The organism is Hyphomonas jannaschiana VP2, assembly GCF_000685215.1.
Taxonomy (GTDB): domain Bacteria; phylum Pseudomonadota; class Alphaproteobacteria; order Caulobacterales; family Hyphomonadaceae; genus Hyphomonas; species Hyphomonas jannaschiana.
In genome coordinates, this window is record NZ_ARYJ01000011.1 from 1 (window position 1) to 56,520 (window position 56,520).

57 protein-coding genes (1 of these 57 only partly in view) are annotated in these 56,520 nt (G+C 60.8%); 36 read left to right on the forward strand and 21 right to left on the reverse strand.

Annotated elements, in window-relative coordinates:
* Window positions 1–202 precede the first annotated feature (202 nt).
* A complete protein-coding gene (locus HJA_RS14250; protein WP_035583491.1) occupies window positions 203–1,252 on the forward strand; it encodes a glycosyltransferase family 2 protein in 1,050 nt (349 codons plus the stop codon).
* Here the strand turns inward: HJA_RS14250 and HJA_RS14255 are convergent.
* Entirely contained in the window at window positions 1,240–1,653 is a 414-nt protein-coding gene (locus tag HJA_RS14255) for a PaaI family thioesterase (RefSeq protein ID WP_035583493.1), read from the reverse strand. The two genes, HJA_RS14250 and HJA_RS14255, sit on opposite strands and share 13 nt — an antisense overlap.
* Window positions 1,654–1,736: 83 nt before the next feature.
* On the opposite strand from HJA_RS14255, the gene HJA_RS14260 reads away from it, so the two are divergent.
* The 8 genes from HJA_RS14260 to HJA_RS14295 all read left to right on the forward strand — a co-directional run bounded on the left by HJA_RS14260 (window position 1,737) and on the right by HJA_RS14295 (window position 10,313).
* Window positions 1,737–2,318 (forward strand): TetR/AcrR family transcriptional regulator, encoded by a 582-nt coding sequence (locus HJA_RS14260; RefSeq protein WP_035583495.1) that lies wholly within the window; start codon window positions 1,737–1,739, stop codon window positions 2,316–2,318.
* Between the two features lie 45 nt (window positions 2,319–2,363).
* Window positions 2,364–4,535, forward strand: coding sequence for a primosomal protein N' (locus tag HJA_RS14265; RefSeq protein WP_035583497.1), 2,172 nt, complete (start codon window positions 2,364–2,366; stop codon window positions 4,533–4,535).
* 70 nt (window positions 4,536–4,605) lie between these two features.
* Complete coding sequence (locus HJA_RS14270) at window positions 4,606–5,145, forward strand: hypothetical protein (protein ID WP_035583499.1); 540 nt, start codon at window positions 4,606–4,608, stop codon at window positions 5,143–5,145.
* Between the two features lie 258 nt (window positions 5,146–5,403).
* A complete protein-coding gene (gene atpH, locus HJA_RS14275; RefSeq protein WP_035583501.1) occupies window positions 5,404–5,964 on the forward strand; it encodes an ATP synthase F1 subunit delta in 561 nt (186 codons plus the stop codon).
* A 7-nt stretch (window positions 5,965–5,971) separates the two neighbouring features.
* Window positions 5,972–7,507 carry a F0F1 ATP synthase subunit alpha gene (atpA, locus tag HJA_RS14280; protein ID WP_035583503.1) on the forward strand — a complete coding sequence of 512 codons (1,536 nt, stop codon included), beginning with the start codon at window positions 5,972–5,974 and terminating at the stop codon, window positions 7,505–7,507.
* 36 nt (window positions 7,508–7,543) lie between these two features.
* The gene (locus HJA_RS14285) at window positions 7,544–8,422 is read left to right on the forward strand and encodes a F0F1 ATP synthase subunit gamma (RefSeq protein WP_035583505.1); all 879 of its coding nucleotides are present in this window, start codon (window positions 7,544–7,546) and stop codon (window positions 8,420–8,422) included.
* Window positions 8,423–8,467: 45 nt separating this feature from the next.
* Window positions 8,468–9,892, forward strand: a complete 1,425-nt coding sequence (atpD, locus tag HJA_RS14290; RefSeq protein WP_034762915.1) for a F0F1 ATP synthase subunit beta — start codon at window positions 8,468–8,470, stop codon at window positions 9,890–9,892.
* A gap of 13 nt (window positions 9,893–9,905) precedes the next feature.
* Window positions 9,906–10,313, forward strand: coding sequence for an ATP synthase F1 subunit epsilon (locus HJA_RS14295; protein WP_035583507.1), 408 nt, complete (start codon window positions 9,906–9,908; stop codon window positions 10,311–10,313).
* 66 nt (window positions 10,314–10,379) lie between these two features.
* Here the strand turns inward: HJA_RS14295 and HJA_RS14300 are convergent, their stop codons facing one another.
* From HJA_RS14300 to HJA_RS14315, 4 genes are all read right to left on the reverse strand, one after another.
* Window positions 10,380–11,171 (reverse strand): enoyl-CoA hydratase/isomerase family protein, encoded by a 792-nt coding sequence (locus HJA_RS14300; protein ID WP_035583509.1) that lies wholly within the window; start codon window positions 11,169–11,171, stop codon window positions 10,380–10,382.
* Window positions 11,168–11,899 (reverse strand): DsbA family oxidoreductase, encoded by a 732-nt coding sequence (locus tag HJA_RS14305; protein ID WP_241764375.1) that lies wholly within the window; start codon window positions 11,897–11,899, stop codon window positions 11,168–11,170. Before HJA_RS14305 ends, HJA_RS14300 begins: the two co-directional genes overlap by 4 nt.
* On the reverse strand, window positions 11,859–12,989 hold the full coding sequence (gene ubiA / locus HJA_RS14310; RefSeq protein WP_051597730.1) for a 4-hydroxybenzoate octaprenyltransferase: 1,131 nt from the start codon (window positions 12,987–12,989) through the stop codon (window positions 11,859–11,861). The genes HJA_RS14305 and ubiA overlap by 41 nt, the downstream gene beginning before the upstream one ends.
* A 62-nt stretch (window positions 12,990–13,051) precedes the next feature.
* Window positions 13,052–14,425 (reverse strand): NAD-dependent succinate-semialdehyde dehydrogenase, encoded by a 1,374-nt coding sequence (locus HJA_RS14315; protein WP_035583511.1) that lies wholly within the window; start codon window positions 14,423–14,425, stop codon window positions 13,052–13,054.
* 49 nt (window positions 14,426–14,474) lie between these two features.
* Between HJA_RS14315 and HJA_RS14320 the strand changes: the two genes are divergently transcribed.
* The gene (locus HJA_RS14320; protein ID WP_035583513.1) at window positions 14,475–15,245 is read left to right on the forward strand and encodes a 16S rRNA (uracil(1498)-N(3))-methyltransferase; all 771 of its coding nucleotides are present in this window, start codon (window positions 14,475–14,477) and stop codon (window positions 15,243–15,245) included.
* On the opposite strand, the gene HJA_RS18160 is transcribed toward HJA_RS14320, so the two are convergent.
* Window positions 15,242–15,880 (reverse strand): DUF6891 domain-containing protein, encoded by a 639-nt coding sequence (locus HJA_RS18160; protein WP_051597731.1) that lies wholly within the window; start codon window positions 15,878–15,880, stop codon window positions 15,242–15,244. The genes HJA_RS14320 and HJA_RS18160 overlap by 4 nt on opposite strands.
* Window positions 15,881–15,986: 106 nt before the next feature.
* On the opposite strand from HJA_RS18160, the gene HJA_RS14330 reads away from it, so the two are divergent.
* Both HJA_RS14330 and HJA_RS14335 read left to right on the forward strand, forming a co-directional pair.
* The gene (locus tag HJA_RS14330) at window positions 15,987–17,366 is read left to right on the forward strand and encodes a glutamate--cysteine ligase (RefSeq protein WP_035583514.1); all 1,380 of its coding nucleotides are present in this window, start codon (window positions 15,987–15,989) and stop codon (window positions 17,364–17,366) included.
* Between the two features lie 108 nt (window positions 17,367–17,474).
* The gene (locus HJA_RS14335) at window positions 17,475–19,070 is read left to right on the forward strand and encodes a peptide MFS transporter (RefSeq protein WP_206741728.1); all 1,596 of its coding nucleotides are present in this window, start codon (window positions 17,475–17,477) and stop codon (window positions 19,068–19,070) included.
* An 89-nt stretch (window positions 19,071–19,159) separates the two neighbouring features.
* On the opposite strand, the gene HJA_RS14340 is transcribed toward HJA_RS14335, so the two are convergent.
* From HJA_RS14340 to HJA_RS14350, 3 genes are all read right to left on the reverse strand, one after another.
* Window positions 19,160–19,588 (reverse strand): rhodanese-like domain-containing protein, encoded by a 429-nt coding sequence (locus HJA_RS14340; RefSeq protein ID WP_035583516.1) that lies wholly within the window; start codon window positions 19,586–19,588, stop codon window positions 19,160–19,162.
* A gap of 128 nt (window positions 19,589–19,716) precedes the next feature.
* The gene (tldD, locus tag HJA_RS14345; RefSeq protein ID WP_035583518.1) at window positions 19,717–21,120 is read right to left on the reverse strand and encodes a metalloprotease TldD; all 1,404 of its coding nucleotides are present in this window, start codon (window positions 21,118–21,120) and stop codon (window positions 19,717–19,719) included.
* A 73-nt stretch (window positions 21,121–21,193) separates the two neighbouring features.
* Window positions 21,194–21,745, reverse strand: coding sequence for a tetratricopeptide repeat protein (locus HJA_RS14350; protein WP_035583520.1), 552 nt, complete (start codon window positions 21,743–21,745; stop codon window positions 21,194–21,196).
* A gap of 159 nt (window positions 21,746–21,904) precedes the next feature.
* On the opposite strand from HJA_RS14350, the gene coxB reads away from it, so the two are divergent.
* From coxB to HJA_RS14405, 11 genes are all read left to right on the forward strand, one after another.
* Entirely contained in the window at window positions 21,905–22,870 is a 966-nt protein-coding gene (coxB, locus tag HJA_RS14355) for a cytochrome c oxidase subunit II (protein WP_035583522.1), read from the forward strand.
* Between the two features lie 23 nt (window positions 22,871–22,893).
* A complete protein-coding gene (ctaD, locus tag HJA_RS14360) occupies window positions 22,894–24,564 on the forward strand; it encodes a cytochrome c oxidase subunit I (protein ID WP_035583524.1) in 1,671 nt (556 codons plus the stop codon).
* A 91-nt stretch (window positions 24,565–24,655) separates the two neighbouring features.
* Window positions 24,656–25,060, forward strand: a complete 405-nt coding sequence (locus HJA_RS14365; protein ID WP_155840020.1) for a hypothetical protein — start codon at window positions 24,656–24,658, stop codon at window positions 25,058–25,060.
* Between the two features lie 85 nt (window positions 25,061–25,145).
* Entirely contained in the window at window positions 25,146–26,099 is a 954-nt protein-coding gene (gene cyoE / locus HJA_RS14370; protein ID WP_035583528.1) for a heme o synthase, read from the forward strand.
* On the forward strand, window positions 26,099–26,437 hold the full coding sequence (locus HJA_RS14375; protein WP_035583530.1) for a hypothetical protein: 339 nt from the start codon (window positions 26,099–26,101) through the stop codon (window positions 26,435–26,437). Before cyoE ends, HJA_RS14375 begins: the two co-directional genes overlap by 1 nt.
* Entirely contained in the window at window positions 26,434–27,012 is a 579-nt protein-coding gene (locus tag HJA_RS14380; RefSeq protein ID WP_035583532.1) for a cytochrome c oxidase assembly protein, read from the forward strand. The genes HJA_RS14375 and HJA_RS14380 overlap by 4 nt, the downstream gene beginning before the upstream one ends.
* Before the next feature lie 77 nt (window positions 27,013–27,089).
* Entirely contained in the window at window positions 27,090–27,968 is an 879-nt protein-coding gene (locus tag HJA_RS14385; RefSeq protein ID WP_035583534.1) for a cytochrome c oxidase subunit 3, read from the forward strand.
* Between the two features lie 109 nt (window positions 27,969–28,077).
* A complete protein-coding gene (locus tag HJA_RS14390; RefSeq protein WP_035583536.1) occupies window positions 28,078–28,767 on the forward strand; it encodes an SURF1 family cytochrome oxidase biogenesis protein in 690 nt (229 codons plus the stop codon).
* Window positions 28,764–30,149 (forward strand): threonine synthase, encoded by a 1,386-nt coding sequence (gene thrC, locus HJA_RS14395; RefSeq protein WP_035583537.1) that lies wholly within the window; start codon window positions 28,764–28,766, stop codon window positions 30,147–30,149. The genes HJA_RS14390 and thrC overlap by 4 nt, the downstream gene beginning before the upstream one ends.
* A 1-nt stretch (window position 30,150) precedes the next feature.
* The gene (locus HJA_RS14400) at window positions 30,151–30,720 is read left to right on the forward strand and encodes a GNAT family N-acetyltransferase (RefSeq protein WP_035583539.1); all 570 of its coding nucleotides are present in this window, start codon (window positions 30,151–30,153) and stop codon (window positions 30,718–30,720) included.
* 12 nt (window positions 30,721–30,732) lie between these two features.
* Window positions 30,733–31,761: an EAL domain-containing protein gene (locus HJA_RS14405; RefSeq protein WP_051597732.1), complete on the forward strand. Its 1,029-nt coding sequence runs from the start codon at window positions 30,733–30,735 to the stop codon at window positions 31,759–31,761.
* On the opposite strand, the gene HJA_RS14410 is transcribed toward HJA_RS14405, so the two are convergent.
* On the reverse strand, window positions 31,762–32,322 hold the full coding sequence (locus tag HJA_RS14410; protein ID WP_035583541.1) for a YqgE/AlgH family protein: 561 nt from the start codon (window positions 32,320–32,322) through the stop codon (window positions 31,762–31,764).
* Between the two features lie 123 nt (window positions 32,323–32,445).
* Between HJA_RS14410 and HJA_RS14415 the strand changes: the two genes are divergently transcribed.
* From HJA_RS14415 to HJA_RS14425, 3 genes are all read left to right on the forward strand, one after another.
* Window positions 32,446–32,928, forward strand: coding sequence for a peroxiredoxin (locus HJA_RS14415; protein ID WP_035583543.1), 483 nt, complete (start codon window positions 32,446–32,448; stop codon window positions 32,926–32,928).
* A gap of 143 nt (window positions 32,929–33,071) precedes the next feature.
* Window positions 33,072–34,022, forward strand: coding sequence for an SPFH domain-containing protein (locus HJA_RS14420; RefSeq protein WP_035583545.1), 951 nt, complete (start codon window positions 33,072–33,074; stop codon window positions 34,020–34,022).
* Window positions 34,023–34,093: 71 nt separating this feature from the next.
* Window positions 34,094–34,570, forward strand: coding sequence for an NfeD family protein (locus HJA_RS14425; RefSeq protein WP_051597733.1), 477 nt, complete (start codon window positions 34,094–34,096; stop codon window positions 34,568–34,570).
* Window positions 34,571–34,583: 13 nt separating this feature from the next.
* On the opposite strand, the gene HJA_RS14430 is transcribed toward HJA_RS14425, so the two are convergent.
* The 4 genes from HJA_RS14430 to HJA_RS14445 form a co-directional block, all read right to left on the reverse strand.
* Window positions 34,584–36,110 (reverse strand): S10 family peptidase, encoded by a 1,527-nt coding sequence (locus HJA_RS14430; RefSeq protein ID WP_035583547.1) that lies wholly within the window; start codon window positions 36,108–36,110, stop codon window positions 34,584–34,586.
* Between the two features lie 147 nt (window positions 36,111–36,257).
* Window positions 36,258–36,797: a bactofilin family protein gene (locus HJA_RS14435; protein WP_035583549.1), complete on the reverse strand. Its 540-nt coding sequence runs from the start codon at window positions 36,795–36,797 to the stop codon at window positions 36,258–36,260.
* Entirely contained in the window at window positions 36,781–38,010 is a 1,230-nt protein-coding gene (locus HJA_RS14440) for a peptidoglycan DD-metalloendopeptidase family protein (RefSeq protein WP_035583551.1), read from the reverse strand. The genes HJA_RS14435 and HJA_RS14440 overlap by 17 nt, the downstream gene beginning before the upstream one ends.
* 197 nt (window positions 38,011–38,207) lie before the next feature.
* Window positions 38,208–38,678, reverse strand: a complete 471-nt coding sequence (locus HJA_RS14445) for a peroxiredoxin (protein WP_035583553.1) — start codon at window positions 38,676–38,678, stop codon at window positions 38,208–38,210.
* Between the two features lie 96 nt (window positions 38,679–38,774).
* Here HJA_RS14445 and HJA_RS14450 point away from each other — a divergent pair, with 96 nt between their 5' ends.
* Window positions 38,775–42,158 carry a YhdP family protein gene (locus HJA_RS14450; protein WP_035583555.1) on the forward strand — a complete coding sequence of 1,128 codons (3,384 nt, stop codon included), beginning with the start codon at window positions 38,775–38,777 and terminating at the stop codon, window positions 42,156–42,158.
* A gap of 2 nt (window positions 42,159–42,160) precedes the next feature.
* Here the strand turns inward: HJA_RS14450 and tyrS are convergent, their stop codons facing one another.
* Window positions 42,161–43,411: a tyrosine--tRNA ligase gene (gene tyrS / locus HJA_RS14455; RefSeq protein ID WP_035583556.1), complete on the reverse strand. Its 1,251-nt coding sequence runs from the start codon at window positions 43,409–43,411 to the stop codon at window positions 42,161–42,163.
* Between the two features lie 86 nt (window positions 43,412–43,497).
* Between tyrS and HJA_RS14460 the strand changes: the two genes are divergently transcribed.
* The gene (locus HJA_RS14460; RefSeq protein ID WP_277813109.1) at window positions 43,498–44,589 is read left to right on the forward strand and encodes an anhydro-N-acetylmuramic acid kinase; all 1,092 of its coding nucleotides are present in this window, start codon (window positions 43,498–43,500) and stop codon (window positions 44,587–44,589) included.
* On the opposite strand, the gene HJA_RS14465 is transcribed toward HJA_RS14460, so the two are convergent.
* The gene (locus tag HJA_RS14465) at window positions 44,586–45,263 is read right to left on the reverse strand and encodes an alpha/beta hydrolase (protein WP_035583559.1); all 678 of its coding nucleotides are present in this window, start codon (window positions 45,261–45,263) and stop codon (window positions 44,586–44,588) included. The genes HJA_RS14460 and HJA_RS14465 overlap by 4 nt on opposite strands.
* 101 nt (window positions 45,264–45,364) lie before the next feature.
* Complete coding sequence (locus tag HJA_RS14470) at window positions 45,365–45,661, reverse strand: YciI family protein (protein ID WP_051597735.1); 297 nt, start codon at window positions 45,659–45,661, stop codon at window positions 45,365–45,367.
* A 121-nt stretch (window positions 45,662–45,782) separates the two neighbouring features.
* On the opposite strand from HJA_RS14470, the gene HJA_RS14475 reads away from it, so the two are divergent.
* The 7 genes from HJA_RS14475 to HJA_RS14510 all read left to right on the forward strand — a co-directional run bounded on the left by HJA_RS14475 (window position 45,783) and on the right by HJA_RS14510 (window position 52,924).
* Window positions 45,783–46,931 carry a cysteine desulfurase family protein gene (locus tag HJA_RS14475; protein WP_035583561.1) on the forward strand — a complete coding sequence of 383 codons (1,149 nt, stop codon included), beginning with the start codon at window positions 45,783–45,785 and terminating at the stop codon, window positions 46,929–46,931.
* A gap of 238 nt (window positions 46,932–47,169) precedes the next feature.
* Window positions 47,170–48,732: a Fe-S cluster assembly protein SufB gene (gene sufB / locus HJA_RS14485; RefSeq protein WP_081814736.1), complete on the forward strand. Its 1,563-nt coding sequence runs from the start codon at window positions 47,170–47,172 to the stop codon at window positions 48,730–48,732.
* Between the two features lie 200 nt (window positions 48,733–48,932).
* A complete protein-coding gene (gene sufC / locus HJA_RS14490) occupies window positions 48,933–49,694 on the forward strand; it encodes a Fe-S cluster assembly ATPase SufC (protein ID WP_035583565.1) in 762 nt (253 codons plus the stop codon).
* Window positions 49,691–50,917: a SufB/SufD family protein gene (locus HJA_RS14495; protein ID WP_035583567.1), complete on the forward strand. Its 1,227-nt coding sequence runs from the start codon at window positions 49,691–49,693 to the stop codon at window positions 50,915–50,917. The genes sufC and HJA_RS14495 overlap by 4 nt, the downstream gene beginning before the upstream one ends.
* Window positions 50,902–52,137, forward strand: coding sequence for a cysteine desulfurase (locus HJA_RS14500; protein WP_051597736.1), 1,236 nt, complete (start codon window positions 50,902–50,904; stop codon window positions 52,135–52,137). Before HJA_RS14495 ends, HJA_RS14500 begins: the two co-directional genes overlap by 16 nt.
* An 8-nt stretch (window positions 52,138–52,145) precedes the next feature.
* Window positions 52,146–52,529: an SUF system Fe-S cluster assembly protein gene (locus HJA_RS14505; RefSeq protein WP_035583569.1), complete on the forward strand. Its 384-nt coding sequence runs from the start codon at window positions 52,146–52,148 to the stop codon at window positions 52,527–52,529.
* A gap of 35 nt (window positions 52,530–52,564) precedes the next feature.
* Complete coding sequence (locus HJA_RS14510; protein ID WP_035583570.1) at window positions 52,565–52,924, forward strand: HesB/IscA family protein; 360 nt, start codon at window positions 52,565–52,567, stop codon at window positions 52,922–52,924.
* Between the two features lie 3 nt (window positions 52,925–52,927).
* Here HJA_RS14510 and HJA_RS14515 read toward each other — a convergent pair whose 3' ends face one another.
* The 4 genes from HJA_RS14515 to HJA_RS14530 all read right to left on the reverse strand — a co-directional run bounded on the left by HJA_RS14515 (window position 52,928) and on the right by HJA_RS14530 (window position 55,605).
* Complete coding sequence (locus HJA_RS14515; protein WP_162177075.1) at window positions 52,928–53,584, reverse strand: hypothetical protein; 657 nt, start codon at window positions 53,582–53,584, stop codon at window positions 52,928–52,930.
* 26 nt (window positions 53,585–53,610) lie between these two features.
* Window positions 53,611–54,123, reverse strand: coding sequence for a hypothetical protein (locus HJA_RS14520; RefSeq protein ID WP_155840025.1), 513 nt, complete (start codon window positions 54,121–54,123; stop codon window positions 53,611–53,613).
* A 116-nt stretch (window positions 54,124–54,239) separates the two neighbouring features.
* Window positions 54,240–55,046: a lysophospholipid acyltransferase family protein gene (locus HJA_RS14525; RefSeq protein ID WP_035583576.1), complete on the reverse strand. Its 807-nt coding sequence runs from the start codon at window positions 55,044–55,046 to the stop codon at window positions 54,240–54,242.
* Between the two features lie 34 nt (window positions 55,047–55,080).
* On the reverse strand, window positions 55,081–55,605 hold the full coding sequence (locus HJA_RS14530) for a TetR/AcrR family transcriptional regulator (protein WP_241764377.1): 525 nt from the start codon (window positions 55,603–55,605) through the stop codon (window positions 55,081–55,083).
* 522 nt (window positions 55,606–56,127) lie between these two features.
* Between HJA_RS14530 and HJA_RS18165 the strand changes: the two genes are divergently transcribed.
* Window positions 56,128–56,520: the 5' portion of a glycosyltransferase family 4 protein gene (locus HJA_RS18165; RefSeq protein ID WP_162177076.1), read on the forward strand. It continues 627 nt past the right edge of the window; 393 of the gene's 1,020 nt are visible here — the first part of the coding sequence; its start codon is at window positions 56,128–56,130; its stop codon lies off the right edge, out of view.

Here is a 56,520-nt window from a genome sequence, read left to right on the forward strand (position 1 = left end):
CGCCTTAAGATGGCGCTTGGTGAAACCTGTCGGATAGGTCCGTTCGGAGAGGAAGTCGATCTCCAATGAGATCAGGGCTCTGCGGCTATCGCGTATGGCGGATTACGGCGGAATTGTCCGCCAATTTCAACTGATGGGGCGTGGAGCAGACTCCCGGTCTGCGGTATATTCAGTCTGCCGGGCTGGGAGACGAGGGAAGGCAATGGAGCAGGCAAACGGGACAGGCCGCGCGACAATCGTTTTGACGACACGGGACCGCTACAGCCTGATGCGGGACTCGATCGCAAACCTCTACGAGAATACGGATTATCCGTTTGACCTTGTCGTCGTGACAGGCGCGGCGCCCGGCCAGGTAAGACGCTGGTGCGATGAAGAGGCTGCCCGCCGCGGCTTCCGGCACGTGGCGGTCGATCGCCCGCTGACACCTGCGGAGGCCCGCAATACCGGCATCGAACACGCAAGGGGCGAATATATCGCCTTCGTCGAGAACGACATCATGTATCGCAAAGGCTGGCTTGGCGCCCTGGTGGCCTGCGGGGATGAAACCGGCGCCGGCATGATTGCGCCGCTCACCTGCGAAGGCCGGCCGATCCACACGATCGTCCACCATATCGGCCCGGAAGAGAACAATAATGAGACGCTGGAAGAGGCCGGCGACGGGCATAAGGATTTCCACGAGGAGTTCTATCTCCAGGGCAATACGCTGGACGAGATCCAGCCGCATCTGAAACGCCGCCGTACGCAGAGCGTCGAGATGCACTGCTTCATGGTGCGCCGTAGCCTGTTCGACCGTATCGGGACGTTCGATCCGGACATCGTGTCGAAGGAGTATCTCGATTTTTCCTGGCGCGCGCGGGAAGCCGGGGAGAGCATCTGGTTCGAACCGTCTTCTGTGGTCACTTTCCTGATCCCTTCGGAAGATGACCCTGTGCAGATGGTTGACCTGCCTTACTTTCTGCTGCGCTGGTCACGGTCCTGGCAGAAGCGCAGCCATGACGCGCTGAAGGCGAAGTGGAACATGCAGGAGGACGGCTTTATCAGCTATCGCCGATCGCTGGCCGACTGGCGGATTGTCGATCATGTCACCAAGCCGACGCTGTCGCATGTGCCGGTGGTCGGCAAACGCTGGGGCTTTGTCCAGCGTGCGGCCGTGCCGGTGAATTTCTGCCTGAATGCCGCGTCGAACCTGATGGCCTGGCGCTATGACCGGGCACGCGGCGGAAAAGGCGGAAAGCGCGATCACGCCGCCTGAAGCGCGCGGAAGGTTGCATTGGCCCGGGCACAGACTGTCTCGTCTGCGTAGATGGTCGCCGTGCAGAAGGACAGGGTCTTTCCGGTCCTGAGGACGGTGGGGCGGATCTCCAGCCACTGGCCGAGGCGGGCTGTCGAGAGAAAGTCCAGCGACAGGCCGACTGTGACGAGGCCGGATATGCCGGTGAGGAACAGACCGCAGCTGAGCCCCATCGCATTGTCAGCCAGGGCCGTGATCAGAGCCCCATGCACAAAGCCGCGAGAGTTGGCGTGGGCGGGCCCCGCGCGCAGGCCGATCCAGATCGACTCGCCGGTATTGCGCGAATAGAGCGGCTCCCATGGGTCCGTCAGGCCGCTTTTCCTGAAATGGGGCGCAAAGCCCTCCGGTATGCTCTCCGCCATCTGCCGTCTCCTCATTGCCTGTTAACGGATCGAGGTGTATCGAAACCATGTAGACCAGTCTATATAATTTTGAGGTGGCAAGTATGGCAACAGCCGTAAAGCATCGTGACGCGCTTCTGGCGGCTTCGGTGAAATTGTTCCGTCAGAAGGGATATGCGGCGACCGGGCTTGCCGAGATCCTGGCGGAGAGCGGCGCGCCGAAGGGGTCGCTGTATCACTACTTTCCAGGCGGCAAGGCCGAAATCGGGGCGGAAGCCGTTCAACTGGCCGGGAAGGCCGTGACGCGGACGCTGAAGGATCTTGCGGCAGAGGCAGACGGGCCCGGCGACCTGGTCAGGCGCTATTTTGATTTGCTGGCCGGGTGGATGGCCGCCTCGGACTATCGGGATGGCTGTCCGATTACGACGACCCTGCTGGAAACTGTGCCGGAGCATGAGGCGATCCGGCAGGCGGGCGCGGCCGCCTTTGACGCGTGGGCCGGGGTGCTGACGGAATCGGCTGTCGCTGCGGGCATCCCGCTGGCGCGTGCTGAAAGCCTTGCGCGCTTTGCCATATCCGCGCTCGAGGGTGCGCTCATCCAGTGCCGGGTGGCGGGCAATGCAGCGCCGCTGAGGCTGGTGGCGGAAGAACTTGGCGCGCTGTACGCGGCGGCGCAAACGCGCTGAAGGGGCGGCGTGACGGAGGCAGGCTGAAGGGCTAAGCCTTGGCCCATGCCCGTCGCACGGATTCTCTTTCCCATGCCCCTGCCGGAGCCGTTCGATTATGCGGTGCCGGACGATCTGGACGTGGCCGAAGGCAGCTATGTTGCTGCGCCGCTCGGCAAGCATGAGCGGCTGGGAGTCGTCGTTGAAGTGCTGGGCGATGAGGCGGGCGAGGGGCGCACGCTGAAGGCTGTGTCGGAGGTTTATCCGACGCCGCCGATGACGAAGGCGATGCGGGATTTCCTGGCCTTTGCGGCGCGTTACACGGTGAGCCATCCGGGGCGCCTCCTGTCGATGGCATTGCGTGCGCGGGCGGGCCTGCTGCCATCGCCGACAGAGACGGTGTTCACCGCCACAGGTGAACTGCCGCCTCGGATGACGGATGCCCGGGCCAAAGTGCTGGACGTCATGGCGGCGGAGGAGGCGCCGATGACGGCGGCGCAGATCGCAGAGGCGGCGGGTGTGTCCTCCGGCGTGGTGCGGGGGCTGGCGGAGACGGGTGCGCTGCAGGCGATCGATGTGCCGACCGATCCGCCATTCCCGCCCGTGAACCCGGACCTGCCGGGCGCAAATCTCACAGCGGAGCAGGCTGAAGCCGCTGAAGAGCTGCGCCATGCCGTGCGGGCGGACACGTTCCACACTTTCCTGATCGACGGCGTCACTGGCTCCGGCAAGACGGAAGTCTATTTCGAGGCGATCGCGGAGGCGCTGAAGGCAGATCCGGAGGCGCAGGTGTTGGTCCTGCTGCCGGAGATCGCGCTGACGCAGGCCATCCTGTCGCGCTTTACCGCGCGGTTCGGCGCGCCCCCTGCGCCCTGGCATTCCGGCCTGTCGGACAAGGAACGCCGGCGGACCTGGCGCGAGACGGCGCATGGGCGCGCTCGGATCGTGATCGGGGCGCGTTCTGCGCTCTTCCTGCCATTCCAGAAGCTGAAACTGATCATCGTGGACGAGGAACACGATGGCAGCTTCAAGCAGGAAGACGGGGTGACCTATCACGCCCGGGACATGTCCGTAATGCGCGGCAAGCTTGAGGAGGCGGTTGTGGTGCTGGCCTCCGCGACGCCTGCGCTGGAGACGGTCGTGAACGCCGAGATGGGACGCTATACGCGGCTGAAACTGTCGGCGCGGCCGGGCGCGGCGCGCCTGCCGGATGTGGAACTGGTGGATTTGCGGTCCGATCCGCCGGGCAAGGGCATGTGGCTCTCCTCCCGGCTGGTGCATGAGATGCAGGTCACGCTGGAGGCGGGCGAACAGACGCTCCTGTTCCTGAACCGCCGGGGCTATGCGCCGCTGGTCATCTGCAAGGCATGCGGCGAGCGGCTGAAAACGCCGGGCACGGAGAACTGGCTGACAGAGCACCGGTATACGAACCGACTGGTCTGCCACGTCACGGGCTATTCCATCCTGAAACCGCAGAAATGCCCGCATTGCGGGGCGGTGGACTCGCTGATGGGCGTCGGCCCGGGTGTGGAGCGCGTTGCGGAGGAAGTGCGCGTGTTGATGCCGGGGGCGCGGATCGAGATCTTTTCCTCCGACACGGCGCAGGGCGGCGAGGCAACGCGCGGCATCGTCGAGCGGATGGAGCAGGGCGAGATCGATGTGCTGATCGGCACACAGATCGTCGCCAAGGGGCATAATTTTCCGAACCTCACCCTCGTGGGTGTCGTCGATGCCGATAGCGGCATGAAGGGCGGCGACCTGCGGGCGGGCGAGCGGACCTACCAGCTGCTGAGCCAGGTGGCCGGCCGTGCCGGACGTGCCGAACGGCCGGGCCGGGCGCTGGTGCAGACCTATGCGCCGGATAATCCGGCCATGCTGGCGCTGGCCGATGGCGACCGGGACGGCTTCCTCCAGATTGAGCGGGATGTGCGCGCGGAGCTTGGCCTGCCGCCGTTCGGACGGCTTGCGGCGGTCATCATGTCTGCGCCCTCTGCCGAGATGGTGGACCAGGCCGCGCGGGACGTGGCGGCGCTCGCGCCGAACGGCCAGGGGATTGAGCTGTTCGGTCCGGCCCCGGCGCCGATCACCGTACTGCGCGGACGCCACCGCAGGCGCTTCCTCGTCAAATCTCCCCGCAATGTGGACCTGTCTGCCTATATGGCCGCGTGGCTGGCGAAGCTTAAGCTGCCGGCGCCTGTCCGCCTGTCGGTCGACATCGACCCGTATTCATTTCTTTGAGGGCGCGCCTGTGATACCCATTCCACCATAAGGGGGATGTGACATCCCTTAAGTTGTGGAGGCGCGCGCGGTGCCGGTTTCCTTCAAAGTTGGTCTCCTCGCGGTGGTGGCCTCGGTTTTTGCGCTCGAAAGCCATGCGTGCCGTATCTACAGGCCGTTTGATCCTGATAAACTTCAGGCCGATTTGGTCCTGCGCGGGCAGGTTATTTCGTACATTTACCCAGATAAGCTGGCTGAAGCGGAAGGCGGGGCGCCAACATTGCCTATGAGCAGTGCGATTCTTTGTGTCAGGACCTTGGACACGTATTTTGGAGAGGTACGTGAGAAATGGTGTTTCGATGTTGATAGCTCGACGTTCTCGCCGCCTGACAGACGCTGGATTCCGGATGACGTAATTGTGGCGGCTAACGCGTTCTCACCTGAGGACAACGAAATATATATCCGGAACAGCGAGCGCTGGTTTGGGCCTCTCGGCGTGGAAATGAGGGTGTTTAATGCTGGTTGCACTGAACCATACCTGATTGCCTACGACCCTTCCGCTGAGCGTCAGATGATCGAACGTCTGGTACGGCTTGGCTTCACCACAAGTGAGTCGGAAACCGGGCGCTGAGCCATCGCCTGATCCTGCCGGGATCAGGCAGGTCTGGGATGGAGACCGCGTCTCAATATTTCCTTTGAATCTATTGGTTTCGCGGGCGCATTGTCATAATTGTCATTTCGCCGCAGACATTGGCGCCATGCCTATGTTGTCAGGTCAGATGACTGATGCTAAGCGGCGCACAGTTTTCATGGGCGCGGGCAATTCGCACGCTGCCCTGTTTGCTGTTTTCGGGCCATTCCGCCCACCTGAACATGGACGAAGAGACCCTTGGCTGGATCAAAGACGACACATGCGAACGAAGCAGCACGCCGTTATGCGAGCGCGCTGTTCGAACTCGCGCAGGACAAAGGCGAACTCGCCAATGTCTATAAGGATTTCAAGGCATTCGCCGAAATGGCGAACGGCTCTGACGATCTGGCGCTTCTTCTGGAGTCGCCGGCTTTCTCCCGCGAAGACAAGGTGAAGGCGCTGGGCGAGCTGACGGCCAAGTCCGATCTCGGCGGCCTGTTTGGCAAATTCCTCGGCACGATGGCGCAGAACGGCCGTTCGGGCGACATTCTCGGTGCCGCAATCGCTTTTGATGAGCTTTACGCACAACAGCGCGGCGTGAAGCGCGCTCTTGTGCGTACCGCCAAGGAAATGACCGGCGCAGAGCGCCAGCGCATTGAATCAATCCTCGCCAAGGCCGTTGGCGGCGAGGTGGAACTTACCAGCGAGGTTGACGCCTCGCTCATCGGCGGCATTCAGCTGCGCATCGGGTCCCAGCTCGTTGACGCAAGCCTTGCCGCCAAACTGGAACGCATGAACACCGCCATGAAGGGAGCTTAGTCGCTCGATGGATATCTCAGCAGCAGAAATTTCGGGCATCCTGAAGTCGCAGATCGAGAATTTCGGCGTTGAAGCCGAAGTCTCCGATGTCGGTCAGGTTCTGTCAGTGGGCGACGGTATCGCCCGTATCTACGGCCTCGACAGCGTTCAGGCTGGCGAAATGGTCGAATTCGACGGCGGCATCAAAGGCATGGCGCTGAACCTCGAAAGCGACAATGTCGGCGTCGTGATTTTCGGTGACGACCGCGACATTAAAGAAGGTGACACCGTCAAGCGCCTCGACGAGATCGTGTCGGCACCGGTCGGCAAGGCTCTGCTGGGCCGCGTTGTGGATGCCCTCGGTAACCCGATTGATGGCAAAGGCGCGCTGGAAAACGTTGCTGCACGTGAACGCGTGGATGTGAAAGCACCGGGCATCATTCCTCGTAAGTCGGTTGATGAGCCGATGATGACCGGTCTCAAGGCCATTGACGGGATGATCCCCGTTGGCCGTGGTCAGCGCGAACTGGTCATCGGCGACCGCCAGACCGGCAAAACCGCGATCTGCGTTGACACAATCCTGAACCAGAAAGCGACCAATGACGCGGCCAAGGACGACAGCGAAAAGCTGTTCTGCGTCTACGTTGCCATCGGCCAGAAACGCTCCACGGTGGCGCAGGTCGTCAAGACGCTCGAAGAGCGCGGCGCCCTCGACTACACCATCGTCGTGGCTGCCACGGCTTCCGAACCGGCCCCGCTTCAGTATCTCGCACCGTTCACCGGCTGTGCCATGGGCGAATGGTTCCGCGACAACGGCATGCACGCCCTGATCATCTATGATGACCTTTCCAAGCAGGCTGTTGCGTATCGTCAGATGTCCCTGCTACTGCGCCGTCCGCCGGGCCGCGAAGCTTATCCGGGTGACGTGTTCTACCTGCACTCGCGCCTTCTGGAGCGTGCTGCCAAGCTGAACGAAGAGAACGGTTCCGGCTCTCTGACGGCCCTGCCGATCATTGAAACCCAGGCCAACGACGTGTCGGCCTACATTCCGACGAACGTGATCTCGATCACCGACGGCCAGATCTTCCTTGAGACGGACCTGTTCTACCAGGGTATCCGCCCGGCCGTGAACGTCGGTCTGTCGGTGTCGCGCGTGGGCTCTGCTGCCCAGACGAAAGCGATGAAGAAAGTTGCCGGCTCCATGAAGGGCGAACTCGCCCAGTACCGTGAGATGGCCGCCTTCGCGAAATTCGGTTCCGACCTGGACGCTGCCACCCAGCGCCTGCTGAACCGCGGTGCCCGCCTGACCGAACTCCTCAAGCAGCCGCAATACTCGCCGCTGCTGATGGAAGAGCAGGTCTGCGTGATCTACGCCGGTACGCGTGGCTACCTCGACAAGGTCGAGCTGAAAGACGTGACGCGCTACGAGAAAGAGCTGCTGGCTCACCTCCGTGGTGCGAACAAGGACCTGCTGACCAAGATCGCCGCTGAGAAAGCTCTCACCGACGAGATTGAAGCTGGAATCAAGAAGGCCCTGGACGACTTCACTTCGAAGTTTGCCTGAGCCCCGGACGACTGAGCACGAACTGGAAGGCCTGACATGCCCAGCCTGAAGGACCTGAAAAACCGGATCTCCAGCGTGAAATCCACGCAGAAGATCACCAAGGCCATGCAAATGGTGGCCGCGGCGAAGCTGAAGCGCGCGCAGGACGCCGCGACGGCTGCCCGCCCGTACGCCGAACGCATGGCCGCGGTTCTCGCCAATCTGTCGGCATCTGCCGGCGCAGGCGGCCCGAAACTCCTCGCCGGCACAGGCAGCGACCAGACGCATCTGGTTGTCGTCATGACCGCCGAGCGCGGCCTCGCCGGTGGCTTCAACACCTACACCGCCAAACTTGCCCGTCAGACGATTATCGCGCTGCAGGGCGAGGGGAAGACCGTGAAAGTGCTGACCGTCGGCAAAAAAGGCCGCGAGCAGCTGAAGCGAGACTTCGCCGACCTGTTTATCGGCCATGTTGACCTCTCCTCCGTGAAGGGTGATGACTTCTCCGAGCCGGCGATTGCTCTCGGCAAGAACCTCACCACCCGGTTCGAGGATGGCGAGTTCGATGTTGCGACGCTGATCTATTCGCAGTTCAAGAACGTGCTGAGCCAGGTTCCGACTGCGCAGCAGCTGATCCCGGCCGCGGCCCCTGCCGATGCCGAGACCATCGATCTGGGCGGTGCGATCTATCGTTATGAGCCGTCGGAAGATGCGATCCTTGAGGCGCTTCTGCCGCGCTACATCAACACGCAGATCCTTTCCGCCCTGCTGGAAGGCTCTGCTGGCTTCTTTGCGAGCCAGATGACCGCCATGGATAACGCGACCCGCAATGCCGGCGAGATGATCGACTCGCTGGAGCTGCAGTACAACCGCGCACGCCAGGCCCAGATCACCAAAGAACTCATCGAGATTATTTCGGGCGCGGAAGCGCTCTAGAGAACAAGAACCCAGAGAATACCCGCTCCAAAGGAGACGACCCGCATGAGCACTCCCGCAAACGCCAAAGGCCGCATTTCCCAGGTCATCGGCGCCGTTGTCGACGTTGAGTTCGATGGCGAGCTGCCGGCTATCCTCAACGCGCTTGAAACCGACAACAACGGTACGCGCCTGGTGCTGGAAGTTGCTCAGCACCTCGGCGAGAACACGGTGCGCACCATCGCCATGGACTCCACCGAAGGCCTCGTGCGCGGCGGTCCGGTGGCTGACACCGGCAAGGCCATCACCGTTCCGGTTGGTCCGAAAACGCTCGGCCGCATCATGAACGTCATCGGCGAGCCGATCGACGAACGTGGCCCGATCGGCTCCGACATGGATCGCCCGATCCACGCTCCGGCCCCGGAGTTCATCGATCAGTCGACCGAATCCGAAGTGCTCGTCACCGGTATCAAGGTTGTGGACCTGCTCTGCCCTTACGCAAAGGGTGGTAAGATCGGCCTGTTCGGCGGTGCCGGCGTGGGCAAGACGGTTCTCATCCAGGAACTGATCAACAACATCGCCAAGCTGTTCGGGGGTTACTCGGTCTTCGCCGGTGTTGGTGAGCGGACCCGTGAAGGGAACGACCTCTATCACGAGATGATCGAATCCAAGGTTATCAACCTGGAAGGCGAGAGCCGCGTGGCCTTGGTCTACGGTCAGATGAACGAGCCTCCGGGCGCCCGTGCCCGTGTTGCCCTGACCGGCCTGACCCAGGCCGAATACTTCCGCGACGAAGAAGGCAAGGACGTTCTGTTCTTCGTGGACAACATCTTCCGCTTCACCCAGGCCGGTGCTGAGGTGTCCGCACTTCTTGGCCGTATCCCGTCCGCTGTGGGCTACCAGCCGACGCTGGCCACCGACATGGGCCAGCTGCAGGAGCGTATTACCTCCACGAACAAAGGCTCGATCACCTCGATCCAGGCTGTCTACGTTCCGGCTGACGACCTTACCGACCCGGCTCCGGCCACTTCGTTTGCCCACCTTGATGCCACGACGGTTCTCAACCGCGCCATCTCGGAAAAAGGCATCTACCCGGCTGTGGACCCGCTGGACTCCACCAGCCGTATCCTCGACCCGCTGGTCGTTGGCGAAGAGCACTACTCGGTTGCCCGCGGCGTGCAGGAAATCCTGCAGAAGTACAAAGAGCTGCAGGACATCATCGCCATCCTCGGCATGGACGAGCTGTCGGAAGAAGACAAACTCGTCGTGGCCCGCGCCCGGAAAGTGGAACGCTTCCTGTCGCAGCCGTTCGACGTGGCTGAAGTCTTCACCGGTTCGCCGGGTGTGCAGGTGAAACTCGAAGACACGATCAAGGGCTTCAAAGGCCTGATCGCTGGCGACTATGACCACCTGCCGGAACAGGCCTTCTACATGGTTGGCGACATCGAAGCCGCCAAAGCCAAGGCCGCCAAGATGATGGCAGACGCGTAAGCGGACAGGATAGATGGCCGATAAACTCCACTTCTCGCTCGTTTCGCCCGCGAAAGAGCTCTTCTCCGGAGAGGTCGATCATGTGATCGCACCTGGTTCGGATGGCGAGTTCGGCGTGCTGGTGAACCATGCGCCCTTCATGACGACGCTGCGCAATGGCGTGGTACGCGTTCTGGAAGGCGACACGGTCAAGATGCGCATCTTCGTGCGCGGCGGCTTTGCGGACATTACGTCGGCCGGCCTGACCATCCTGGCTGAAGAAGCCCGCATGCTCGACGATGTGAAAACCGAAGACGTGCAGGCCGAGATGGAAGCCACGCTCCTGAAGATCCAGTCGCTCGACAAGGATGATTCCAACCGCGCGATCCTGCAGGAACACTACGACTATCTCGAAAGCCTGAAGGCTGCTCTGGTCCACTAAGGTTGTGCCAGAACCGAATTGAAAACGCCGCCCGTTTCCGGGCGGCGTTTTTCATTGTGGGGATAATCAGTCGCCCGTGAACTCCGGGTCGCGGCCTTCGAGGAAGGCCTTGATGCCTTCCCTGAAATCGTCTGAGCGCTGGAGCAGGGCGAAGGCCTCGAGGTCACGGTGGGCCGTGGCTTTGGCCAATGCCAGCGCTGCCACGTTGACGTCCTGCTTCACCATTTTCAACGCCGTTGGCGGCAGGCGTGAGGCAGCTGCCGCCACTTCACGCGCCTTATGCATGGCGGTGCCGGCGGGCACGACATGGTCGGCAAGCCCCCAGTTCAGGGCCGTTGCGGCATCGATCTTTTCGCAAAGCCCGGCGATCCGCTTGGCGCGGGCGGGGCCGACCAGTGCCACAAAACGGGGGATGGAGCCCCAGCTCATATTCATGCCGCGCTCGACCTCCGGCACGTAGAAGACCGAGTTCTCCGCAGCGACACGCAGGTCACATGACGTGGCCAGTGCCACACCGCCGCCGACGCACCAGCCTTCGATGGCGCAGATGGTGAGCGCGTCTACATTTTCCCAGGCCTCGCACATGCGTGGGCCGCGGCGTAGCAGGATCCTCCGTTCCCGGAGCGTGGACTTGGCAGCGTTTGCGCCGGCCGGATCTTTCAGGTCTGCGCCCATGGAGAACTGGTCCGCTCGCCCGGTCAGGATGACCGTGGAGATCTCAGGCGCGTCGTGAAATTGCAGGGCAGCCTCGGTCAAGTCCTGCATCAATTGCTGGCTGAGTGCGTTGGCGCGGGCGCCGGTATCAAACCGCACGATTGCCGTGCGGCCATCGATTTCGGTCTGGACCAGCGCGCTCATGCGGTTGCGGCCGGCGGGTGTTCGGCCGCGTGCTTGATGAAGCGTGCCAGCTTTTCAGGCGTCTCGGCGCCCTGCGCCGCAAACTGACGATTGGCGATATAGGTCGGCACGCCGGTGATACCGAGTTCGCGGAAATATTTTTCTTCGGCGCGGACGGTTACGACATCGGCATCCGTGGACAGGAGGTCGGCCACAATGGTCGGGTCGAGATCGATCTGACGGGCAATGTCGACCAGTACGCCATGGTCGCCAATGTTTCGACCGTCGTGGAAGAAGGCCTGGAACAATGCTTCCTTGGCGGCGGCGCCTTTGTGCTGGCCCTGCGCCCAGTGGACGATGCGGTGCGCATCGAGGCTGTTCGGACGCCATGTAATCTCGTCGAACCGGTAGGGGATGCCTTCGGCCTCACCATAGTCGATCAGCGCCTGACGCATGGCGCCCGAGCGCTCCTTCGCTTCCGGCGAGCTGAATGCCTTGCGCATATAGTCCTTGTAATCGACCCCTTCCGCCGGGATGGACGGATCGAGTTCATAGGGACGGAACAGGAGCTGCACTTCAACGTCCGGCACCATGGCGATGGCCGCTTCGATGCGGCGCTTGCCGAGCCAGCACCACGGACAGACGAGATCGGAAACCATTTCAATAACAACAGGCATGGCCACACCATAGGCCATTGCGCCGGTGGCGTCACGGCTCGTCTGGCGATTCCGCAGCGTCGGGGAAGACATAGCCATCACGTTCCAGTGTGCGGCGTATGTCGCTGGCGAGCCAGGTTTCCGGCAGGCCGGGCTGGCGCGGGCCTTTTTGCAGCTCCAGTCCAAAGGGCAGGGTTACCTTGTCCGGCTGGCCGTCGGGCACGATTTCCGGGCCGGAAAAGAGTGTGCGCGGGGGTGGTTCCGGTGTCATGGCGGCCAGAGTCAGGCCGATCGCGACGAGCGCGCCGGTCCACACATTCGACTTGAACACCGCAAGCGCGACTCGGTCGCCTTTGCTTTTCAGCCGCGAGACCTGCGCCGTGGCATGGCCGAGGAAGGCGAGCGATGTGACGGCGCCCATGCGGCCAGCGCCCTGCAGGCCCGAGGCGGCGGCAATCAATGCCGCGGCAACGATAAAGAAACCGAAACTGTAGAGCGCCGCATGCTTGCCAAAGAGGCGCGCGGTGGACTTCACGCCGATGAGGGCGTCGTCTTCGCGGTCCTGCAGAGCGTAAATCGTGTCATACGCGACCGTCCAGCAGGCGAGGCCGATATAGAGCACGACGGCCGGGAAGCTGATTGTGCCGGCGACGGCGACGCCGACCAGTGCCCCCCAATTGAAGGTCGCGCCAAGCCAGGCCTGCGGCCACCAGGTGACACGCTTCATGAACGGGTAGGCGCCGACCAGCGGTATGGAGAGCAGGGCGACGATCTTCGCATCGCCCGGCAGGCAGAGCCAGACAAGGAAGCCAACCGCCAGCTGGATGCCCAGAAAGATGTGCGCCTCGCGAAGGGTGACGAGGCCGGCGGGGATCGGCCGCAGGGCCGTGCGCTCCACCTTCGCGTCGAAATCCCGGTCTGTAATGTCGTTCCAGGTGCATCCCGCACCGCGCATGGCGATGGCACCGACCAGGAACAGAATCGCCCATAGAGAGTCTGTCAGATACAGACCGGTCCTGATGCGCTCGAAGGCGAGGCCGATCAGGCAGGGCAGGTAGAGCAGCCAGACGCCCACAGGCCGGTCCCAGCGGGCCAGCATCGCATAAGGGCGCAGGCCCTCCGGAAGGCTGGAAAGCCAGCCCGGCAGGGCACTGTCGGCAGGAGAGATCTGCGTCTCGGTCATCGCGCCGGGTTATAGCGCGGATTCCCGTTTCCGACAGGGGATCGCGCCTCTCAGGGGAATGATTACGCCACCGAGACGGTCTTGCGGTTCACGAAGGCGCGCAGACCATCTGCGGCGAGCTCGCGCCCGTAGCCGGATTGTTTGATTCCCCCGAAGGGGAGGCGCGGGTCTGACGCGACCATGGAATTGACGAACGTGGCACCGGCTTCCAGCTGACGGATGGCCTGGTCGATTTCGGCTTCTTCTTTGGAAAACAGGACCGAGCCGAGGCCAAACTGGCTGCGATTGGCCCGCGTGATGGCGTCGTCGAGGTTCGAAACTTTCCAGAGATTCGCGACCGGACCGAACATTTCCTCATCGGTCGAGGGCGTGCCTGAATGGGCTTCGGCCAGGATCTGCGGCGCGATCCATGCGCCTTTCTTCGGGACGGTCCGGTCTTTCGTCAGGCTTTCAGCGCCGCCTTTGAGAGAGCGCTCGATCTGATCGGCCAGTTCATCCCGGATCGCCAGCGTGGCCAGCGGACCGACGTCGGTATCGGCCTTCATCGGGTCATCCACTTTCAGGGCATCGAAGGCTTTGACGAAGCTTTTGCTGAAAGCTTCGAAAATATCCGCGTGAACAAAGAAGCGCTTACCGGCAATGCAGGACTGGCCGGAGTTCTGGATTCGGGCCGTTACGGCGCTCTTCACGGCCTTGTCGAGATCTGCCGAGGGCATGACGATGAATGCGTCCGAACCGCCAAGCTCCAGAAGACTGGGCTTGATACAGTCGCCCGCAATGGCGGCGACGCTGCGGCCAGCGGGACCTGACCCGGTCAGGGTGACGGCCTTGATCCGGTTGTCGCGTATGACGCCCTCAACTTCTGACGACCCGATCAGGAGTGTCTGGAAGCAGCCGTCCGGGAAGCCGGCGCGGTGGAACACGTCTTCAATATTCAGGGCGGACCGCCAGACGTTCGAGGCGTGCTTCAGCAGGCCGACATTGCCCGCCATCAGGGCCGGGGCGGCGAAGCGGAAGACCTGCCAGAAGGGGAAGTTCCACGGCATCACGGCCAGTACCGGTCCCATCGGAAGGTGCCGGACAAACGCCCGGCGGGCTTCGGTGTGGAAAGTTTCGTCCTGAAGGTATGTCGCGCCGTGCTCGGCATAGTGACGGCAGGCCGTGGCGCATTTTCTCACTTCAGCTTCTGCCTGCGAGAGGGGCTTGCCCATCTCCAGCGTGATGTCGCGTGCATATTCTGCGGCCTTGGTTTCCAGGACGTCGGCGGCGCGATTGAGCAGCTCGGCGCGCTCGTCCAGAGATACATTGCGCCAGGTCCGGAAGCGCTCGGACGCATTTTCGAGGGCGGTCTCAATGGTGGCGTGCGTCAGGGGTGTGAAACTTTCGATCACCTCGCCTGTTGCCGGATTGATTGACTGTACCTGACGGTCTGGCATGGCGTGCTCCTGACTTAACCTCTTGTCTGTATAAGCCTATACCCCGCCCATGAGTTCCATACCCCGACTGTTTGTGGCGCAGGATCTGGTGGAAGGCGCAGCTTTTCCGCTGGACGATGCGCAAGCCAATTACCTGCTGCGTGTGCTCCGCCTTGTCGCGGATGCCCCCGTGCGTGTCTTCAATGGCCGTGATGGCGAATGGGAGGCGCGGATTGTCGATGTTCACGGCAAGCGCGCGAGTCTCACGCCAGACCGGTTGGTGCGCCCACAGCCGGACACCCCGGCTAGCGCGCCCGTCTTGCTGTTCGCGCCCGTGAAGAAGGCGGAGACGGATTTCATCGTCGAAAAGGCCACGGAGCTCGGTGCCGCACGCATAGTGCCCGTCCTGACGGACCGGACCCAGACCCGAACAGTGCGACTCGACCGGTTTCAAAAGATTGTGCTGGAAGCGGCTGAACAGACGGAACGGCTGGACCTGCCGGAGGTGGAAGACCTGCAGCCGCTGGCAAAGGCGCTGGATGGGCTGGCAGATGGGACAGTGGTCATCTTCTGCGATGAACGAGGCGATGACGCAGGCGCACCCTGGGGCGGCGAAAAGGGCCGGGCGGGGCCCATTGCGGACGTGCTCGGCACTCTTGGCGACAAACCCGTCGCGATCCTGATCGGTCCGGAAGGCGGCTTCACACTGGAAGAGCGTGACTGGCTACGCCAGCGAGGCGATACGGCGCCGGTCAGTCTGGGGCCACGCATCCTGCGTGCAGAAACCGCCGCGGTCGCTGCGCTGTCAGTCTGGCAGGCCCTGAAAGGGGACTGGCGTTAGTAAAACCAGCGCTTGATCGGCTTCGGCATGGCGCCTTCCCAGCGGCGCTTCCAGTCGATGGCGAGGCCGACGCGGTGATTGATCTTGCCGTCCCAGACTGGCTTCAGCCCGACCGATTGCAGAACGTCATGCAGACGCTGGCCGATGGCCACATTGTCTTCCGGTGACGCGGTCGCGTCGGCAGCGCCGTAGCTTATGTACAGGCTGCCGCTCTCGACCGCGCTTTCCGTGTCTTGCTGGTGGAAGAACACATAACCTTTCGGCTCGCGGCCGGAGAGGTCCTGGAAATCATCCATTTCGATGCCAATCTCGGCAGCGCCGCAGGTGCCACAGCAGGTGAAATGCTGACGTGCAACAATGTCTTCGTCTTCCAGCATGTCGAAGGCGAGCGACAGGCGGTCAAAATCAGTGAGCACCGGCCAGGAATCCTGTTCCTCAACCAGCATCGACACAGCATGAACGAGCGCATTGCGCACTTCCACCTGGCGATCCCGCTCGGTGAGCGGGCTGCGGAAGTCCTGCGCGTAATCCAGCAGGATTTCTTCGATCTCCTCCAACGGCTCATAGCCGCCGCGAACATGCAGGCGGGCCCACATTTTCAGGTCGTCGCGCTCGTCGGTGGTCATCTTGGTCATCTGCGGACTCTCTACATAAACTAATTCGTGAGAATAACGCGGTTGGCGAGTGAGCGAAACAACCTTATCTGCAAGCCTCATTCTGGTTCGCAACAGGGGGTTCGGGATGACCACGCCAACGTCGGACATCGACGAGACCTCCCCGCGCATTGCGGGAAAACATGAGCTGGCTGCCTATCTGGAAGCCGGGTGCAAACCGGCGTCCGACTGGCGCATCGGGACCGAGCACGAGAAATTCGGCTTCCTGCGCGAAAATCTTGCGCCGCTTCCCTATGAAGGCACGGCGTCAGTGCTCGCCATGCTGGAAGGCCTCCGTGACCGGTTCGGCTGGGACCCGATTGTCGAAAGCGGCAAGCTGATTGGCCTGCAGCGTGATGGCGCCAGTGTCTCGTTGGAGCCGGGCGGGCAGTTTGAGCTGTCCGGCGCCCCGCTGGAAACGATCCACCAGACCTGCACCGAGGTCGGGCGTCACCTCGAAGAGGTGCGCGAAATTGCCGACCCGCTCGGGATTTCGTTCCTCGGACTTGGCGCGAGCCCCCTGTGGAGCCTGGCGGAGACGCCGGTCATGCCCAAGGGCCGCTACAAGATCATGATGGAATACATGGACAAGGTCGGGCGCCTTGGCCGCCAGATGATGTTCCGCACCTGCACCGTGCAGACCAATCTCGATTTCGCTTCCGAAGCCGACATGGTGAAGAAGTTCCGCGTGGCGCTGGCGCTGCAGCCACTGGGCACGGCGCTGTTTGCCAATTCGCCCTTCATGGAAGGCCGGCCGAACGGCTTCCTGTCCTACCGGTCACAGATCTGGACGGATACCGACCCCGACCGGACGGGCATGCTGCCCTTCGTGTTCGAGGACGGCATGGGTTTTGAGCGTTATGTCGATTACGCCCTCGATGTGCCGATGTATTTCGTGCGACGGGGCGGCAAATATCTCGATGCCAGCGGCCTCAGCTTCCGCGACTTCATGGAAGGCAAGCTGGAGATCCTGCCGGGTGAGTTGCCGGCGATGGATGATTTTGCCGATCACCTCTCAACGATTTTCCCTGAAGTGCGCCTGAAGCGATTCCTTGAAATGCGCGGGTCCGATGCCGGTCCGTGGTCGCACCTCTGTGCCTTCTCGGCTTTCTGGGTGGGGCTGCTTTATTGCCCGGTCTGTCTCGATGGGGCCTGGGACCGTGTGAAGAACTGGACGGCGGCAGAGCGCGAAGCCATGCGCCAGTCGGTGCGGACGCTTGGCCTGAAAACGCCGATTCCAGGCGGTGCGACGATGCAGGACCTCGCCATGGAGATGCTGGATCTCGCCCGCATCGGTCTCAGCAATCGTAACAATCTCTCCGCATCCGGCGAGAACGAGACTGGATACCTGGCGGAGCTCGACGAGATCGCCCGGTCCGGCAAGACGCCGGCGGAACGGCTTCTGGAGCGCTACTATGGCGCCTGGAACCGCGACGTGCGCCACGTTTTCACGGAAAAGGCCTACTAGGGCACAGCCTTCCCTTTATTCCGTCCGAAAAAGCAGAAACTGCCTTGAGCCTTGCCGCATAGCACGCTCAATATGCGCAATTCAGGGAAGCTGACGGGAGTGAAACAGGTGACCGACAACGCGATTGCTGCCGGCCAGGACGAGGGGAAAACCTTTCTGGGCCATCCGACAGGACTGTTCGTCCTGTTCTTTGCTGAGATGTGGGAGCGTTTTTCCTACTACGGCATGCGGGCTCTGCTGGTTCTCTATCTGACCAAGCACTTCCTGTTTGACCGCGAGGCTGCCTATGGCCTCTACGGCGCCTATACGACGCTGGTCTATATCGGGCCGGTGATCGGCGGCTTCCTGGCCGACAAATACCTCGGCGCGCGCAAGGCGGTCACGATTGGTGCGATTTTCCTTGTGCTCGGCCACCTCGGCATGGCGGTGGAAGGGGATCCGGTCCTGGATGGCCAGTCACCCGATCCGAGTGTTCTCAACATTTTCTATTTCAGCCTTGCGCTGATCATCGTCGGTGTCGGCTTCCTGAAAGCGAACATCTCGACCATTGTCGGTTCGCTCTACAAGAAGACGGATACGCGGCGCGATTCCGCTTTCACCATCTTCTATGTGGGCATCAACACCGGCGCCTTTCTTGGGGCGCTCATTGCAGGCTATCTGGGTGAAACCTTTGGCTGGGCCTATGGCTTCGGCGCGGCCGGGGTCGGCATGCTGCTCGGTCTGATCGTCTTTGTCTGGGGCAAACCGGCACTGCGCGGTGCAGGGGAGCCGAGCGATCCGGCGAAACTGTCTGCCCCGATGGTCGGCCCGCTGAACCGCGAGCACATGATCTGGCTGGGCGCGATCATTGTGACATTCATCGTCTGGTTCCTGGTGCGCAGTCAGGGCACGGTGAACACGCTGCTGCTGATCGCCATGACGGTCACCTATCTCTACATTGTCTGGCGTGCGATCGCGAAGCTGAACCCGCATCAGCGCAACCGGATCATCGTCGCGCTGATCCTGATCTCCACCAACGTCCTCTTCTGGGGCCTGTTCGAGCAGGCAGGCTCGTCGTTGAACCTGTTCACGGATGAACATGTCGATCGCAACCTGTTTGGCTGGGAAGTGCCAGCCTCCATGTTCCAGTCGATCAACGCCTTCTACATCATGACCCTCGGTCCTGTGTTTGCCGGTCTTTGGGTCTGGCTCGGCAAGAAAGGCTGGGAGCCGAGTGCGCCAATGAAGTTCGCTCTGGCTCTGATGCAGCTCGGTGCCGGTTTCCTCGTTCTGGCGTTCGGATCCAGCGCAGGAGCCATGACACCGGTCATCTTCATCTTCCTGATTTACCTGCTTCACACGACGGGCGAGCTTTGCATGAGCCCGGTCGGCCTGTCGGCCATGACACGCCTTTCGGTGACCTCCATGGTGGGGCTGATGATGGGGGCCTGGTTCCTGGCGTCCGGCGCCGGCAACGCCGTTGCTGCCATGATTGCGCAGGCTACTGCGTCTGGCGGTGAAGGCATCGGACAGGTTCTGTCCGTGTACACAAAGGTCGGCTGGTTCGCGATTGGTATCGGTGTCCTGTTTGCGATTGCGGCCCCGTTCATGACCAAGATGATGCACCTGGACACGCTGTCCGACGATTCCGTGGACGATGTCGGAACAGTGGACACGTTCGGTTCAAACACCGATCCGGGCGCCCCGGACAAGACGCTAGGCTGAGACTGAGTGCAAACCACCGAAAAGGGCGGCCCTGCAAAGGCCGCCCTTTTTGTTTGTTGTGTTGGAGGTCGAGGCGCCTGAGAAGGCGACTAGTTATAAGGCGGAATGAACGGGTCTGTCGGCAAACCGCGTTTCAGCCAGCCGTCTCCGGCGCCTTCTTTTCCGAGCATGCCTTCCTTGATGTCGAAGACGTGTGTGAAGCCTGCCTTTTCGAGCATGCTGGCAGCTTCGCTCGAGCGTTGCCCGGTCCGGCAGATGACGGCGATCGGATGGTCCAGATCCCCCAGAACAGCGCCTCGGGCCTGTGCGACGAAATCCCGGTCCTTCACATTGATGCCGTGACTGTCGCGGGGTAGGCCGGTCATGGCCCATTCACTCGGCGTCCGGACATCCAGCACGACGATTTCGCCGCGCTGTACCATCTGCCAGGCAGAATCGGCAGGCAGGTCGCCTGGTTCTGCAAACGCCGGGGTTGTCATGAAAGAAGCCGCAAGCAGGGCGCCTGTCAGGAATCGCATTGTGTCACCGTCCTCTACTGATCGGACACACGAACGAATCAGATCGTGTCCCTCTGTCCGATTGTGGCCAGAAAGTGACAAATAGACCTCAGCGCTTCAAGCCCCGGCCTACGGAGGTAACAGCAATTTTAGCCTGCGCCGCCTACGGTCAGGGCACCAATCTTGAGGGTCGGCTGCCCGACACCCACCGGCACCGACTGACCGGCCTTGCCGCACATCCCGACGCCATCATCCATGGCGAAGTCGTTGCCGATCATGGTGACGTCCTGCAGCACAGTGGGGCCATGGCCGATCAGGGTAGCGTTCTTCACGGGCGCGACGACCTTGCCGTTCTCGACGAGATAGGCCTCGGTGCACTGGAACACGAAATTCCCGGACGTGATGTCGACCTGTCCGCCGCCGAAGTCGACGGCCCACAGGCCGCGCTTGATGGATGACACGATCTCCTGCGGATCCTTGTCCCCGCCCAGCATGACCGTGTTGGTCATCCGCGGCATGGTCTGGGCTTCGTAGCTTTCTCGGCGGCCGTTGCCTGTCGGTTCCTGGCCCATCAGGCGGGCATTGAGCCGGTCCTGCATATAGCCTTTCAGGATACCATCCTCGATCAGCACCGTGCGCTGGGTCGGCGTGCCTTCATCGTCGAAAGAAAGGGAGCCGCGGCGTGCCTCGATGGAGCCGTCGTCGATGACGGTGACACCCTTTGCGGCGACCTGTTCGCCAATACGGCCGGCATAGACGCTCGTGCCCTTGCGGTTGAAGTCACCTTCGAGGCCATGGCCAACGGCTTCGTGCAGCAGGACGGCTGGCCAGCCCGGGCCGAGCACGACTTCCATCTCGCCAGCGGGCGCGGCGATGGATTGAAGGTTGACCGATGCCTTGCGGATCGCCCGGCGAACCATGTCCTGCCAGCGCTCCGGCCGGATCCAGTCGTCATAGGCAGCCCGGCCACCTGCGCCGGCCCCCGCCGACTCGCGACGGCCGTTCTCTTCGAGCGTCACGGAGACGTTGAGGCGGACCAGCGGGCGGATGTCGGAATAGGCCGCGCCGTCGGGGCGCAGAATGTCGACTTCGGTGTGGCTGCCGGAAAGGGAGACAGAGACCTGAACGACACGCGGGTCGCTGGCCCGGGCCCAGGCATCGATTTCGGCGAGCAGTCCGGTTTTGACAGAAAAGTCCGGCGCAGCGGTCGGATCGATTGGCTGGTAGAGGCGCCGGTTCGTGGGGACGGGGCTGGCGGCCAGCTTGCCTGAATATCCGCGTTTGGCTTCCGAGGCGGTCGATGCTGCGCGCCGGATGGCGGCCAGCGACAGTTCAGAGGCATAGCCGGACCCCTGCGCCTCTCCTGCGACCACGCGCAGGCCGAATCCCTGATCTGTGTCAAAGGCGGCCGATTTCAGGCGGCCATCGTCAAAGACGAAGCTCTCAGACCGGGAGCGTTCGATGTAGAGGTCACCATCATCGCCGCCGCGAACGGCTTCAGCAAGAATGTCGGTGGCCTGGCGGAGATCGAAGGGCAGGGCGTTTTCAGTCATTCAGACTAGATGCGCGCCCGGGGCGTGAGCGGCAAGAGGTTGACGTGCGGATTCCCGTGCAACCGGACCAGCCTCAGTTGCTCACGGTGAAGCGCGTGAGCTGCCATTTGGCGCGTTCAAACTCGGGATTGAGTTCCACGGCTTTCTGGAAATCCATATAGGCACCGGCAAGGTCTCCGGTGTTTTCGCGGGCGATAGCCCGGTTGTAGTAAGCTGCGTAGAGCTCTTCGCTGTCCAGCTCGATGGCCTTGTCCAGGGAGACCAGGGCTGAGTCGAAATCCTTCAGGAAAATGTATGCGGCGCCTTCGTTCAGCCAGATGGCTCCGAATTCGGGTTTCATGTTCTTGGCCGTCGCATAGTCAGCCAGTGCTCCGTCATAGTCACCACTGCGCATGCGTAGCACGCCGCGATTCGTATAGGTGGCGGCCCTGTTGCCCATTTTCATGAGCTCGGCTTCGATGGCCTTGGTGCAGATGCGTTCGCCTTCCTGGTTGGAAACCCGGCCATAGAGGGCGGCTTCATAACAATCACGGGCGATTCCGCCGCCGATCACGGATACCTGAGCGGACGCGGCGGGGACACCGATAGCGAGAAAACTGGCAGCGAGCAGGGCAGTGCGGATCATTCTGGCCTCCAGAAAAGGGGAACTCCTGAAGTCAATTTACCATCAATGAGGCAAGACGACGACAGGCTGCGACAATATTGAGCGCGGAAAGAGGTAGGTTGCGGCAAATACGTATTGTAGATACAGGGGCAGAGATTCCAACGAGACGAGGATTCCTTCGTGCGACACCTACTTGCCGCTCTTAGCGCAGCGTTGTTCGCCGCTCCGGCTTTTGCTGCTATTCCGCGCGATGGCGCGCTCGGCATGCAACCCGCCGCGACGCGCATTGCCGAGCGTATCCACCATTTCCACACATTCCTGCTGTGGATCATTATTCCGATTACGATTTTCGTTCTGATCCTGCTGCTCTGGGTCATTCTGCGGCACAATTCCCGTACCAATCCGACACCGCGCAAATTCAGCCACAATACGCTGATCGAGGTGATCTGGACGGTCGTTCCGGCGCTGATCCTGGTCGGGATCGCCAGCCAGTCCTTCCCGAACCTCTACTATCAGGATGTTCCGCCGAACCTTCAGATGGTGCAGGACAAGGCCAACAAGCTGCTCGCCGATGGCAAGTCTGCTGAATACGAGCGCTTCACGAAGGAATACAATCCGGAAGCGGCCGCTCAGGGCTTCGTGAACGTCAAGGCCCAAGGCAACCAGTGGAACTGGACCTACACCTATCCAGACATCACGGATGACGCCGGCTACCCGCTGGAGTTCGTGTCGAACCCGCTTCAGGTTGGCCTGTCGACGGACTCCAAGGAAGGCATACGTAACCTTTCGGTCGACTATCCGATGGTTGTGCCGGCTGGCCGTTACATCCGCTATTACACGGCTGCGGCTGACGTGATCCACTCGTTCGCCGTTCCGGCCTTCGGCATCAAGACCGATGCTGTCCCGGGCCGCCTTAACGAAGGCTGGTTCCTCGTCGACGAGCCAGGTACCTATTACGGCCAGTGTTCGGAACTCTGCGGCGTCAACCACGCCTACATGCCGATCGAAGTCCGGGTTGTGCCGCAAGAACAATTCGACCGCTGGGCGGAGCTGATGCTCGCCGGCGACTATGATGCTGCAGCCGCTTCGGTGCAGACCATCGCTTCCGTTGAACCGGCGACCAAGTTCGCCGCGGTCACTGAATAAACCGAGAGAGAAGAGTACGTCCCATGCCCATGGATGAAGTCGCCCTCGACCACGCCCACGATGATCACGACCACAAGCCTGGTTTCTTCACGCGTTGGCTGTTTTCCACCAACCACAAGGACATCGGTACGCTGTACCTGATCTTCGCGCTAATCGCGGGAATTGTCGGCTATACCCTGTCCGGCCTGATCCGCTGGGAGCTCGCAGAGCCGGGCGTTGGCGTGCTCACGCGCTTCGTCGCCGGTGAAGGCGACGTGGCGATCCAGAACGCCAAACACTTCTACAACATGGTCATCACCTATCACGGTCTGATCATGATCTTCTTCATGGTCATGCCGGCTCTGATCGGTGGCTTCGGCAACTGGTTCGTACCGCTGATGATCGGCGCGCCAGACATGGCGTTCCCGCGCATGAACAACATCTCGTTCTGGCTGACGGTTGCTGCTTTCGTCCTGGCCTGCATCTCGATGACGATTCCGGGCGGTTCGGCTGGTAACGGCTTTGCCGGTGGCTGGGTGCTTTATCCGCCGCTGTCCTCGACGACCGGTCACCCAGGCCCGGCCATGGACGTGCTGATCCTGTCGCTGCACACCGCGGGTATCGCGTCGATCCTTGGTGCAATCAACTTCATCGTGACCATCCTGAACATGCGCGCGCCGGGCATGACCCTGCACAAGATGCCGCTGTTCGCCTGGGGCGTCCTGGTGACGGCTGTCCTGCTGCTGCTGTCGCTGCCGGTGCTTGCCGCTGCACTCACCATGCTGCTGACGGACCGGAACTTCGGCTCGCAGTTCTTCAACCCGGCAGGTGGTGGTGACCCGATCATGTTCCAGCACCTGTTCTGGTTCTTCGGCCACCCGGAAGTCTACATCATGATCCTGCCGGCCTTCGGCATCATCAGCCACATCGTGTCGACCTTCTCCAAGAAACCGATCTTCGGCTATCTCGGCATGGCTTACGCCATGGTGTCGATCGGCGTTATCGGCTTCGTCGTGTGGGCTCACCACATGTACACGGTCGGAATGGATGTGGACCTGAAGGCTTACTTCGTGGCCGCTACGATGGTTATCGCTGTGCCGACGGGCATCAAGATCTTCTCGTGGATCGCCACGATGTGGGGTGGCTCCATCGAGTTCAAGGTCCCGATGCTCTGGGCTATCGGCTTCATCTTCCTGTTCACCGTTGGCGGTGTGACGGGTGTGGTGCTGGCCAATGCCGGTATCGACCACTCGCTGCACGACACCTACTATGTGGTTGCGCACTTCCACTACGTGCTGTCGCTGGGCGCCGTGTTCGGCCTGTTCGCCGGCTGGTACTATTGGTTCGAGAAGATGTTCGGCATCAAGTACAATGGCATGATCGGTGGCCTGCACTTCTGGCTGATGTTCATCGGTTCAAACGTCCTGTTCTTCCCGCAGCACTTCCTGGGTCTGCAGGGCATGCCGCGCCGCTACATCGACTATGCCGATGGCTTTGCGACTTGGCACCACATCTCGTCGATCGGCTACGCCATCACCATGGTCGCGACGCTGGTCTTCTTCATCGGCCTTGCTGAGGCGCTGATCCGCCGCCGCAAAGGTGTGGCAAATCCGTGGGGCGAAGGCGCCACGACGCTGGAATGGACGCTGCCGTCGCCGCCGCCGTTCCACCAGTACAATGAACTGCCGCACGTGACGGCCAAGGGCGGCCACTAACGCCACCGCCTGAACCACTCAATCGCAGCGGCCTCTCGTTCCACGGGAGGCCGTTCGCTTTCGGAAGTCCCGGAAAGAAGGACCTGAACACGTGAACATGCGTCTGCCCATCGTGATCGGCATGTATGCCTTCATCGTGGTGTTCCTGCCGCGCAATCCCGCTGTGGACCGGATGTTCGACAAGGTCCGGACCATCGATCCGACGATCGCGATCACGGTTTCCGTTGTGGCTCTCATTGCCGGGGCCATCGGCTTGTGGGTCCTCTGGCGCCAGCCGAAAGGACTTCTACGAACCCGGCCCAGCCGCAAGCTGGTGATTGTAAATTCCGGGCTGGTCGGGATCGTGTTTGCAGGCATCTTCGACGTCATGCAGAAACTGTCCGGCGCCGCGACCGACCTCATCAGCCTGATCCTCGTGCCCATCGCCTTTATGATCGCCGAGGGCACATACCTGGCCCTCGAATGGCGCCTGAACCGCAAGTTTGATAAGGAATGAGCTTGTTCCGGCGCGCCGTCGCCCAAATGTCGCGCTGACAGCGCCCCTCTCATACCCATACGATACCCAACCAACCGGACCTGAAATGACCGACGCACCCGCCACTCCTGAAAAGCGCTACGGCACAGCCGGCGATTATGTGCAGCTGCTGAAGCCGCGCATCATGATGCTGGTGGTGTTTACAGCCGTGGCTGGCCTGATCGCGGCGACCGGTGTGACGGGTCAGACCATGCATCCCATGATGGCAGCCATTGCCGTTCTGGCCGTTGCGCTCGGCTCGGGTGCGGCTGGCGCAATCAACATGTGGTACGATTCCGATATCGACCAGGTGATGACCCGGACCTCGACCCGGCCTATTCCTTCCGGCGCTGTGCCGCGGGAAGAAGCCATCGCGATGGGCATGATCATGAGCGGCGTTTCCGTGTTGCTCATGTGGCTTGCTTCCAACTGGCTGGCAGCCGGACTGCTCGCCTTTTCCATCTTCTATTACGGCGTCATCTATACGATGTGGCTGAAGCGCTCGACGCCTCAGAACATCGTGATCGGCGGTGGGGCGGGGGCATTCCCTCCGGTGATCGGCTGGGCCGCGGTGACGGGGAACACGCCGCTGGACGCGTGGATCCTGTTCGCGATTACCTTCTTCTGGACACCACCACATTTCTGGGCGCTCAGCCTGCTGGCGCACTCGGAATATGAAAAGGCCGGCGTACCTATGCTGCCTGTCACACATGGCGCGAAAGCAACCCGCCTGCAGATGCTGCTGTACACGATTGTTCTGGCAGCGATCTCCATGGCGCCACTGGCAACCGGACTTGGCGGGTGGATCTATGGCGTTGTGACGGGCGTGCTGAACCTTGCCTTCCTATACTACGCGGTCCGGGTCTGGCGTTCGCATGCCGGAGATGCCGGTGCCCCGGGCGCTGACCAGAAGCTTGCGCGCAGCATGTTCCTGTTCTCGATCCTGTATCTGTTCCTGGTCTTTGCGGCTCTGATCGTTGAGCACGCCGCAGGACTGCACTTTCCCGTAGGGGGCTTCTGATGAGCGATGACGGCCTTAAGCCAGGCGAGGAACGTTTCCCGGAACAGGCGCATCTGGACCCGGCCGCGCGTGCGGCACAGAAGCGGCGCAATCTGTGGCTTGGTCTGGCCCTTTTGGGGTTTGTTTTCCTGGTGGGCCTGACAACCTTCGTCCGGCTTAGCAGTTCGGAGGACAATCAGTCCAACTTTTATTACAACATGAACCAGACCGGACAGCAGCAGGCGCCGGAACTTCCGCCGGGCATGTCGCCTGAGCAAGCCGAACCGCCTGCAAACCTGTCCACGGAACCGGTTGTTCATGAGGAAGTGGTTGTTGAAGAGGAGGCGCCGGAGCAATGAAGCTGTCTAATGCCAAGGTCGCGGGAATTTCACTGACCGTTTTTGCAGCCATGCTGGGACTCGGTTTCTCTGCGGAGCCGCTCTACGGCACATTCTGCCGCGTGACGGGCTATGGCGGGACCACCCGGATTGCAACGGCCGCGCCGAAAGAGATCGTGGATCAGACGATTACAGTGCGTTTCGATACCAATGTCGCGGATGTCCCATTGGAGTTCCGTCCGCTTCAACGGTCACAGGATGTGAAAATCGGCCAGCATGGCCTGGCTTTTTTCGAAGTTTCCAACCCGACCGATCAGGAATTCCATGTGATCGCGGCCTACAATGTGACGCCGCACTATTCGGGAAAATACTTCAACAAGCTGGAGTGTTTCTGCTTCGACGAGCGGGTCATTGCCCCGCATGAAACCAAGAAACTGCCGGTCGTTTACTTCATCTCTCCCGATATGGTGGAAGACCATGTGGCCGACCAGCTGGAAACCATCACGCTTAGCTACACTTTCTATGAAAGTTCGACATATAACGGTCCGAAAACTCAGGCGGCTTTAGGTGCGGCGAATTCAGCCACGGGCGGCTGAAACTGTTGCGCTTTTGGTCCGGAGCGGTCTAAACAGCTCAGAGATTCTAGGGATATAAATCAAGGGGTCCGCCAGACATGGCTCACGGCGAAGTCAAACACGATTATCATCTGGTCAATCCGTCACCGTGGCCGCTGCTCGGCTCGTTGTCGGTACTGGTTCTGGCGCTTGGCGGCGTCAATTACATGAAGGGCCTTTTCGGCATGGAAAAGGGAACCGTCTGGCTTCTGGCCCTCGGTTTCGCAATGGTCGGCTGGGTCATGATCGGCTGGTGGCGCGAAGTCATCAAGGAAGGCAAACATGGCGACCATACGCCGGTTGTCTCGATCGGCCTGCGCTACGGCATGATCCTCTTCATCGCTTCCGAAGTGATGTTCTTCGTCGGCTGGTTCTGGAGCTTCTTCGAGTTCGCGATCTATCACAGCGCGCGTGTCGGCGAGAACTGGGATGCGGCGAACCCGCTGTTCGCAGAAGCGCTGGCCAAGTTCGGTAACTGGCCGCCGGTTGGCGTCGAAACATTCGACCCGTTCCACCTGCCGCTGATCAACACGCTGATCCTGCTTCTCTCGGGCACGACCGTCACTTGGGCACACCACGCCCTGCAGCATGACGACCGTTCCGGCGCCAAGCTGGGCCTGTTGGTCACGATCCTGCTCGGCATGGCGTTCACCGCGCTTCAGGTCTTTGAATACAGCCACGCACAGTTCAGCTTTGACGGCACGCTCTATGGGTCGGCCTTCTTCATGGCCACCGGCTTCCATGGTGCCCACGTTGTGATCGGTACCCTGTTCCTGATCGTCTGCCTGCTTCGCATGCTCACCGGCGGTATGTCGGCCAAGAAGCACCTCGGCTTCGAATTTGCTGCCTGGTATTGGCATTTCGTGGATGTGGTCTGGCTGTTCCTCTTTGCCTTCGTTTACGTCACGCCGTACCTGGTTCTGGGCAACGGGCACTAGACAACCCGCGCATTCACGCGCTGACTTTCAAGGGCCCGCCGGCGCGCATTCGCCCGGCGGGCCCTGTTTATTCGGGCAGGGCCATTCCCTGTGACTGAAAGGACCAACGATGTCTTTCCGTCCGTATCCCGTGATGACCGTGTTCGCGCTCATCAGCCTGGGCATCCTGATCTGGCTCGGCAACTGGCAATATGGCCGCTTCATTCAGAAGATGGAGATCGACCGGCAGACACCGGCCTGGACCGTCCTGGACGGTGAGATCGTTCCCGGCAGCGAAGTGCTTTCCTATTATTATGTTGAAGGCCAGTCCGGATGGATGCGCGTCGTCGCGGTCGATACCGGGGAGGAGGTCGTCTACACGCCGGTTGAGATCGTGCAACAGATCGACCCGCCGGCGGTTTGCCAGGGGGAAGGATGCGCGTCCGGTCGCTTGTCGGCGCGGGGGATCTATAAGCCGCCCTTCAAACGAAATGCGTTTACAGCGAAGGACGATACGGCCAATCGCGTGTTCTATGTGCTGGACCCGGCAACATACGCCAGGCTTCTGCCGGCTGAGCTGTCGAGCCGTGTAAGAACGGATGTTTTCGAACCGGAAGTGATCCGCTTTGTTTCCGATAATGGCCCGTATCTCATCGACAACCCCTATGCACGGCTGCGTCTGGACGATGAATTGCCGCCGCAGAGGCATTTTGGCTATGCGATCACCTGGTGGGGGCTGGCCATCGCCCTGATCGGCGTATATCTCGCCTTTCACTATCAGAAGGGACGCCTCAGGTTCCGGAACGAGGACAAATCGTGAAGTATATTTCTACCCGTGGGCAGGCGCCTTCGACAGATTTTGCCGGTGCATGTCTAGCCGGTCTTGCGCCAGATGGCGGGCTCTATGTGCCGGAGACGTTTCCGCAGATTGCGCCCCCGGCAAAAGGTGAGACCTACGCGGAAGTTGCCGCGCGAATCCTCTCGGCCTTCACGGGGGAAGCGATTCCGCTGGAGGATCTGAAACCGCTGTGCGAGCGCGCCTATGGCAGCTTCTCGCATCAGTGCGTGGCGCCGCTGACGCAGTGGCGGCAGGATGCCTGGCTGATGGAACTGCACCATGGTCCCACGCTGGCATTCAAGGACATCGCGATGCAGATCATCGCGCAGATCTATGACTACCTGCTGGGCAAGTCGGGCGAACGCATGATGATTGTCTGCGCCACCTCTGGCGACACGGGCGGGGCAGCGGCGGCGGCATTTGCTGGCGCGAAGCATGCCGACCTTGTGATCCTGCATCCGCACGGCCGCATCTCACCTGTGCAGCGCATGTTCATGACGACGACGGGGGCTTCCAATGTCGTGAACCTCGCGCTCGATGGCGATTTCGATGATTGCCAGGCCATTGTGAAAGACATGTTCGGTGACCGGGAATTTGTGAACCGGGTGAATCTCTCAGGCGTCAACTCTATCAACTGGGCTCGGGTCGCGGCGCAGTCGGTCTACTACGCGACGGTTCAGGCCGCGCTTGGCGGTGCACTTCGCTTCGTTGTCCCCAGCGGCAACATGGGCGACGCGCTTGCGGGTTATGTTGCTGCGCGCTGCGGATTGCTGAGCGGCGGATTTGAAGCGGTCTGTGCGGTCAATGCAAATGACGCTCTGGCGCGTTTGTTCAATACCGGCGTGATGTCCCGTGCATCCGCTGTCGCGACACCCAGCCCGGCGATGGACATTTCCGTGCCTTCCAATTTCGAACGCCTCCTGTTCGAAATGACCGGCCGGGATGCCGAGGCGGTTCGCAACACGTATGACACGTACAAACAGTCCGGCGAAGCACCTCTTCCGCCAGAGGCTGTTTCCCGCCTGAAATGCTCCGGCTTGTCAGCTGCGTCTGTCAGCAACGATCAGACGATGAGCGAGATGAAACAGTTTGAAGCTGAGACAGGCTGGCAGATTTGTCCGCATACGGCGGTTGGCACGTTCCATGCACGCAGCCTGCCGGAAGCGGATGTGAAAACGGTCGTTCTGGCGACAGCCGCTGCAGCGAAGTTTCCGGAGACTGTGGAGGAGGCAACCGGGCGCAAGCCCGTGATGCCAGCCCGCGCCGAAGCACTTTACCAGAGTGAAGAAGTTTTTGAGCGGACGGATGCGTCGCTCGTCACAGTGCGCGCACGCATCGAGCAGCATGTCGGTCGGAGCCGGTAAGATGCTACCGCCTCTCCGCGAAACCCTGGTGACGACGGGGCGGCTGGTTCTGGCGCCACCTTTCAAGGCCGATTTCGCGGAGTGGGCTGACATTCGGGAGCGCAGCCGTGCGCATCTTGAACCCTGGGAGCCGCACTGGCCGCAGGACGCCCACAGCAAGTCGGATTGGAGCCGTCGCCTGAAAGCCTGGCACAGCGGATGGCGCAAAGGCCGCGCGCACGTCTTTCTGATAAGGCGCCAGCAGGACAACCGGCTCGTGGGCGGTGTGTCACTGACCAATGTCCGGGGCTGGCCAGCTCAGGCCGCCAATATCGGCTATTGGGTCGGTGAGCCGTACGAGGGGCAGGGCTACATGCAGGAGGCCGTCGGCACGGTGTGTGCCTGGGCATTCCAGGTTCTGGACCTCTGTCGGATAGAGGCGGGCACACTGCCGAATAATGAACGGTCTCAGCGGGTGCTTGCGAAAGTGGGGTTCGAACGGGAAGGATATGCCCGCGATTACCTGGAGATTGCGGGAAAACGGGAAGATCACATACTTTTCGCCCTCGTCAGGCCGACGTCGCAGCGCTAGATTCCTCCCGTCATGGCGCACTCCTCCGAAATCAATCCTCAGGGCAACTGGTACTGGAATGCCCCGTCCAGGCGTCTGGTGATCGATGTGCCGCGCGGATCGGACTATTCCGAATTGTCGGGGGACTGGTCGATTGATGCGCTGGAACAGATGCTGGAGGGGCTCAGCCGTGGCCGGCTGGAGCGGACCTTTGACGCAGGCGATGGGCCGGTCCGGTGCAATCTGCGTATGTCGAGCGGGCTCGGCTTCCATCTCGTCGGAGCATTTGTCGGGGATGCTGAAGCGCGCGGCATGTTGCTGACAGGTGATGATCTGCAGGAAATCGATCCTTCGGATCTGAAACCCGGGCCGGATCTGGCGCCTGTTTTCCAGCCAATCGTGTCTCTGCGAAATGGTCAGGTTGCCGGATTTGAAGCACTGGCCCGTTGGGACGATGGTGACCTCATGTCGCCGCCGAGTCGTTATGAGGATGAGGCGCTCGCCTCAAACATGCTGATCCGCTCTGCCGAGGCGCTGGCCCGCCTGCGCGACATCACCGGCCGCGACGACCTGTTCATGCAGGTGAACCTGACAGCGCGGGATCTGGCGCGCGGGACGCTTCCGGCACTCGTCGAAGCGCTGATGAATGGCTATCAGTTGCCGGAGAGATCCCTGAAGATTGAGCTGACGGAACAGGCGGCCTTGCGGGATGCAGACTATGCCTTGTCAGCTGCTCTGGCGCTCAAGGCGGTGGGGGCCGGTCTTGTGCTCGATGATTTCGGCACCGGGCATTCGTCATTTGCCTGGCTGGCGGACTTGCCGGCGGACAGCCTGAAGATCGACCACGGCCTGACCCGGCGGCTGGGCCAACATCGCACGGATACGATCCTCTCCACGATCACGCTGCTGGCGAACCGGCTGGGTATGACCAGCACGGCGGAGGGCGTAGAGCAGAAAGAGGATGCTGCGCGGCTGCGAGCGCTTGGCTTCGATCATGTTCAGGGTTTCGCATTTGCCCGGCCGATGGACATCGAGTCTGCCATACGCTTCATGCGCTACTGATCAGGCGTTTCCCGGGTCGACCTGAAGCCTGGCACTGTCGATGCCCAGACGCCCAAGCGCGTGACGCCATTTGCGTTCATGCGCGCTGGAGAAAATGAGTTCCGGATCCATGTCGCAGACAAGCCAGGCATTCTCCGCCAGTTCCGCTTCAAGCTGGCCGGCACCCCAGCCGGAATAGCCGAGGGCAAGCACGCTGCGCCGGGGCGGATGCGCCGATCCCATCGCATGCAGGATGTCCCGGGTCGCGGTCATGCAGATGTCGCCCTCGACCGGCAGGCTCGCCCCTTCATTGTAGACATCGTCGGTATGCAGCACAAAACCGCGGTCCGAACTGACCGGCCCCCCATCCAGCACGAATGTGTCCGGCACGTCTGCTTCGATCGGTACATCGAGTTGCTCGAAGAGCTGGGGCAGACGCAGATGCGCCATTGGCTTGTTGAGCACGATACCCATCGCGAATTCCGGAGAATGGGCGCAGACCAGAATGACTGAACGCGAAAAGCGCGTATCGCCGATGCCGGGCAGGGCGATCAGAAGCTTGCCTGTCAAGTCTGTATCCATTGTGCGCGGCTTCCTTAAATGCTGAGGCTGAGCCATCCCGACCGCTTTGGCAAGGGCGGGAATCCTTGCTTCGCAGCGTCTGGCAGCCTATCTCCATGGTCAAACCTGCAGGGAGAAAAGCAGATGAGCATCAAGGTCGGTGATAAGCTTCCGGACGCAACTTTCATGGAAATGACGGCAGATGGCCCGGCGCCATGCACAACGGCAGACGTCTTTGGCGGTAAAACCGTCGCCCTGTTCGCCGTGCCTGGCGCATTCACCCCGACCTGTTCGGCGAAACACCTTCCGGGTTTCGTGGAGAAGCTGGATGAGTTGAAAGGCAAGGGCGTTGACGATGTCGTCTGCACGTCGGTCAACGACGTGTTCGTCATGGGTGCATGGGGCAAGAGTGCCGATGCGGATGGTAAAGTGCGCATGCTGGCAGACGGCAACGGCACCTTTGCAAAGGCCCTCGGCCTTGAGATGGACGGTTCCGGCTTCGGTATGGGGCAACGCTCCCAGCGTTACTCCATGATCGTGAAAGACGGCGTGGTTGCGGAACTCAACGTTGAGCAAGGCGGCGAGTTCAAGGTTTCCAGCGCGGACTATATGCTCGGACAACTTTGATTTAATTGGCGTAACGCCTTTTAACCATTTCAGTTCATGATCGGCGTGCTTGGGGGACAGGCACGCCGATTTTGTTTGATTTTTATTGAAAAACGGCAAATCCCTCCCCACTTAAACTGTGTGTAGCAGAGGAGAGGGACCTAATGGATCCGTATTTTGTGGTGATCGTGCTCGTCTTTGTGGTGGCGATCACTGTGCTTGTGTCGGCATTCAAATTCGTGCCCCAAGGGTACAATTTCACCGTGGAGCGTTTCGGGCGCTACACCAGGACGCTGACCCCTGGCCTGTCTGTCATTACGCCCTTCATCGACCGGGTGGGCCGGAAGATGAACATGATGGAGACGGTCCTTGATGTGCCTCAACAGGAAGTCATCACCAAGGACAACGCCATGGTGTCCTGCGATGCCATCGTCTTCATCCAGGTGATCGACCCGGTCGCGGCGGCCTATGAAGTCAACAATCTCCACCATGCGATCCAGAACCTCTCGCTGACCAACATCCGTACCGTGGTCGGCTCCATGGATCTGGATGAGGTTCTGTCGAACCGCGATGACATCAACGCACGCCTTCTCAGCGTGATCGACGCCGCGACGAACCCTTGGGGTGTGAAAGTCACCCGGATAGAGATCGCCGACCTCAGCCCGCCGGCGGACATCACCGAAGCCATGGCCCGTCAGATGAAGGCCGAGCGTCTTAAGCGTGCAGAAATCCTCACGGCCGAAGGTGACAAGCAGTCTGCCATTCTGAAGGCCGAAGGCCAGAAGCAGGCGCAAATCCTCGAAGCCGAAGGCCGCCGTGAAGCTGCCTTCCGCGATGCTGAAGCCCGCGAGCGCGAAGCTGAAGCTGAAGCGAAGGCCACCGCAATGGTCTCCGAAGCGATCGCGCGCGGCGACGTCAACGCCATCAACTACTTCCTCGGACAGGCCTATGTCGAAGCTTTCGGCAAACTTGCTACGTCCAACCAGCAGAAGACGGTCATCATTCCGGCCGAGTTCTCCAGCATCATTGGCGCCATTGAGGGTATCAAAGGCCTCACCGGCGCTGCCAAAGACGTTCAGGTTCAGTCCGGCGCTGTACCGCCAACGCGAAGCTGAGGCCTGCCATATTCAGGGGCTCCGGACTGATCCGGAGCCCCTGACAGACGATCTGTTTTCGGAGGCATAAAATGTTGGAAGAGCTGTTTACCCACCTGACCGTCTGGCACTGGCTGGCGCTTGGATTGCTGTTGTTCGGCATCGAGATGATGACCGGAACCTTTGACCTGCTGATGATCTCCATCGCAGCCTGGCTGACCGCAGCCTTTGCTGCCCTCGCGCCTGACAGCCTGTCTCATTGGCAGGGGCAGGTTCTGTTCTTCGGAGCTGCGTCCGTTGCTCTTTTCGTTCTGGGCCGCACCGTGCTGTCCGGCATGCGAAAGACGACACCGGAGCACCCGACGCTGAACAAGCGGATGGACAGTCTGATCGGTCAGCGTGGGGTTGCCACGTCAGACTTCTCGAGTGCCGGGCAGGGGCGCGTGAAAATTGGCGATACGGTCTGGGGCGCTGAGACCGTCGATGGCTCAGAGGTCATTCACAATGGCGACGGCATTGTGGTCGAGGGCGCGCGTATGAACACGGCCCTCGTCCGGAAAAGCGCTTGAAGGCTGGTGTGCGTTACTGACCAGCCTGAATGAAGTTGCGAACGTCGTTGGAGAGCTTCGTTCCGTCGGACTCTTTCAGGTACATCATGTGACCGGCGTCATAATAGTCGAACTGGACCCGGTCGAGCACGACGCCATTCTGGTACATTGCCATTTCGGCGCCAAAGAATGGCGTAGCCAGATCGTACCAGCCTGACGCCAGAAGAACCTTCAGGTCCGGATTTTCGCGCATGCCTTTGCCGAGCCAGGGCGTGACGTTCACATAGGCTGGCCAGCCCTGTTCGTTCATGCTCCAGTTCCATTGCGAGCCCGGCTCACCCGTCAGCACCTTGTAGGGGCGAGTGAAGTCCACTTTCAGCTCACGGGTCAGGTAGTCATTGATCGCGGCGACGTAGGCCGTGTCCATGCCGTAGCCGGATGGGTCATTCTCCGGTGTATCGGCCGTGCCTTCGCTGTCGATGCCCTTGTAGCGGCCATCGAACCGGCCAACAGTGTAGCCTTCATTGCGAAGCAATTCCTTGCGGAAGCGTGTCGGGTCGACGCGCAGGTTGGCAAGCTCGATCCACTTCGCAGACACGCCCAGATAGTCGCTCATGTCTGAGGCAAGGGCGCTTTTCTGTTCCGTCGTCAGGGTCGAGCCGCGGATCAGCGCCGGGGCCAGCGTGTCTGTTGCATAGGTGCGGGCGTCAGCAACGAAGGCGTCGAAATTATCGTTCCAGCGCGCCTTGTTTGCCTTGCCATGATACCATGCAATCGCAGCTTCCGTCGGGAAGAAGGCGATATGGGCAGAGTCATTGCCCGGCGCGAAACGCGCGTTCTGGAAGTCGAGGATGGCCGAGATCAGGATCACCCCGTTCAGGCCAATTCCATTCCAGCCGCCCTGCAGCTTTTCTGTGAGGGCAGCGGCCCGCGTCGTGCCATAGCTTTCGCCGGCCAGGAATTTCGGGCTGTTCCAGCGGCCGTTTTCCGTCAGCCAGACGCGGATGAATTCGGCAATGCTCTCTGCGTCCTCGTTGACACCGTAGAACTCCTTGCCTTCCGTTTCTCCAAGCGGACGGGAGTAACCCGTTCCGACCGGGTCGATGAAGACGAGGTCGCTGACATCCAGAAGCGAGTTCTGATTGTCCTGGATCGTGTAGGGCGGTGCGCCGACACCGCGTGCGTCAGATGGCGTAATCACCTGTTTCGGTCCGAAGGCGCCCATGTGCAGCCACAGGGAGGCCGAGCCCGGCCCGCCATTGAAAACGAATGTCACCGGACGCGTGGTCGGGTCGCTGATGCCATTGCGGACATAGGCAACCGAGAAGATCGACGCGGTCGGCTGGTCTTTTTCGTTCCGGAGATAGGTCTCCCCGGCAACGGTCGTGTATTTGATCGTCTGGCCGCGAAGCTTGAACGTGTGGTCGGAAGAAAAGGACTTTGCCTCGGGAATGTCTGCAGCGCTTGCGGTTGGTCCGGATGTTCCGGTTTTGGCCGGTTCATCTGCAAAAGCCGGTCCCATGGACAAGGCCAGACCGAGGGCAATCAACCACGCACGCATATCAGATACTCCGCTATCAAAAGTGGGGCGGACCCTATCAGCTGGGGCATGCCGGGCAAGGTTGCGGACTGAAACGAGATCTTTGAAACACAACAAAAAACGCCGGCATCTCGCGATACCGGCGTTTCAATTCAGGTAGAGCCTGGATCAGGAAGCGGTTGGCGAAATGCCGAAACCGCCTGCGGCGTTCGGAGTTGCGCTCGGCGCCGAGGACGATGCGGCCGGGCGGGCATCGCTGGCAGCTGCGCGCGGGGCGGCATCCTTCAGCGGATCATCAGAGTGTTTGACCTGGCCTTCGAAAACAGCGTTCGACTGAATCTGCAGCGAAGAGTGAACGATGTCGCCCTTCACATGCGCGCCGGTTTCCAGCTCGACCTTGCGGGCACGGATGGAACCCTTGATGCGGCCTTTGACTTTCACGACTTCGGCTTTGACTTCGCCGGTGATGTGACCGGATGCGCCAATGGTGATGTCCGTTGCAGCCACGTCGCCATCGACGGTGCCGTCGATTTGCAGTGCGCCTTCAGACGTCACCGAGCCATTGATCTTCATGTCTGCGCAAATGATGGATGCAGCCCGGGCGGCCGGCTTCGAGGCGGCGCCGCGGATGGCATCGACGGAAGGTTGGACCTTGGCCGGCTCAGGTGCCGACGGTGTATCGTTGTGTTTGTTACTCTTGGTGAACATGACGGCCTGCTTTCAGGAATTTTATTGGATCATAAGGTTTGCCGTTAAACCAGACTTCGAAATGAAGGTGGTCCCCCGTGCTACGACCGGTTGTACCCATCTTGCCCACAAGATCGCCGACCTCCACGGTTTGGCCTTTTTTTACCGTAATTCCGCTGAGGTGGCCATAGCGCGACTTAAAGCCGTGCCCATGGTCGATTTCCACAAGCCGCCCGTAGCCCGAACGGGGACCTGCGTAAGAGATAACGCCAGGGCCGGCTGCAACGATCGGAGCGGCATGATAAGCCGCCATGTCGATGCCATTGTGCCAGCCTGGGCGTTTCTTGAAAGGATCGACGCGAACGCCGTAATTACTGGTCAGCCTGTAAGGCACCCCGACCGGGATACCCAGCGGCAGTGAGGATACGATGTCCTCATAGTAGAGCATTTCCGCGACCCGGGCCTGTGTTTGCGACAGGCGGGAATAGAATGTGGTGTCGGTCAGGGAAAGGCTGCTGAGGTCCGGGCCGGATGTCGCATTGGCGAGCGAAATGAACGGGCCGCCCGTTTCGCTGCTGGCCACGATGCGGTCAGATCCGACCGATGTCAGGGCGAGAATGCCCCGTGCGCGTTCTGTACGTTCCGTCGCGATGTCTTCGGCTTCGTCGAGAATGCGTTCCTGGTCCATCTTGAGCGATCGGACCGATCCGCGAGAGCTGGCGGTTTCGAACTGGGCAGTGATGCGGACCGGCTCGCGCGACTGGCGGCTATCCGCTTCTTCGATCGATGCCTGGACCAGCAGGGACGCGCCATCACCCTTCAGGGAGGAGGTTTCGAGATCGTCCTCGCCCTTGAGCTGTTTGTAGAGGTCTTCGAGTGCCTTCTGGCGCTCTTCCCACTCAACGGTCTCTTTCTGGAAAGCGTCCGTGCGTTCCTCAAGCAGCGATCGGGACAGAGCGTCCTTGGCACGCAGCTCCTGCACCCAGCGTTCGTATTTGGCGAGTTCGCGGCCATCCGGGTTGCCAGACAGGGCGCTTCCGCCACCGCTCAGCACGAATGAACCTGTCGCAAAAATCGTCCAGCCCGCCAGCGCCGCGATGCCGGCTGCGAATATCGCCTGCTGCCATGGAGACACAGAAATGTAGCGGACCGTGCCGCCACTGCGATGGTAGATTTGACGCTCAGGGAAGGCTTTATTGAAGGCCGCCTTCAGATTCGCGCTCCACTTCGCCATTAACGCCACCCGTAGAACCGGAAAATCACTCCCCCGCTGCAGCAATCACTACAGCAGGTTTCCCAAACCCTTGGGAATAATACATACCGATTTCGATACGCTACGGAACCCCTTGGGCACAGAATTCGTGTAAATTTTCGCTCATGAGGGTAAAAGGCTTGTTAAACATGGAAAAAACGCATGCAGAAGGTCAGGTTTCAGGCGTCTGATTTGATGACATTGAGTACATCTTCGGCATGCCCCTTCACGCGCACCTTTCTCCAGATTCGTATTACCTTTTTGTCAGGTCCGATGAGGAAGGTTGAGCGCTCGATCCCCATGTAGGTCTTGCCGTAGTTTTTCTTCTCCACCCACACGCCATAGGCCTCGCAGACCTTGCCATCTTCATCCGAGGCGAGCGTGACGCCGAGGTCGTGCTTGGTCGCGAACTTTTCGTGCTTTGTCAGCGTGTCGCGCGACACGCCCACAATTTTAGCGCCGGCCTTTTCGAACTCGTCCGCGAGTGCGGTGAAGTCTTTCGCTTCGGTCGTGCAGCCCGGCGTATCGTCCCGCGGATAGAAGTAGAGAACCAGAAGCTGATCCTTGTAATCGGCGAGCTTTATCGGCCCTTGCGTTGAATCCATGCTGAAATTCGGGGCATTTCCGCCTTCTTTGGGTCCGATTGCCATGTAATCCTCCTATGGTGCGCCCCGGCTGTCCTGCTTATATCAGACACAGCGCTGAACGGCGTGTATGACTGGACCCGACTTGTACGGAGCGTGCCCTTGGTCCGCCAGACCGCCTCACTGATTTTTCTCGAAATACTTGGCGGCCTGATCCTGCTCGTCCTTGTTGCGGCAGGTTTGCTGGCGGCCCGGCTCTATTCAGGCCCGATGGACCTGTCCATGTTCCAGGACGATCTCGAGCGGGCCATGACGGAGGCGCGCGATGGCCGGGAGGTCCGGCTGGGCGGCGTCCAGCTCGAATGGTCAGCCGAAGACAAGCGGCTCCATATCTCAGGTTCCCGCCTGCAAATGATGGATGCCAAAGGCAATCTCAGTGCCGAGGCCAGCCACGCCAACATCGTCCTGTCCGGATCGTCGCTCGTATTGGGGGACATTGAAGTCCTTCGTCTCGACCTGGTCGATGGCTGGGTGAACATCGATCAGGAAACGCCGTCGATCTGGTTCGTCGGCGGGGAACCTTTGCCGGAGATCCCGGAAGGCAAACTGCCTGAAACACCACAGGAATGGCTACAGCGTGCCAATGAAGTGCTGCCACCCGTGCTGGAGGCGCTCAAGCAGGGCGAGCAGAATTATGCACTGGAATATCTCGGCTTCACGGGTTTCGAATTCCGGCTGCGTGACAGCAACCAGCAGCCGGTTCTCGACATTACCGACGCCAAAGGGCGGATCTCCCGTGAGGCGGATGGCATTCTGGTCAGTGTCGCCGGTACTGGCGCGGGTGAGGGGTTGCCGGGAGGGCTGGCGGCGACCGTCCGCTCTTATACGCTTGAAGACAGGCTGCATGCAGAGATCGCCGTTGCCGATTGGCCGCTGGCAGACCTTGCATCGCGGTTCGGTGCGGAAGTCGATACGTTCGAAGGGCTTCCCGCCAGTGCGGACGCCACGCTCGATTTCTCAACCGGGACCGGCATCAGCGAGATCGCCTTCCATTCCGAAATGGGAGAAGGCCGCGTTCCGTTTGCAGGGGGCGTCGATGTAAAAGGCCTCGATGTCACGGCAACCTATCTCGCCAATGATGACACGATGCGGATCGATGTCACGGGCGACAAAGTCGGGCCAGCCAGCGGTGAGGCGATCCTGACGCTGAAAAACATTCTGGAAGGACAGGCGGCCCATGAGTTCGAGCTGAAAAGCGACAGCCTGACGCTCGACTTCACACCCGTCTTCGAACGGCCCGTCACGCTGACGGGTGTCGAAGGGGCGGGACTGTTGAGTGTGACTGCGCGGCAGATCGATGATCTGGACCTGAAGTTTATGGAGGCAGATGCCGGCTTCCACGTGACCGGAAGTGTCGGCCTGACGCAGGACAAGCAGGATGGCGAACCGCCTATCCTGGGAAGCATTTCTCTCGAGACCAGTGGGGATGTCACCAAGGATACGGTGATGGCGTTCTGGCCGGTCGGGCTGGGCACAGGCGGGCGGAATTTTGCGCGTGACAATATCGAGGCTGGTGCGATCCGGGATGTCAAAGGGCATATCGATCTGAAGCGCGACAGCTTTGGTGAAGATGGATACCTGCGCGACAGCGACCTGGAGCTCACCTTCGTCGCCGAGGATGCCTGGGTCAAATTCCTGTCCGATCTTCCGCCGGTAGAGAGAGGCCTCGGAAAAGGCCGCCTGACTGGCAACTCGTTCCGCGTCACACTCGATTCGGGGGAATATGGCGGCTGGGATCTGGATGAAGGTGCCTTTGTCATGCCGGCCTTCAATGAGCGTGGCGCAGATTTCCGGGTCTTCGCGCGCGGGCATGGCCCCATTTCCCTGGTCGTGAAGATGCTGGTCGACTCGCGTCTGGAGATCGATTTCGATCCTGCGCGCCTGTCCGGCGATGGCGAGATGACTTTCGAAATGTTCCGTCCCGCGCTGGATGATGTTCCGTATAAAGACATACGGTTCACGGCGATCGGTTCGGTGAAAGACGCGGGGCTGAAGGATGCGGCCCTGGGCTTCGACCTCACGGACGGTTCGGCCAAAGTGAATGTCGACCAGGACGGTATGACCATTTCCGGGTTCGGTGACCTTGGGCCTTCGCCTGTACAGTTCACCTGGCGGGATGCGTTCAATGATGGCGACCAGCCTTCACTGCTGTCAGCGTCCAGCATTGTCACGCCGGACTTCCTGAATGAATTCGGTGTGCTCGGCAGGGCCTACCTTTCCGGTGAAATCCCGATCGAAGTGCAGGCGGAAATTGGCGAGGGCTCGAGCATCGTCGCGGACACGGCGCTCGACCTGACCGAGTCCCGGCTGGATCTGTCGGAGATCGGCTGGGTGAAGGCGCGCAACAAGGAAGCCAAGGCGTCCGTGCATTATCAGGGACTGGAAGACGGTTATACGGCGACAGTCGTGTTCCACGCCGATGATGCGTATCTTGATGGCGACTTCACGCTGGGCGGCGATTCCAAACTCGTCTCGGCTACGCTCCGCCGCGCCTATCTGAAGAACAAGGCGGATGTCGGCGGCACCGTCACACGCAAGGACGGCGCGTTGAATTTGGGGCTCACCGGTACCTATCTTGATCTCTCCGGTGCAATGCCGGGCGTCGGGGTCATCGGAGACGCCGACGATGCGGGGACGAAGACCCCGCTGCGCGTCACCGCGAATGTCGACACGCTCACGCTTCGGCCGGGCCTCGATATGACCGAGGCGAAATTCTCCATGGCGTCCGGCGCTGCTGGAATCGATACGTTCATGGCGACAGGCCTTGCCGCGGACGGCTCACCATTTGAAGCGCGCTTCGACACGAATGGCGGTCAGGCGGCGACATTCCACGTGTCCAGCGGCGATGCCGGCTTCATCGCGAGCGCGTTCCTTGGGATTGATTATCTTGAAGGCGGCCAGCTCGAAATGGATGGCACGCTGGCGAACGACAACCAGCCGTCTAAATTTGACATCTCCATCACGAATACCCGGCTGACCAATGCGCCCTTCCTGACGCAGATCCTGTCGCTCGCGTCTCTTCGCGGGCTGGCGGATACGCTGGGCGGGGAAGGGGTGCTGTTCTCCCGGCTCGACATTCCTTTGACGGTGGCTGGAGAGCGTTACGTGGTCACCGGCGCCAAGGCGCAGGGGCCGGCCCTCGGCCTGACCACGAATGGCTATTTCGACTCCAAGGACGGGAAGATCGAATTCGATGGCGTGCTCGTGCCAAGCTTTGGCATGAACTCCGCTCTCGGAACAATCCCGATCCTGGGAGACCTTGTTGTCGGTCGCGATGGCGAGGGCGTGTTCTCGCTCACCTACGCGATCCGCGGCACGATGGAGAAAGCGAACGTCTCGGTGAATCCGCTTTCCGCGCTGGCACCGGGCGTTATCCGGCGGATCTTTGAAAACCCGTCGGATACGCGAATCCCGGAAGCCAAGCCGCGGCCGCCCGATGAGCCGATCCCTTCGGAACTGCCGCCCATTCCGGACGAAGAGTTCTAGACTCAGACCGGCTTTACCAGCGCGTGGCGTTTCTTGCCTGCCGACAGTTTGATGCTGCCGTCGACCACATCGGATTCCGCGAGCGTCGCGTTCTGATCCTTGACCTGCTGGTCATTGACCTTCGCAGCGCCCTGCTTGATCAGGCGGCGTGCTTCGCCATTGCTTTCCGTCAGGCCCGCAGCCGTGAAGGCGGCCGCAACCAGATAGTCGCTGAAGAGTTCCGCAGACGGAATTTCGACCGTCGGAAGCGCGGCGGCTGTCCCGCCACCTGCAAACACGGCGGAGGCGGCTGCCTCGGATTCCTTCGCCGCCGCTTCGCCGTGCAGCATCGTCGTTGCCGCATTGGCCAGCGCGATCTTGGCCTTGTTGATTTCAGCGCCTTCGAGCTTCTCCAGGGCTTCAATCTCGGCCAGCGGAAGTTCCGTGAACAGGCGCAGGAAGCGGCCGACATCGGCATCCTCGCAATTGCGCCAGAACTGCCAGTATTCGTATGGGCTCTTGCGGTCAGCGTTCAGCCAGACCGCGCCGTCCGCCGTCTTGCCCATTTTGCCGCCGGATGCGGTGGTGATCAGGTGAGCCGTCACGCCAAACACATCGCCGCCTGCCGCCTTGTGCACCAGGTCCACGCCGCCGACGATATTGCCCCACTGGTCAGACCCGCCGAGCTGGATGCGGCACTTGTGGCGCCGGAACAGTTCAAGGAAGTCGTAGGACTGCATCAGCAGGTAGTTGAATTCGAGGAAGGTGTAGGGCTGCTCGGCGGCCAGGCGCCGGGCAACCGTGTCCTGCTTCACCATCGTGTTGATGGTGAAATGCACGCCGACTTCGCGAAGCAGTTCGATGTAGCCGAGTTTGCCCAGCCAGTCGTCATTGTTGACCATGATGGCGTCGGTCGGGCCGTCGCCGAAGGTCAGGAACGGCTCGAACGCCTTCTTGATGCCGGCAATGTTCGCCTCGATCTGCTCATTTGTGAGCAGCGGACGCGACTTTTCCTTGTCGGTCGGGTCGCCCACTTTCGTGGTGCCGCCGCCCATCAGCACGATCGGCTTGCCGCCAGCCTTCTGAAGGTGACGCAGCATCATGATCTGGAGCAGCGATCCGACGTGAAGGCTGTCCGCCGTCGCGTCGAAGCCGATATAGGCAATCGGGACACCCGCCTGGCAATAGGCGTCAAGCTCGGCCTCATGGGTGACCTGCTTGATGAAGCCGCGCGTTTGCAACGTCTTCAGGAATTCCGACTTGTATTCGCTCATCTTCTCGTGTCTCCGTGAAGGCAGGGCGCGTAGCACGGAAAGGGAGCCGCTTGAACACTGCGATTTCAGATTCTGGGCCTATTTGGGTGGTTGGTTTCATGTCCGGCACCTCTCTGGATGCTGTCGATGCGGCCCTGATCCTGACGGATGGCGAGCAGGTGTTTGAGTTTGGCGCCACGGCGGAGCGCAAATACCTGCCCGAAGAACGCCTGATCCTGCAGGTCGCGACCGACGCAGCCCGCGCCTGGAACTGGTCCGGTCCTCAGCCGGAAGAGGCGTTTGAGGCAGCAAAAGCTGTCGTCACACAGACGCATGCGGAAACCCTGCAGCAATTGCTGTCTGCCTGGTCCGGCCCCGCGCCGGTCCTGGCAGGTGTACATGGCCAGACCGTGCTGCATCGGCGCCCCGTGCCGGGAAAGCCCGGCGCGACGCTACAGCTGATCGATGCCCCGGCCATGCGGGCGGCGCTGGGTGTGCCGCTGGCCTGTGACTTCCGCACGGCGGATGTGGCTGCTGGCGGGCAGGGCGCGCCGCTCGCGCCCGCCTACCATTCGGCCCTGATGCAAAGGCTGGGAGATGGCGCAGCCTGTGTGTTGAATCTCGGCGGTGTGGCGAACATCACAGCCAAACTGGCGGACGGGACGCTGATTGCCTTCGATACGGGGCCCGCAAATGGCCCGATCGACGAATGGGTGGAAGGGCATGGGCGTGGCACGCATGATTTCGGCGGTATGCTCGCGAAAGCCGGTACCGCGGATGAGGCACTTCTGGAAAAGCTGCTTCAGCATGACTGGTTCAGCGAAGCCCCGCCCAAATCGCTGGACCGCTATGATTTTTCCGCTTCCATGGTCACAGGCATGTCCGTGGAAGATGGTGCAGCGACCCTGACGGCGTTTTCAGCGCGGGCTGTAGCGGCGGGCGTTGCGCAGCTGCCGGAAGTGCCGTCCCGCGTCATTGCCTGCGGTGGCGGACGGCACAATCCGGCCTTGATGGATGCGCTGGCGCGGGCGCTGCCCTGTCCGGTACTGAGTGCGGAAGAGGCTGACTGGCGCGGAGACAGTATCGAAGCTGAAGCCTTCGCCTATCTTGCCGCGCGTACGGCTCGTGGCCTGCCGATCAGTTGGCCCGGCACGACAGGCGCGCCGGAGCCAATGATGGGCGGAATACTGCTCGATTAGTCACCTTCGGCTTCGAGGCGCAGTTTTTCCTCGGCGGCAGCAAGGCGGCGGAGGAGGTATTCCTCGCAGGTGCCGATCAGTTCATCACGGCGGTCCTGATAGAAGTGGTTCGCCCCTTTGACCGTCGTGCGCTCGATTTCCTCGCCTTTCTGGACGCGGACTTTGGTGAGGGCACGTTCCACGTCTTCCGGGGAAGACACGGCGTCGCTGTCGCCGGACACGATCAGGCCGGAAGCCGGGCACGGTGCCAGGAAGGACAGGTCATAGTGGTTGGCCGGCGGGGAGATGGCGAGGAAGCCGTCGATTTCCGGGCGGCGCATCAGCAGCTGAAGCGTGATCCAGGCACCGAAAGAGTAGCCAGCGCACCAGACATAACGCGGGCTTTCGGCCATGTTCTCAATGTAATCAAGGACGTAGGCCGCATCTTCCAGCTCGCCGATGCCCTGGTCGTACTGGCCCTGGCTGCGGCCGACACCGCGGGAATTGTAGCGCAGAACGCCGAAGCCATGTTTCTCGAACATCTGGTACAGCATGATCGAGATCGGGTCCTGCATCGTGCCACCGGCTTTCGGGTGGGGATGAAGGATCAGCGCAATCGGCGCGCCTTCATATGGCGGCTCTGTGTAACGCGCTTCGATACGGCCCTGAGGGCCCGGAATGATGAGTTCTGCCATGGCATCCTCGGAATTTCGGTTTAAGCGCGGGGTGATAAGCCAAACGGCCACTGAAAAGCAAATTTTTCTGCAGGCGCCATGAGAGCGTCTCAGCTAGCGCATTACGCTGGCGAACTAAGCAGGAAATTATTTTCCGGTGTTGCAAGCTGAAATGCATGCACGGTTCTCGTGGCATACGCGCCGGATTCGACAAAGGGATCGCTGTTTGCGATCTCGATGGCTTCTTCCAGCGTGCCGCATGACAGCACAATAATGGCTGTTCCGTCGTCGCAGGGGCCGCACAGGCTTAGCTTGCCTGTGTCATGCAATGTTTCCAGCCAAGCCACGTGGGCCTCGACGTTTGCTTGATTTGTCCGTTCAGGGCAGGCACCTGCCAGCTTCACGATAAAATGCGCCATGGAATATCCTTGTCTCAAGGCGGCTTTCTAGAGCGGCAAGGGTGAGGTCTCAATACTGATCGGACGTAACTGTTCTGCATCAGAACGTGCACAAGCAGATCAGTCGCGCTATATCCGGACCATGATTTATGCCGACCACAATGCGACCAGTCCGCTGCGCCCTGAAGCGCGCGAAGCGATGCTCGCCGTCTATGACATGGGGCCGGTGAATCCGTCCTCCGTGCATACGGCGGGGCGCGCGGCGCGCGGGGTGATCGAGCGGACGCGGACTACGCTTGGCGGGGCCATCGGCAGCCGGGCAGAAGACATCGTTTTTACCTCCGGGGGCACCGAATCCGACAGCCTCGCCGTGCATGGCGCGGTGGCGGGCCTTGAAAGCAAATGCACGCTAATCGTCTCGGCGCTTGAGCATGAAGCCATCGGCAAGGCAGCAGCCCATTCCGGCGCCGTGGTCGAGACGGCCTATCTCACCTCCGCCGGAACGGTAGACCTGGAAGACCTCGCTAGCCGTCTGAAGTCATGGGATCATGCCGCCAAAGGCACGCCGGTGCTGTGCCTGATGCTCGCGAACAACGAGACAGGCATCCTCCAGCCGGTCGCTGAAGCCGCTGCGCTTGTGCGGGATGCTGGCGGGCTGACCATCTGCGATGCCGTACAGGGGCTTGGCAAAGTACCGGTGAATGTCGGCCTGCTGGGCGTTGATTACCTCGCTCTAAGCGCGCACAAGATTGGCGGACCGCAAGGTGCGGGCGCCCTCTGGCATCGGGCCGGGGCGCCTCTGAAGGCTGTCCAGTATGGCGGCGGACAGGAGCGTGGGCTCCGCTCCGGCACGGAGAATGTCGCGGCAATTGCCGGATTCGGCGCTGCCATTGAGGCCGCCATGCGCGACATGCCGAACTACCAGACGCTTGGCTCTCTGCGCGATGCCATGGAAGCACGTCTCGAGGCGGAAGGCGGCGTGATTGTTACAGGCAAAGGCTCACCGCGTCTGGCGGGTGTCTCCAACTTCGCAAAGCCAGGCTTTGCGGCCGAAACGCAGGTCATGGCCATGGATCTGGCCGGTGTGTGCGTCTCTGCGGGTTCGGCCTGCTCGTCCGGCAAGGTCAAGCGCAGCCTTGTCCTGATGGCGATGGGCGCGGACGATACCCTTGCAGAATCTGCAATCCGCACCAGCTTTGGATGGAGTACACTGCCGTCAGACTTTGACGGCGTCGCCGATGCGTGGCTGAAGGCGGCCGAGCGCATCATCGCGAAGGAAGCGAGTGTGTGATGGTCAGAGCATTCCGGGAATTCCAGTTACTGGTCTTCCTCGTCGTGATGCCTGCATTTATCACTTACGGCCTTACGGGCGGGAACAGGATTGCAACTGTCTCGGTGGGTTTAGGTATTGGTCTGCTTAGGCTTTTTCTGATCGTCTCAGGACGAGTTGAGGCTGGCCGATACGGTGAAGATTGGTATGTAACGTTTCGTCGCTTTTGGGGACGAGACTGAAAACTGAAAGTATCGACATGGACTGCTGCGGCGGAACGGACGAACACGAAGACGACTGCACGGAAGTGACGGTCAAGGAAGGCATCGACGCGAAAACGGTCGAGGCTGCGAAAGCGCTCGAGTCCGAGAATTATTCTGCCGGCTTCTCCACCGAGATCGAGACCGAATACTCGCCGAAGGGCCTGTCGGAAGACACGATCCGCTTCATCTCGGCCAAGAAGGAAGAGCCGGAATGGCTGCTCGAGTGGCGCCTTGCCGCCTATCGGCGCTGGCTGACCATGGAAGAGCCGACCTGGGCCAAGGTCCGCTACGATCCGATCGATTATCAGGAATACTACTACTACGCCGCACCGAAATCCGGCGCGAAGTATGAGTCGATTGACGACGTTCCGAAGGAAATCCTCGAAACCTACGAAAAGCTCGGCATCCCGCTGCGGGAAGCGGAAGTGCTGCTGGGTGTAGAAGGCGCGGCCGAAACCGCCGCGACTGCCCGCGAAGCACCGCGCGTCGCCGTCGACGCCGTGTTCGACTCCGTTTCCGTCGCCACCACGTTCCGCAAGGAACTGGAGAAGGCGGGCGTGATCTTCATGTCGATTTCCGAAGCTGTGCGTGAGTATCCGGAGCTGGTGAAGAAATACCTCGGCACCGTCGTTCCGCAGTCTGACAATTATTTCGCCACGCTGAACAGCGCCGTCTTCTCGGACGGGACCTTCGTCTATGTGCCGAAGGGCGTGCGCTGCCCGATGGAACTGTCGACTTATTTCCGCATGAATGCGGAAAACACGGGCCAGTTCGAGCGCACGCTGATCGTGTGCGACGAAGGCGCCTACGTCTCCTACCTCGAGGGTTGCACCGCGCCGATGCGCGACGAGAACCAGCTTCACGCCGCTGTGGTGGAACTGGTCGCCCTCGATGACGCGGAAATCAAATACTCGACCGTCCAGAACTGGTGGCCGGGCGATGAGGACGGCAAGGGCGGCATCTATAATTTCGTGACCAAGCGCGGCGATTGCCGCGGGCCTCGCTCCAAGATCAGCTGGACACAGGTGGAAACCGGCTCGGCCGTCACCTGGAAATACCCGTCCTGCATCCTGCGCGGCGACGACAGCGTGGGCGAGTTCTACTCCATCGCCGTCACCAATGGCCGCCAGCAGGCCGACACCGGCACCAAGATGATCCATCTCGGCAAGCGCACGAAGAGCCGGATCATCTCCAAGGGCATCTCGGCCGGCAAGTCGGACAATACCTATCGCGGCCTGGTCTCGATCAACAAGCGCGCCGAGAAGGCCCGGAACTTTACCCAGTGCGATAGCCTGTTGATCGGCGGCCGCTGTGGCGCCCACACGGTGCCCTATGTCGAGAACCGCCGCGCCGACGCGCAGCTGGAGCATGAGGCGACCACGACCAAGCTTTCCGAAGACCAGCTCTTCTACGCCCGCCAGCGCGGCCTCGGCGAGGAGCAGGCGGTCGCCCTGCTGGTCAACGGCTTCGTCCGCGAAGTGCTGCAGGAACTGCCGATGGAGTTCGCCGTGGAAGCGCAGAAACTGCTCGAAGTGAGCCTTGAGGGCAGTGTCGGCTAGTCCGCACTTCGCGCTCGTGCTTCGACTTCGCTCAGCATGAGCGCAACGATAGTCCTGCACGAAACGCAGCTCATCCTGAGCGAAGTCGAAGGATGAATGTGCTCTCCGTCTGAAATTTCAGCATTTCTACCCCCTCAGAATAGCCTCCATTCCTGAGCTAAGGGCTTTTCCTAAGGCCCGGTCGGCCCTACATCGGCCCCATGTTGAAGATTGAGAACCTGACCGCCACCGTGGGCGAGGCTGAAGAGGCCAAACAGATCATCAACGGGCTGACCCTTGAGGTGCCCGCCGGTGAGGTGCACGCCATCATGGGGCCGAACGGCGCTGGCAAGTCGACCCTGTCCTACGTCCTCACTGGCCGCAGCGGCTATGAGGTCACCGGCGGCAGCGCCACGCTGAACGGCGATGACATTCTGGAGATGGACCCGGAAGAACGCGCCGCCAAAGGCATGTTCCTGTCCTTCCAGTATCCGGTCGAGATCCCCGGCGTGCCGGTGATGACTTTCGTGCGCACGGCCATGAACTCCCAGCGCAAGCTGCGCGGCGAGGACGAGATTTCCGCGCCGGACTTCATCAAGAAATCCCGCGAGATTGCGAAACAGCTGAAGCTGGACGCCGAGATGCTGAAACGCCCGGTGAATGTCGGCTTTTCCGGCGGTGAGAAGAAGCGCCTCGAAATTTATCAGATGATGATGCTGGAGCCGAGATTCCTGATCCTCGACGAGACCGATTCCGGTCTCGACATCGACGCGCTGAAAACGGTCGCCGAAGGCGTCAACGCCATGCGTAGCCCGGAACGCGGCATGCTGGTCATCACGCACTATCAGCGCCTGCTGGACTATATCAAACCGGACAAGGTGCACGTGCTGGCCGCTGGCCGCATCGTGAAGACCGGCGGTCCGGACCTGGCTCACCGCCTCGAAGCCGAAGGCTATGACGGCGTTCTGGGAGAAGCGGTGTGACCACCGCGCTGCGCGACCTGATTGCCAATCCCAACGCGGCTGAGCTGGAGCTCATCGCGCGTTACGGCATGTTGCCGGAAGATGCGCGCCGCGAACGGGCCTTCGAAGCCTTCGCGAAGGGCGGCCTGCCGCATCGCCGCGTCGAAGGCTGGCACTGGACCGATTTCAAGGCGGCGCTTCCCGTCATCGAAACGCCCGCTGAGACCGGAGTGGCTGCAGACCCGCTGCCGACCGAAGGCGCGCTGGTGTTCAGCTTCACGCCCACCGGGTTCACCTGGCCGGAAGACCTGCCGGAAGGCATACGCGTTCTGGCGAAACCGGAAGCGCAGGCTTTCGGAGCCTCGGAAGACATGCCGCTGGGCGCCCTTGCTGCGGCACTGGCAGGCGGCAAGACCAAGCCGGGCACATTGATGATTGAAGTCACGGGACAGGATCTGCCGCGGCTTCACTTCCGATTCTCCGGCGACGGCGAGGCGAACTTTGCCCGGGTCCAGATCATCCTGCGTCCCGGCGCCAAACTGGCGATCAGCGAATCCTATCTGGGCGGCGCAGGCTTTACGGCGTCGCTGATGGAGTATTCGCTGCAGGCCGGCGCGGAGTTTTCCCGCACAGTCTACCAGCGGGCCGGCAAGGCCGAAGTTCTGGCCGCGACGGCTGCTGTCCAGTTGGACGAAGGCGCGGACTATCGCCAGACAACGCTCGCCTTCGGCAGCAAGCTCAGCCGTCTGGAAACCCGTGTGACCCATCAGGAGACTGGCGCAAAGGCGACGCTGAACGCGGCCTATCTCTGTGCTGCGGGCCATCATGCCGACATCACAACCGAAGTGCGCCACGGCGCGCCCGCCTGCGTCACGCGCCAGCTGACCAAGGGTGCGGTGCTGGATGGCGGACGCGGTGTCTATCAGGGCAAGTTCTTCGTGCCGCGTAATGTCGGCCAGAAGACCGATGCTGACATGCAGCACAATGCGCTGTTGCTGGAGGAAGGCGCCGAAGTCTTCGCGAAGCCCGAGCTGGAAATCTACGCCGACGACGTCGAATGCGCACATGGCAATACGTCCGGCGCGCTTGATGCGAACCAGATGTTCTACATGCGCCAGCGTGGCATCGCCGAAGAAGAGGCGCGCGCCCTGCTGACCGAGGCATTCATCGCCGAAGCGCTTGAAGAGACGGGCGAGCTGGAAGACGTTCTGCGGGAGCAGGCGCGGGCATGGCTGGCGCGATGAGCAAGGCACTGGACATCGACGCCATCCGGGCCGAATTCCCGATCCTGTCACGGGAAGTGAATGGCTATCCGCTCGTCTATCTGGACAATGCGGCAAGCGCGCAGAAGCCGAACGCCGTGATCGACGCGATCGCGAACCAGTCGCGCACCGCCTATGCCAATGTGCACCGCGGCATCCACACGCTTTCGAACGAGGCGACCGAAGCTTATGAAGCGGCCCGGGAAGCGGCGCGGGAATATCTGAACGCGCCGGCGCACGAGAACATTGTTTTCACCAAGGGCTCGACCGAGGGAATCAACCTCGTCGCCTCGGCGCTGGCAGGTGAGATTCAGCCCGGCGACGAGATCGTCCTGTCGATCATGGAGCACCACTCCAACATCATTCCCTGGCATTTCCTGCGTGAGCGCCACGGCGCGGTACTGCGCTGGGTCGGCCTGACGGAGGATGGCTCGCTGGACATGGCGGAGTATGCCGCCGCCATCGGGCCGAAGACGAAATTCGTGGCCATGACGCACATGTCCAACGTGCTGGGCACGGTGACCGACATGGCGGAGATCGTGCGCCTCGCACATGAAGTCGGCGCGCAGGTGCTAGCCGACGGTAGCCAGGCCGCGGTGCATGTGCCGGTGGATGTGCAGGCGCTTGGTGTCGACTGGTATGTGATGACCGGCCACAAGCTGTACGGGCCCACGGGGATCGGCGTGCTCTATGGGACGGCCGAGGCGCTGGACCGGGCGCGGCCTTATCAGGGCGGCGGGGAGATGATCGAGATCGTCACCCGCGAACGGGTCACCTACAACACGGCCCCACATAAATTCGAGGCAGGAACGCCGCCGATCCTGGAAGCGATTGGTCTTGGCGCAGCCCTGAACTGGATACGTAATCATCCATTCGAGGCCGTGCATGATCATGAGATGATCCTGTATAGTCATGCCGTAGAGGGGCTTCGTGGCATCAATGGTCTCAGGATTCACGGCGAGGCGCCGGGCAAGGGTGCGGTGCTGACCTTCAGCCTCGAAGGCGCGCATCCCCATGATATTGCTCAGATTCTTGACCGCTACGGCGTTGCCATCCGGGCCGGGCACCACTGCGCCCAGCCACTGATGGAACACCTCGGCGTCCCCTCGACAGCCCGCGCCTCCTTCGCCATCTACAACACCCTCGCCGAAGTCGACGCCTTCATAGAGGCGCTCGCCAAGGCCCGGAAAATGCTGGTATAGGTGCCTCAATGGCCGATGACATGACTTCCCGCGATGTGGACGCTGCTGCTGAGACTGCAGCACCTTCAGCAATTCCACAGGACGAGCTGAACCGGATCACCGACGACCTGATCGCCGCGTTCAAGACCGTGTTCGACCCGGAAATCCCGGTCGACATCTACGAACTGGGCCTGATCTACAAGGTCGACATCGATGATGACCGTAAAGTCGATATAGAAATGACGCTGACCGCACCTGGCTGCCCGGTGGCTGGTGACATGCCGGGCTGGATCGAAACTGCCGCCCGCACAGTGGAAGGCGTGAAGGATGTTGAGGTCCAGCTGACCTTCGATCCGCCCTGGGACCCCTCCCGCATGTCCGACGAAGCGCGCCTCGCGCTGAACATGCTTTAATTGAAAGGAAGGGCCCGCGCCCCTATCTTTCCCTCATGGCCAGACGACCCAGACCCAAGCCCGTGAAGCTCTCCGACGCCGCTGCTAAGCGCGTCAAAGAGATTATGGAAGAGCGCGGTGCAGGTTACCTGCGCGTCGGCGTCAAAAACGGCGGCTGTGCCGGCATGGAATACGTAATGGACTACGCCACCGCGCCGGAACCGCTGGACGAAGTGGTTGAGGACAATGGCGTCACCATCCTTATCGATGCCAAGGCCGTGCTCTTCCTGCTCGGCAGCGAAGTCGACTTCGAAGTCACGCCGCTCCACGAGAAGTTCGTGTTCAACAACCCGAACCAGACCGATGCCTGCGGCTGCGGCGAGAGCGTGACGATTGTTCCGGTGGCCGCTGACTGACGTTCAATTCGGGTCTGCAGTTGCCGCAATACCGGCCTGTTCCACGATTGCCGGATCAAATTTTCCCCCATTCGTCGTGGGACAGGTTTTCGCAAAACTCACGAAGACGGGGTCCTTGCCGGGAAGGGCGAGGTCATAGGTTTTGCCTTTGACCTTCAGGCTCACATCTGAGCCCTGAACGACGGCGTTGTAGAGCTGTTTGGCGACGGCCTTGTTGTGAGGAATGATCTTCGATGATGCGGGATGATATTTGAACCGCTCCGACTTCTTCGAGCCGTCGATTGTCAGGGTGACGCTGACATTCAGCAGGTGCAGGCGTTCAGACGGGTTTTCCTCATATGCGTTGTCCGGGTCCAGCTGGACCGCAGCATTGAGAGAATGCTGACCTGTCGACATGGCCTGGCAGTTGAAGATCAGAATAGGGCCGGGTCCACCTGATGAATGAATAAGCCGGGAGAAGCTGTAGAAGTTGGCGCTCGTTCCGGCATCGCTGCCATCCACGCGGATTATGGAATCAGGGTCCTGCACCCATGCGAGAGCAGCAGGTGATTCCGCCTGCGCGTTTCCCGCCAGAACCAGAATAGCCGCTATCCCAAAGACTGCGTGTGATTTGTTTGCCATCGGCATGCTCCGTTCCATTTCTTGGAAGGGAGCATGCAATTATGAGTGGTGACTTTCAATCACGATTATTTTGCGCCGCGCAGGGCGCCGCAGGTTTTTGCAAAGGCTTTGAACGTGTCATTCGGTGCAGGCAGTTGCGATTCGACAGTGCCTTCGCGCTTGGTTTCGACGGTGAGAGGTTCACCCAGAACGGCCGAGTTGAAGACCTGAGCAGCGACACTGTGTGACTTGGTTTCGATCGACTTGATTGCAGGGATGTAGCGGAAGGTTGCATCCGTTACCGCCTCATCACCAACCTGGATCTTTGCCTTGGTCGAGCGGGAGTAGCTGGCATTGCGTTCCAGTAGATCCGGCAGGGATGCCGCTTCCAGCGAGAGCATGGCTTTCAGCATGCCCTGGCCATCGCAGACAAGAAGGGCCCCGGTTTCGTCCGTGCCGTTCGTGTAGATCGCAAGTGGTGCCGCCTCGTCCTGGCCTTTCCAGGACGCCCATTCTGCCGCAGAGGCAGGCAGAGCAGATGCAAGACCGACCATAACAACGCAGGCAGCTGCCGGCAGGAAAGTCCGTTTCAAAGTCATTTGTAAGATCCCGTTTTTGGCCCCCGGGATCACCTAAGCAGTTATTGAATATCAATAATTGATCATCGAGTAAAGGTAAGGAGTTCGCTTTTTGCCGAATTCGGTAGCGTTTCAGCTTATGCCTTGGCGTAAGCTGCTGGGTTTTCTGGCGTCGGCTTGGCTTCCATGCCTTTGGGTGGGTCCGGAATGAGCGTCGCCCGTTTCGCTGGCGTGCCGCGTCCCTCGGCCACCAGCTCCGCCGTACGCTGTTCGATCGCCTCGGTCAGGCGCGACAGGAACTCATCCTTCGGCAGGTCCCACGGAATTGGATCCAGAAATTCGATGATGGCCGTGCCGGGATTTTTTTTCTTGTCCTGTTGCTGCCAGTAGAGGCCAATATTCGTGGCCACCGGCACGACAGGGGCCTGCATCGCCTGCGCCATGTGCCAGACGCCGGGCTTGTAGCGAAAATGAAAGTCGACCGGCGCCAGGTGACCTTCGGGGTAGATCAGGATGCGCCGACCGTCTTGTTTCGCGCGTTCCATGCCCTCGCGCAGGGAGGCCGCTTTGCGTTCGCCGCCGCCACAGGTGTCGATAACGATTGCGCCCAGCTTGCGCAGGATACCGCCAACGAGCGGGAACTTCTCAAGATGATCGCCAGTGACGAAGGAGAGATTGTCGACCTCCGGATAGACGAGATAGCCGTCACCCCAGCTCTGATGCTTCGAAGCGAGAACGAACGCGCCTTCAGGAACCTTGTCCTTGCCGCGCACTTCCTTGCGGATGCCAGCCACCAGGCGAAGGTTGAGGTTCATCGCCCGTGTGTAGCTGCGGATGATGGCCCTGACGGGTGTGTGTCCTGGCAGAATGAGAAACGGCACCGAGGCAAGCACGTAGAAGACGGAAAGAAGGTAGTAGACAGATGTAAACAAGGCGGCGCGCATGGCGGGCTCCTTTTGTCCTGATCTATGAGAGCGTTCAGTCGGCTTTGAGAACGGCAACAACGGCCCGGGCCATCGCATCCGCATGCTGACCCAGTGGGCCGGGAAGGCGGTTGTAGATCTTGTTCTGTCCGGCCTGCATGACGATGCCGAGTGTCATCGCAGCTTTCAGCGCAGGGTCACCTTTCGGAATAATACCGGCTTCCATAAGGCTTTCGATGATCCGCTCAGTAATCGAGACCGGGTCATCCTCGCGGCGTTTGTCGTAGGGCAGGTAACGGTTGAGCGAAACAAGGTGGAAAGAGAAGAGGAGGAAATCCTCGTCCGCCAGCTCGCAATAGGCTTTTACGGCCGCATGGACCTTGTCTTCCAGGGTTCCATCGCCGGAAAGCGCCTCCTGCATCATCTGGCCCAGTCGGTTATGGGTTTCCATGAACAGGCTGAGCGCAAGCTGGTCCTTGCCTTTATAGTGCCGGTAGAGAGCCCCTTCGGACACGCCAGCCTTTTCTGCGATCTCACGGGTCGTGGCCGCATCGACTCCTTCGTGAACAAAGAGTTTCAACGCGGCACGCTCAATTTTTGGGCGTGCGTTTCTGGCACGGGTTTTTTTGGCGGGTGCCTTGGACGCTGTCGTATTTCTTGTCATAGGAGACTCCGAATTCGCCTGTTCGGATAGCATAAGCGTAAAAATATCGCAAGTGAGTATTCACTTACCAAATATATGCTGTTTTTTCGGCGTTTTTTGTGCTCATTCCCGGGGTTTCGCAGCTTTACGTTTAAATTGTCACGTTTCTTGCCTATAAAATGAGTGATTGGTCACAGGAAACTTTGACCTGTATTTTATTTGGGGGTGGTCATGGGCGATGCGCTGACCGAAAACCGACCTGTTCGAGTCTCTGTCCTGCGTGACAGGTACCCTACGGCATTCTCGAGCCCGCGGCATTCGCGGCATGATGTGCGACGCCGTTGGTTTGTTCCGTTTAATAAGCTGCAGTCGAAGCTCGACGGCTTCACCTTGATGCAGCCTTGCGATGGATCCGATTTTGTTCATGTCGTGAACCGTATTCCGTTCGGGGCGCGGAAGATGATCTGTTCTTTCGAAAGCCATATTCCGCGCAAGTTCGGTCTTGCCGAAGATGCGATTCTCACGCGCATGATGCTCAACGAGATCACGAGCAATCGGTGCCGCCGACTGGTGGGCATGTCTCACTTTGCAAAACGGACTGCGCTGGCAATGCATGAAGGCACACCAGCTTATGACGTGATCAAGGCGAAGATGATGGTTCAGCATCCGAATGTTGAGCTCGGCCGGGAAGGCGACCGCCTCAAAGACGATGACGCGTCCAGGTTGGTGCTGACATTCGTTGGCGGTCACTTCGTGCGCAAAGGCGGATGCGTTGCTGTCCGGATCGCTGAAAAGGCGATCGAACAGGGCCTGCCGATTGAAGTGAACATCATTTCGTCGCTGAAAGCAGGG

Coding starts and splice junctions, on each gene's coding strand:
- HJA_RS14420 (WP_035583545.1), top strand. CDS start 33,072: ATGGATCCGTATTTTGTGGTGATCGTGCTCGTCTTTGTGGTGGCGATC.
- HJA_RS14430 (WP_035583547.1), bottom strand. CDS start 36,110: ATGCGTGCGTGGTTGATTGCCCTCGGTCTGGCCTTGTCCATGGGACCG.
- HJA_RS14500 (WP_051597736.1), top strand. CDS start 50,902: ATGGCTGGCGCGATGAGCAAGGCACTGGACATCGACGCCATCCGGGCC.
- HJA_RS14300 (WP_035583509.1), bottom strand. CDS start 11,171: ATGAGCGCGCTGGTCCAGACCGAAATCGATGGCCGCACGGCAATCGTG.
- atpD (WP_034762915.1), top strand. CDS start 8,468: ATGAGCACTCCCGCAAACGCCAAAGGCCGCATTTCCCAGGTCATCGGC.
- HJA_RS14265 (WP_035583497.1), top strand. CDS start 2,364: ATGCCCGTCGCACGGATTCTCTTTCCCATGCCCCTGCCGGAGCCGTTC.
- HJA_RS14520 (WP_155840025.1), bottom strand. CDS start 54,123: ATGACTTTGAAACGGACTTTCCTGCCGGCAGCTGCCTGCGTTGTTATG.
- HJA_RS14505 (WP_035583569.1), top strand. CDS start 52,146: ATGGCCGATGACATGACTTCCCGCGATGTGGACGCTGCTGCTGAGACT.
- HJA_RS14435 (WP_035583549.1), bottom strand. CDS start 36,797: ATGTTCACCAAGAGTAACAAACACAACGATACACCGTCGGCACCTGAG.
- HJA_RS14305 (WP_241764375.1), bottom strand. CDS start 11,899: ATGTCTTCCCCGACGCTGCGGAATCGCCAGACGAGCCGTGACGCCACC.
- HJA_RS14255 (WP_035583493.1), bottom strand. CDS start 1,653: ATGGCGGAGAGCATACCGGAGGGCTTTGCGCCCCATTTCAGGAAAAGC.
- HJA_RS14410 (WP_035583541.1), bottom strand. CDS start 32,322: ATGGATACAGACTTGACAGGCAAGCTTCTGATCGCCCTGCCCGGCATC.
- HJA_RS14330 (WP_035583514.1), top strand. CDS start 15,987: ATGACCACGCCAACGTCGGACATCGACGAGACCTCCCCGCGCATTGCG.
- sufC (WP_035583565.1), top strand. CDS start 48,933: ATGTTGAAGATTGAGAACCTGACCGCCACCGTGGGCGAGGCTGAAGAG.
- HJA_RS14405 (WP_051597732.1), top strand. CDS start 30,733: ATGGCGCACTCCTCCGAAATCAATCCTCAGGGCAACTGGTACTGGAAT.
- HJA_RS14440 (WP_035583551.1), bottom strand. CDS start 38,010: ATGGCGAAGTGGAGCGCGAATCTGAAGGCGGCCTTCAATAAAGCCTTC.
- HJA_RS14320 (WP_035583513.1), top strand. CDS start 14,475: ATGAGTTCCATACCCCGACTGTTTGTGGCGCAGGATCTGGTGGAAGGC.
- HJA_RS14350 (WP_035583520.1), bottom strand. CDS start 21,745: ATGATCCGCACTGCCCTGCTCGCTGCCAGTTTTCTCGCTATCGGTGTC.
- HJA_RS14445 (WP_035583553.1), bottom strand. CDS start 38,678: ATGGCAATCGGACCCAAAGAAGGCGGAAATGCCCCGAATTTCAGCATG.
- HJA_RS14315 (WP_035583511.1), bottom strand. CDS start 14,425: ATGCCAGACCGTCAGGTACAGTCAATCAATCCGGCAACAGGCGAGGTG.
- tldD (WP_035583518.1), bottom strand. CDS start 21,120: ATGACTGAAAACGCCCTGCCCTTCGATCTCCGCCAGGCCACCGACATT.
- HJA_RS14415 (WP_035583543.1), top strand. CDS start 32,446: ATGAGCATCAAGGTCGGTGATAAGCTTCCGGACGCAACTTTCATGGAA.
- HJA_RS14385 (WP_035583534.1), top strand. CDS start 27,090: ATGGCTCACGGCGAAGTCAAACACGATTATCATCTGGTCAATCCGTCA.
- HJA_RS14400 (WP_035583539.1), top strand. CDS start 30,151: ATGCTACCGCCTCTCCGCGAAACCCTGGTGACGACGGGGCGGCTGGTT.
- HJA_RS14510 (WP_035583570.1), top strand. CDS start 52,565: ATGGCCAGACGACCCAGACCCAAGCCCGTGAAGCTCTCCGACGCCGCT.
- HJA_RS14285 (WP_035583505.1), top strand. CDS start 7,544: ATGCCCAGCCTGAAGGACCTGAAAAACCGGATCTCCAGCGTGAAATCC.
- ctaD (WP_035583524.1), top strand. CDS start 22,894: ATGCCCATGGATGAAGTCGCCCTCGACCACGCCCACGATGATCACGAC.
- HJA_RS14390 (WP_035583536.1), top strand. CDS start 28,078: ATGTCTTTCCGTCCGTATCCCGTGATGACCGTGTTCGCGCTCATCAGC.
- tyrS (WP_035583556.1), bottom strand. CDS start 43,411: ATGAGCGAATACAAGTCGGAATTCCTGAAGACGTTGCAAACGCGCGGC.
- HJA_RS14295 (WP_035583507.1), top strand. CDS start 9,906: ATGGCCGATAAACTCCACTTCTCGCTCGTTTCGCCCGCGAAAGAGCTC.
- HJA_RS14470 (WP_051597735.1), bottom strand. CDS start 45,661: ATGGCGCATTTTATCGTGAAGCTGGCAGGTGCCTGCCCTGAACGGACA.
- HJA_RS14425 (WP_051597733.1), top strand. CDS start 34,094: ATGTTGGAAGAGCTGTTTACCCACCTGACCGTCTGGCACTGGCTGGCG.
- cyoE (WP_035583528.1), top strand. CDS start 25,146: ATGACCGACGCACCCGCCACTCCTGAAAAGCGCTACGGCACAGCCGGC.
- sufB (WP_081814736.1), top strand. CDS start 47,170: ATGGACTGCTGCGGCGGAACGGACGAACACGAAGACGACTGCACGGAA.
- HJA_RS14475 (WP_035583561.1), top strand. CDS start 45,783: ATGATTTATGCCGACCACAATGCGACCAGTCCGCTGCGCCCTGAAGCG.
- HJA_RS14380 (WP_035583532.1), top strand. CDS start 26,434: ATGAAGCTGTCTAATGCCAAGGTCGCGGGAATTTCACTGACCGTTTTT.
- HJA_RS14465 (WP_035583559.1), bottom strand. CDS start 45,263: ATGGCAGAACTCATCATTCCGGGCCCTCAGGGCCGTATCGAAGCGCGT.
- HJA_RS14340 (WP_035583516.1), bottom strand. CDS start 19,588: ATGCGATTCCTGACAGGCGCCCTGCTTGCGGCTTCTTTCATGACAACC.
- ubiA (WP_051597730.1), bottom strand. CDS start 12,989: ATGACCGAGACGCAGATCTCTCCTGCCGACAGTGCCCTGCCGGGCTGG.
- HJA_RS14250 (WP_035583491.1), top strand. CDS start 203: ATGGAGCAGGCAAACGGGACAGGCCGCGCGACAATCGTTTTGACGACA.
- HJA_RS14375 (WP_035583530.1), top strand. CDS start 26,099: ATGAGCGATGACGGCCTTAAGCCAGGCGAGGAACGTTTCCCGGAACAG.
- HJA_RS14525 (WP_035583576.1), bottom strand. CDS start 55,046: ATGCGCGCCGCCTTGTTTACATCTGTCTACTACCTTCTTTCCGTCTTC.
- HJA_RS18160 (WP_051597731.1), bottom strand. CDS start 15,880: ATGACCAAGATGACCACCGACGAGCGCGACGACCTGAAAATGTGGGCC.
- HJA_RS14260 (WP_035583495.1), top strand. CDS start 1,737: ATGGCAACAGCCGTAAAGCATCGTGACGCGCTTCTGGCGGCTTCGGTG.
- atpA (WP_035583503.1), top strand. CDS start 5,972: ATGGATATCTCAGCAGCAGAAATTTCGGGCATCCTGAAGTCGCAGATC.